Here is a 57,671-nt window from a genome sequence, read left to right as displayed (position 1 = left end):
CCGAACTGGTCCACGTGCCGGGCACCGTCGCGAAGTATCGAGCCACCTCGCGCGCCTTGCGGGCCGCCGGCGCGGCCTCGGTCTGCGGGTTGGCCGCCTCGGCGATCAGCGCATCGATCTCGGGCGTGTGATAGCGGCCGATCGGCACTCCGAAGCCGCGGGCGTCCCCCAGCCGGGCCTGGGCGGCTTCCTGACTGATGTGCCGGGCGAACGACAACTCGAGCTCCAGCTCGTGCCTGAGCCGTTCGGCGTCCGCCGCACGTGCCGCCTTGTACACGATCTGGGCCGTCTCGGCTGCCTTCAACGCGTCCTCCGCCGCGCGGTAGGCGTTGTCCGCGTGCTGCGTCGCCAGCTCGGCCGCGTTGACGGCGCTGCCCGCGTGCTTGGCCGCGCTCGCCGCGGCGCTCGCTGCCTGCTCCGCATAGGACACCGCACGCGTCGCGGCATCTCGCGCCTTGCCGGCTGCGTCCTTGGCGATGTCCGCGTGGCGCACCGTCTCCGCGGTGGCGCGCTTCGCCCGTTCCGCGCTTGCGCCCGCACGTGCCGCCGCCGCGAACGCGGCCCGGGCCTCGGCGCTGGCCTCCCCCGCGTAACGGCCGGCGGCCTCGGCCGCGCGTCCGGCCGCCTCGGTGTTCGCCCGCGCCGAATCGGCGGCGGCGACCGCGGCGTACGCCTGCTGGGTCACGGCGGTGATCTGATCGATGGGCGAGAGCCAGGCGGAGATCTGCGGGCCGATCTGCTGCATGACCCGGTTGTGGTTCTCCGCCGTGGCAGCGGCCTTCGCGTCCAGCTCCGCAGCCGCCGCTGCCGCCCACGCCTCGTCGGACTTCGTGTGCGCCCGCGCCGCCGCGGTCGCCGCACGTCCGGCGGCCCCGGCTGCCGCGCGCGCGGCCTCCGCGGCTGCCCGCGCGGCTTGTACGGCGACGCTGGAGGCAGCCGCGGCGCGGTCGGCGGCCTCGGCCGCACGCCGGGCCTGGCGCCTGGCCTCCGCCGACTCCTGCCCGGCCTGCGCGGCGAGGCGTTCGGCCTCCTGGGCGTCGTTCTTGGCCGCCGCGGCCTCGGCCTTCGCCCGCTCGGCCTGTGCGACTGCGGAGACCGTCTCGAACGCCGCGCGGCGGGTCGCCTCCGTGGCACTCGCCCGGAGATCGTTCAAGGTCTGGTTCTCGTTGTCCCGGGCCTGGGCCACGCCCCAGTCGATCTGGACGAATCGCTCCTGCATCTCCAGGCTGCCGTCCTGAAGCGCCCGGTTCGCCGCATCCTGCACCTGCGGGCCGCCTTCGGCCATCGCCCGGTTGACGACCGCGCGAAGGTCCAGCTTGTACGGCAGCCGCCAGCCCGACTCGATGAACTGCCCCAGAGCCGCACGCGACCCGTTGCGCAGCACCGCGTTCGCGGCAGCCTTGACCTCCGGCCCGCCGGCCGCCTTCATCTCGTTCACGCTGGCGCGCAGGTCGATCTCCCGCGCGGTCTCCCAGCCACCGTCGAGGAACTTCACCACGGCACCGGAGTCGTCCGAGACCAGGGCGGCGTTGGCAGCGGCAGCCACCTCGGGCCCTCCGTGGGCCTTGATGCGGCCGACCTGTTCACGATCGTCCTGCGCCACGAGCCGGGGCAGCTCGGCCAGCAGAGCGCAGATCGCCGCCTTGTCCCCGAGCAGAGCCTTCTCCGCGGCCGGGCGCACGTTCACGCCGCCCGTGACCCACGCTTCCAGAACCATCTGACGTTCGCACACCGGCGCGGCGGGCGGGTCCGCCACCGCGGCCTCGGTGATCGGGCTGCCCATGAGAAGCAACGCGAGCACGGTGCCGATGACCCCTGCCGTCCGCCAAGGGGTCCTGCCGCGTAACGCTCGAATCGTATTCACGTCCACCATTTCCGTCGATGCGGTCAAGGCATGGGCTGAACGGCCGGCCGGAGGTCCCGTGCCGGCCGGCCGTTCAGTTCTCAGCTGACGACCCGCAGTTCCAGGAGGGTCTCTTGGCAGTTGTCGGGATAGTCCTGGTGGCTCTCGTCACAGGTGGTATCCGTGCGTCCGAACTGTTCGCTCTCGTCCCGCTCGACGCGCTTGGTGCGCTCCGCTCCGGAAGACACGTTCACGACTGTCGCGTCCACGTCATGGCCGGCCCCCGGCGAGCGGCTGTCTCCCTGAACCTCGTAGACGTTCGGGATCCGCAGCTTCACCCATCCTTCGGAGCCGAGGACCTTGAAGCAGACCGCCGTCACGCCGAGATGCGGCTCGCCGATCTCGGTCTGGCCGTTCAGCAAGCCCGGGAACACCTTGATCACGCCGACCCCGTTCTCGGGGGACGCGGTGCACGAGACCCAGATGATCCCGCCGTTTCCGGAGATCAGCTCGAAGTTGCGCGCCTCGGCCTCGTCCGTACCCCAGTCGTCCTGGCCGGAGGTGCCCGCGAACGCGTGCGGGAAGTTCACGGGATAGGCGAACCTCTCCACGATGGAGTCCGGGCCGATGGCGGGCGACACGGTGACCGGCACCACCCGTACAGGCGGAAGCGCCCGTCCCGCGAAATAGGTGATCTGGTCGCCTGGCCGGTAGAGGAACAGGTGGCTCTGCCCGCCCGTGCTCCGGTAGTCGAAGGCGATCATGCGGTCCTTCGCCATCTCCAGGTCATAGCCGCCGATGCCGGTCGAGCTGTGGAACACCGCCGTGAACGAATTGCCCGCGCCGTGTTGCAGGATCCAGGCCGTCTGCCCGCCCGGACGGTAGAGCAGCAGATGATCCAGCTTCCCCGAATGCTCGTAGTCGAAGGCGATGATCTGGTCCTCGGCGCTCTTCAGGTCATAGCCGCCGATGCCGGCCGAGCTGTGGAACACGGCCTTGAACGTGTTGCCCGCGCCGTGCTCGAGAACCCAGGCGGTCTGCCCGCCCGGGCGGTAGAGCACCAGGTGATCCGGCTTGCCCGAACTCGTGTAGTCGAAGGCGATGACGCGGTCGCGGGCGTCCTTCAGGTTGTAGCCGCCGATCCCACCGTCGGCGGAGGCGTAGACCGGCGTGAACGTGGCGCCACCGCTGTGCTGGAGAATGTGGGCCATCCCGGTCCCCGGCCGGTACAGCAGCAGATGATCCAGCTTCCCCGAATGCTCGTAGTCGAAGGCGATGATCTGGTCCTCGGCGCTCTTCAGGTCATAGCCGCCGATGCCGGTCGAGCTGTGGAACACGGCCTTGAACGTGTTGCCCGCGCCGTGCTCGAGAATCCAGGCCGTGTGCCCGCCCGGACGGTAGAGCAGCAGATGATCGAGCTTCCCCGAACCCGTGTAGTCGAAGGCGATGATGCGGTCCCGGCCGTCCTTCAGGTCGTAGCCGCCGATACCCGTGGTCGAGGAGTAGACCGGAGCATGGGTACCGTCCGCGTTCCGCTTGACGATGAAGACGATCTGCGAGCCCGGACGGTAGAGCACCAGGTGATCCAGCTTTCCCGAATGCTCGTAGTCGAACGCCACCACCTGATCACGGTTGTCATCCAGGTCATAACCGCCGATCCCGTTCAGGCTGGATCCGTACCGGGTGAAGGACGTGGTGGGCTCGACCGCGACCGTACGGACCCAGCTCGCCAGGTCGTCCACCCGCACCGCGTCCCCGCCGCGCGTCCCGTCGCCGGCCGCGCCGAGGCAGCCGCCCTGCCCCGCGCCGGAGCTGAGCCCGACGAGCTCCGCGCGGCTCCCGTTCGTGCGGAGCACCGGCGCGCCCGCGTCACCCTGACAGGCGCTCACGTCGCTGCCGTCCGCCCCCGTCCAGTCGAACGAGCCGGCGGCCACGGCCCCGGCCACGACCGGCGCGGCATGCAGCCGGTAGGGCGCCCACTGCTCAGCGGTCCGGCCAAAGCCGGCGACCTGCAGCGCGTCTCCCGCGGCAGGAACGGTGGAGCCGAGCGCGACAGGCGTGATGCCGACGGCCCGCAAGGACAGCTTGACCAGCACGACATCCCGGTCGCGGTGCGGGTGGATCCACTCCACGGGCAGCACCCGCCCGCCCGACCCGGACAGGTCCGTCCTGCCGACCGTCACCGTCGTCGCGGTCTTCGGCGCCCCGCTCGTGACGGACTGCCCCTGAGAGGCGAAACAACTGGTGGCGGTGAGCACCCACTGCGGGCTGACCAGGGCTCCGGTGCAGCCGTGAGTCTCGCCCACGCTCACCTTCGCCACGAAGCCCCAGGTGCCGTCGGCCACCGGGCTTCCGCCCCTTACCGCCTGGGCCGGCGTCGCTCCTGCCCAGAGCACTGCTGAGGAGACGACCATCAATAACGAGAGAATGGTGAGGTGTAATGACCGGATGATTCGGTGGAGGTTCACGGCACGATTGTGAAGATCACGCCTTCTGCGAACCAGGGCGTCGCCCGGGCATGAGGCGGACATCTGCTCAGCGGACTTGCCTGCTCGGGCCTTCGCTTCCTTGAGAGCACCGGGGCCCAGGGCGCATGACGACCGTCGGCGCGCCGGAGGAGACGGGGTGGTCACGCCGATGCCGGGCGATGAATGGACGTTGCCGCCTTCTCCGCCCGGCTGGGATGACGGGCCCCGGGATCAGCGTTCGCTTCATCCGTGACCGCCGGCCGCATCACCAGCTGAACGCCCTCGCCACCTTCCAGGCCAACGGCTTCCGAGCCGCCGCGGTCACCGCCACTGGGGCGATCGCCGGCGCAGTGGCGCCGCCGCCTTCCTATCGCGCCAAGCACATCGACGTCGACTTCGTCCATCCCTTCGGGTTCCTCACCGTCGACCGCCGGAGCCGCCTGATCCTGACTGCCGGTTGGGTCGCCGAGCCCGAAACCTGGGATCCGGAAGCCGACGACAGCCCCTGGATCTGAACGAGAACACAGGGAACCCCCGCGCCCGCACTTGACCTCCACGGCGGATCGGAGGTCCGCGACCCGCCGCACGCTCCAACCCGAGCAGGCGACCGGCCGGAGCGGAGCGGAGGCGGCCTACCCGACCCGCGGCGGCCTCGATCAGCGTGCCGGGCGCGGGCGGCATCACCGCAGGCGAGGTGGCCGACCGCGCGGTATGTGACGACGACCCGTTCGATGACGGCGCACGGGTGGTGGAGACCTGGGTCGCCGGGAAAGCGTGCATCGAGTCCCCCGCCGATCCTGTTTGCGGGACGGCCCCAGTGAAGAGGATCATGGTGGCTCGCGCCCCGGAGTAGTGGCGAGGAGGCCGCACACCTCGCCCAGGTCCGGAGCCCGGAGTTCGCCCGTCGCCGGTCCAGGAGGTTTGCGCGTGTTCGTCGACGCTGCGCGCCGGGCCGTCCCTGCCCGCCTTCCGAGCCGTCTCGAGCCGATCGGCCGATGACGCGCCCCTCCTGCAAGCAAGATCACGGCAGGTTCCAAGTCAGCGGCAAGCCGCGTCGCCGATGCTGCTGTGCGGACGTCCATGGTCTTCGGCGAAGGGAGCAGGCGGCCAGGAGAAGACACGCGCCCCGCCGCACCCGCCGGCCACGCGACGGTGAACCGCCCGCACGACCTCGCGCGCCCGGCGAAGACCTCGCCCGGGCCCGCCTGCCGTCCCCGGGAGCGGGCCCCTTCGAGATCGCCCACCCGGGCACGTTCGACCTTTGCTGGAAAGAGGACACATGACTACAACTGTGACGGGCGCGAACCGCCCTCTCACGAACTCGCCCGGCCGCCTCCACGAGGCCCTGGAGGCGCAGTGCCGGCGGACGCCCGATCGTGTCGCCGTCGTCGCGGGCACGAGCAGGCTGACCTACGCCGAGCTCGACCGCAGGGCCAACGGGATCGCCGACGCCCTGGCCGCGCGGGGTGTCGGGCGCGGCGACCTGGCCGGGATCTGCATGGACCGCGACGAGTGGCTGGTGCCCGCGCTGATCGGGGTGCTGAAGGCGGGGGCGGCCTACGTGCCGCTGGACCCGGCCTACCCGGCGGAGCGCTTACGCTTCATGGCCGAGGACGCCGCCGTGAGCGCGGTGGTCACCTCGGCGGCGCGGCGCGATACCGCGTCGCTGACCGGCGCCGGCACCGTGCTCGTCGACGACGTGACGCCCGCCGCGCGCGGGCCCGAGGTGCCCGGCGAGCCGGGCGACGCCGCGTACGTCATCTACACCTCCGGCTCCACCGGCCGCCCCAAGGGCGTGGTCGTGGAGCACCGCAACGCCCTGAACCTGGTGCGCTGGGAGGCGTCCGCCTACACCGCCGAGGAGCTGAGCGGCATGCTGGCCGGCTCCTCCATCTGCTTCGACGCCTCGATCACGCAGATCTTCACGCCGCTGTCCGCCGGCGGAACCGTGATCATGGCGGACAACGTGCTGGCGCTGCCGACGCTGCCGGCCCGCGACGAGGTGCGCACGGTCTTCGGCGTCCCGTCCGCGCTGTCGGTGCTGCTGCGCGAGCCGCTGCCGGACGGCGTGCGCATGGTGCTGTCCGGCGGCGAGCGGCTGACCTCCGCCCTGGTCGCGCGCATGTACGCCAACCCGGGCGTGCGCCGCGTGCTCAACATGTACGGCCCCACCGAGTGCACCACCGGCTCCACCATGTTCGAGGTGAGCCGCGACTACCAGGGCGACCCGCCGCTGGGCGCGCCGATGGCGGGCGCGCTGCTCAGCGTGCGCGACGCCTCCGGCAGGCCGGTCGCGGACGGAGAGGTGGGCGAGTTGTGGATCGGCGGCCCCGGCGTGACGCGCGGGTACCTGGGCCACGAGTCGCAGGCGTTCCGCACCGAGCCGGACGGCACCCGCGTCTACCGCAGCGGCGACCTGGTCCGGTGGGTGGACGGCGAGCTGCGTTACGTGGGCCGCGCCGACGACCAGGTCAAGATCCGCGGCTACCGGGTGGAGCTGGGCGAGGTCGAGTCGGCGCTGGACCGCCATCCCGCGGTGCGCCGCGCCGTCGTGCTGGCGCACACCGACGACGACGGCATCGCCTACCTCGTCGCGCACGCGGCCGCCTCCGGCGTGACCGAGCCCGAGCTGCGCGACTGGCTGCGTGACCGCCTGCCCGACCACCTGGTCCCGGCCAGGATCGGCGTAACGGGTGACCTGCCGATCGGCCCCACCGGCAAGGTGGACCGCGCGGCCCTGCCCAAGCTGGGCGCCGCCCGGACGGGAAGCGCGGTGCCGGTCGCGCCGCGGACGGACGACGAGCGCCAGGTGGCCGAGGTGATCGCGGACGTGCTGGGCCTGCCGGAGGTGGGCGTGCACGACCGGTTCGCCGACCTGGGCGGGCACTCGCTGGCCGCCGCCCGGGTGGTGACCGAGCTGTCACGGCGGCTCGGGCACACCGTGCCCCTGGCGGCGTTCCTGACCGAGCCGACCGCAGCCGGGCTGGCGGCGCGCCTGCGTGAGCCGGGATCGGCGCCGGTGCGGCGGACCGGCCGGGCCCGGCACCCGCTCACCGCCACGCAACGCGAGTTCTGGACGTTGCGCCGGCTTCACCCGCACAGCCCGGTCACCACCGTGTCGGTCCGGCTACGCGTGCGCGGCCTGAGCGGGAGCGCGCCGCTGCGCCCGGCGCTGGACGCGGTCTTACGCCGGCACGAGGCCCTGCGCAGTACCGTCTCCGTCGGCGAGGACGGCGTCCCGTACGCCGTCGTGCACCCGCCCGTCGCCGTCCCCCTGGTGGAGCACCCGGCGGGCGCGGACCCGGTGAAGGTGGCCCAGGCCGCGGCGGAGTACGTGTTCGACGTGACGAACGAGGTGCCGCTGCTCCGCGCGAGCCTGTGCCCCGTCGGGGACGACGTGGCCGAGCTGGTGCTCGTGACGGACCACCTCGCCTTCGACGGCGGTTCGGTCGGCGTGCTGGTGGACGAGCTGGCCGCCGAGCTGGCGGGTGAGCCCGTTCCCGAGCCGGCGGTGCAGCTCGGCGACGTGGCGGTGCGAGAGCAGGAGGACCGGCCCGACCTCGCGCGGCTGCGGGAGTTCTGGCGCGGCGAGCTGGCGGGGGTGCCGGTGGCGGGGCCGCCGCCCGGCGACCTGACGACGTGCCGGGTGACCAGGCCGCTGCCCGAGGAGTTCACGGACGGCGTGGCCGCGCTGGCCCGCGCGTGCGGCGCGACCCCGTTCGCGGTGTACCTGGCCGCTCTCGCCCTGGCCTCCGGGGAGCCGGACACGCTGGTCGGCGTGGTCGCGGCGCGGCGCGCCAGGCCGGAGCTGGCCCGGGTCGTCGGGCCGCTGATCGACACGGTGCCGGTGCGGCTGCGGCCGGACGCCGCGCCGACCTTCCGCGACCTGGTCAAGCAGGCCGGGGAGGCCACCACGCGGGCACTGGTCCACCAGGAGGTCCCGCCCGCCGACCTGCCCCGCGCCCCGGTGCTGCTGGCGATGCAGCACGCCGAGGTGCCGGTGCGCGCCGGCTGCCTCGAACTGCTGACCGAGGTCGGCTCGGGCGCGGCGGTGCACGAGTTCAGCGTGCTCGTCAACCGCACGGCCGCCGGGGCCGAGCTGCACCTGGAGTACGCGGTCGCGCTGCTCGGCCGGGAGGCGGCGGGGGCGTACCTGGACCGGCTGCTGTGGCTGCTGCGGCGCGCGCTGGCCGAGCCGGACCTGGCGATCGCGGCGTTCGAGCCGGTCACCCCGGACGAACGCGCCGCGTTGCTGGCCCGCGCGGCCGGGCCGCGGCTGCCGGACGACCTGCCGCCTGTGCCGCTGGCGCTCGCGGCGCACAAGACAGGCACGACGGGGACGGCGAGCACGGCGGGCACGGCGGTGGTCGGCCCGGACGGCGCCGCGCTGAGCCACGCCGAGCTGAACGAGCGCGCCGACCGGATCGCGGCCGGGCTGCTGGAGCACGGGGTGTCGCGGGGCGACGTGGTCGGCGTCCGCGTGCCGCGGGACCGGATGTTGCCGGCGGTGCTGCTGGGTGTGTGGCGGGCGGGGGCGGCGTACCTGCCGCTGGACCCGGAACACCCGGCCGAGCGGCTGCGCCTGCTGGCCGGGGACGCGGGCGCCCGCGTGGTGCTCACACGCGGCGAAACGCCACTCCAAGCAGCGCCGGCCCCCGACGCGGACGAGCCGGTGACGCTCCACGCGGACGAGCCGGTGACGCTCGACGCGGATCGGCTCGCGGCAGGCCCGCGCGCGGACCTGCCGGAGGTACGCTCCGAGGACCTGGCGTACGTCACCTACACCTCCGGCTCCACCGGCGCCCCCAAGGGGGTCGAGGTCACCCACGGCGGCCTGGCCGCCCTCGTGGCCGGGATGATCTCGGCGCTCCGCCTCGGCCCGGCCGACGTGCAGCCCGCGGTCGCGCCGCTGAGCTTCGACGCCTCCGCCTCCGAGCTGTGGAGCGTCCTGGCCGCCGGCGGCACGTCGGTGGTGGTGGACCGTGCCACGGCCACCGACGGGCACGCGCTGGCGGAGCTGATCACCACGAGCGGGGCCACGGTGATCGACCTGGTGCCGACCGCGTACCGGATGCTGATCGCGGCCGGCTGGGCGGGCGGCCCGGCGCTGCGCGCCGTCGCCGGCGGGGAGGCGCTGGACCCGGCGCTGGCCGAGCAGATCCTGCTCCGCGTGGGCGAGTTGTGGAACGCCTACGGGCCCACCGAGACCACCGTCACCTCGACGCTGCACCGGGTGCGCGCGCACGAGGGCGACCGCGTGCCGATCGGGTGCCCGCTGCCGGGCGAGCGGGCGTACGTGGTCGACGCGCGGCTGCGGCTGCTGCCGCCGGGCGCGGTCGGCGAGCTGCTGCTGGGCGGCGCCGGGGTGGCCCGCGGCTACCGGGGCCGGCCGGACCTGACCGCGGCCGCCTTCGTGGCCGACCCCTTCACGCCGGGCGGCCGGTGCTACCGCACCGGTGACCTGGCGCGGTGGCGGCCGGACGGGACGCTGGAGTTCCACGGCCGCCGCGACCACCAGGTGAAGGTCCGCGGGTACCGGATCGAGCTGGGCGAGATCGAGGCCGTACTGCGCGAGATCGCCGAAGCCGCCGCGGTGACCGTGGCGGGGGCGGACGCGCACGCCCACCTGGTCGGCTACGTCGCGCCGGAGACGGCGGACCTGGCCGCGATCGAGCGGCACGCCCGGTCCCGGCTGCCCGGCCACCTGGTGCCGCGCCGCTGGGTCGCCCTACCGGCCCTGCCCACGCTGCCCAGCGGCAAGCTCGACCGTGACGCGCTGCCCGAGCCGGACACCGGACCGGACCTGGTGCGGGTCGCGCCGGCCACCGACGCCGAGCGCCTGGTGGCCGCCGTCTGGGCCGAGGTGCTCGAACGGCCCGAGGTCTGGGCCGGCGACGACTTCTTCGCCCTCGGGGGAGCCTCGTTCGCCGCGACCAGGGTGGCCGGCCGCCTCCGCGAGATGTTGCAGGTCGCCGTGCCCGTGCGGTTGCTGTTCGACCGCCCGGTGCTCGCCGACTTCGCCGCCGCGCTGGAGGAGCTGCTGGCCGCCGACCTGATGGAGGGGATCGAGGGATGACCGAGGTACGTGAGGACCGGATCGCCGAACTCGTCCGGTCCAGGCTCGCCGCCGCCCTGAAGCAGAACGACGAGGCCGCCGCCCCCGGCATCCCGGCGACGTCGGCCGCGGACATGCCGCTGTCGCCGGCGCAGGAGCGGCTGTGGTTCCTGGCCCAGCTCGAGCCGGACACGCCCGCCTACAACGTGCCGCTGACGCTGCGGCTGCGCGGCCCGGTGGACGTCGCCGCCCTCACCGGCGCGGTGGCGGACCTGGCGGAGCGGCACTGGATCCTGCGCGGCGTCATCGGGGAGGGACGCGTGCGGCCCGTCGCCGCCGTGCCGGTGCCCGTGGTGGACCTGGTGGAGGCAGACCCGGCGGAGCTGGAGCGGGAGCTGGCCGGGCACGCCTGGCGGCCGTTCCGGCTGGACGCCGAGCCGCCCCTGCGGGCCACGGTGTTCCGGCTCGGCGACGACGAGTGCGTGCTCGCGCTCACCCTGCACCACATCGCCACCGACGCCTGGTCCGAACGCGTGCTGCTGGACGATCTCGCCCGCCTGTACGCCGCCCGCCTCGGCCTGGAGCCGCCCCCCGCTCCCCCGGCCCTGCAGTACGCGGACGTGGCCGCGTGGGAGGCCGGGCGGCCGGACGCTGACCTCGACTGGTGGGCCGGGCACCTGGCGGGCCTGCCGCCGGTGCTCGACCTGCCGCTCGCCCGCCCGCGCCCGCCCGTGCCCACGTGGGAGGGGGCGGCGGTCGCGGTGGAGGTGCCCGAGCGGCTGTCGGCGAAGGTGCGCGCGGTGGCGGGGACGTCGCCGTTCATGGTGTTCCTGGCCGGGCTGCAGGCGTTGCTGAGCCGCCTGTCCGGCGTCGACGACATCGCCGTCGGAGTGCCGCACGCGGGCCGCCACCACCCCGACGCCGAGCGGGTCGTCGGCTGTTTCATCAACACCCTGGTGGTGCGCGGCGACACCTCGGGCGACCCGACCGGCGCGGAGCTGCTGGCGCGGACGCGCGCGGCGGCGCTGGACGCGTTCGCGCACGCCGGCACGCCGTTCGAGCGGGTGGTGGAGCGCCTGCAGCCGGAGCGGAACCTCGCGGTCACGCCGCTGTTCCAGGTGATGCTCAACGTCTACGACACCGGCGCGCCGGTGTCGCTGCCCGGGCTGGAGGTCGTGGCCGGGTCGCCGCCCGCGCCGACCGCCAAGTTCGACCTGAACCTGGAGCTCGGCGACGACGGCACCCGGTTCTCGGGCGAGCTGCGTTACCGCACGGACCTGTTCGACGAGGCCACCGTGCGGCGGCTCGCCGGCTGGTACCTGGAGCTGCTGGACGGCATGCTCACCGACCCGGACGCGCCGGTGCGGCTGCCGGCCGGCGACGACCTGCGCGGCCCGGGCGCGGACCTGCCCGTGGACGTGCCGCTGCACACGCTGGTCGAGCGGGTGACCGACGCCCGCCCGGACGCGGTCGCGGTCGGCTCGCTCAGCTACGCGGAGCTGGACCGCCGCGCCAACCAGGTGGCCCACTGGCTGCTGGCGAGCGGGGTGCGGCCGGAGGAGCCGGTCGGCGTGCTGCTGGAGCGGCGGCCCGAGCTGGTGGTCGCCATGCTCGGCGTGCTCAAGGCGGGCGCGGCCTACCTGCCGCTCGACCCGGTCTACCCGGAGCGGCGCAACCGGGCGGTGGTGGCCGACGCCGGAGCGCGGATCGTGCTCACGGACGCCGAGCTCGCCGCCGCGGCGGGGGCGTCCGGCGAACGCCCCGGCGTGGCCGTGCGGCCGGAGCACCTGGCGTACGTGATCTACACGTCGGGCTCGACCGGGCGGCCGAAGGGCGTCGCGGTCGAGCACCGGCACATCACGCACTACCTCGGCGCGGTGGCCGAGGTCATACCCGCGGGGATGACCTCGTTCGCGCTGGTCTCCACCGCCGCCGCCGACCTGGGCATGACGAACGTGTGGTGCGCGCTGGCCACCGGCGCCACCCTCCATCTGATCGATCACGAGACGGCCACCGACCCGGCCGCGTTCGCCGCCCATCTGGCGGCGCACCCGGTGGACGCGATCAAGATGGTGCCCAGCCAGCTCGAGCTCCTCGGCACGGCCGCGTTACCCGGGAAGCTGCTGATCCTGGCCGGTGAGGCGGTGCCGGCGGACCTGGTGGCGCGGGTCCGGCAGGCCCGGCCGGACCTGGAGGTGCAGATCCACTACGGCCCCACGGAGACCACGGTGTCGGTGCTGGCCTGCGACGCGGGCGATGCTCTGGCCGAACTGGGCCCGGGCCGGGCCCCGCTGGGCCGGCCGCTGGCCGACGTGGTGTGCCGGGTGGCCGACCCCTCCGGGCGGGCGCTGCCGCCCGGCGTGCCCGGGGAGCTGTGGATCGGCGGGCCCAGCGTGGCCCGCGGCTACCTGGGCCGCCCCGGCCTCACCGCGGAGCGCTTCACGGGCGGCTGGTACCGCACCGGCGACCGGGTCCGGGTGACCGGGGACGGGCTGATCGAGTTCCTGGGGCGGATCGACGACCAGGTGAAGGTGCGCGGCTTCCGCGTCGAGCCGGGCGAGGTGGCCGCGGCGTTACGGGCCCTGCCGCAGGTCGCGGAGGCGTACGTACAGCCGGTCGGCGCCGGTCTGGAGCGGCGTGTGGCCGCCTGGGTGACGCCGGCGGCCGGGGACGTGACGGTGGACGTGGCCCAGGTGCGGGCGGCGCTGCGCGAGCGGCTGCCCGACTACATGGTGCCGGCCGCGATCGGCGTGCTGGAGGCGTTGCCGCTCACGCCGAACGGCAAGGTGGACCGGGCGGCGCTGCCCGAGCCCGAGGCTGGACCCGCGGTGCGGGTGCCGCTGGGAACTCCCGGGGAGCGCCTGGTGGGCGAGGTCTGGGCCGACGTGCTCGGGCTCGCGGAGGTGTGGGCGGACGACGACTTCTTCGCCCTCGGCGGGCACTCGTTCGCGGCGACCAGGGTGGCCGGGCGGCTGCGGGAGCGGCTGGGCGCGGCGGTGCCGGTGCGGCTGCTGTTCGAGCACCCGGTGCTGGCCGACCTGGCCGCCGCGCTCCCCCGCCCGGCCGCCGCCGCGCGCGTGCGGCGCGCGCCGGCGGACGGGCCGGTGCCGCTGTCCGGGGTGCAGGCCAGGCTCTGGTTCCTGGCGCAGCTCGAACCGGGCAGCAGCGCCTACAACGTGCCGGTGGCGCTGCGGCTGCGCGGCCCGCTGCGGGCGGAGGCGCTGCTGGGCGCGGTGCGTGACCTGGCCGAGCGGCACCACGTGCTGCGCGGCGTGGTCGACGACTCCGGCCCCGAGCCGGTGATGGTGGTACGGGACGCCGGTGAGGTGCCCGTGTCCACCGCGCGCGTGGCCCGGCCGCAGGTCGAGGACGTGCTGGCCGCGCACCTGGCGACGCCGTTCGCGCTGGACCGCGAGCCGCCGATGCGGGCGGTGCTGCTCGCCGTGGACGACGGCGGCGTGGAAGGTGAGCGGGAGCACGTGCTCTCGCTCACCTTCCACCACATCGCCACCGACGCGTGGACGCGGGGGCTGCTGCTGTCGGAGCTGTCCGGCCTGTACGCCGCCCGCCTCGGCCTGCGCCCGCCGCTCGACCCGCCGCCGGCGCAGTACGCCGAGGTGTCGCCGGTCCCCGACCCCGCCGACCTGGACTGGTGGGCCGGGCACCTGGACGGCCTGCCGCCGGTGCTCGACCTGCCCACGGACCGGCCGCGCCCCGCGGTGCCCGACCCGGGCGGGGCCGCGCTCGACCTGGAGCTGCCGGCCGGGCTGAGCGAGCGGGTCAGGGAGGTGGCCGCCGCCTACCGGTCCACGCCGTTCATCGTGCTGCTGGCCGGGCTGCAGGCGCTGCTGGCCCGGCTGTCGGCGAGCGCGGACATCGCGGTCGGCGTGCCCGTCTCCGGCCGCGACCACCCGGACACCGAAGGCGTGGTGGGCTGCTTCCTCAACACCGTGGTCGTGCGGACCGACGTGGGCGGCGACCCGACCGGGCGCGACCTGCTGGCCCGCGCGCGGGAGTCCGCGCTGGGCGCGCTCGCGCACGCGGGCACGCCGTTCGACCGGGTGGTGGACCGGCTTCGGCCGGAGCGGAACCTGGCGGCCACACCGCTGTTCCAGGTGATGCTCAACTACATCCCCGGCGTGGCCGGGCCGGAGTTGCCCGGCCTGGAGGCGTCCGAGATCCACCTTCCGGAGCTGACCACCAAGTTCGACCTGAGCTGGCACGTCGTCGACGAGGGGCCGGGCGCGCCGCTGCGCGGCGGGCTCGCCTACCGGACCGACCTGTTCGAGCCGGGCACCGCGGCCAGGCTGACCCGCTGGTACGCGGCCCTGCTCGACGGGCTGCTCGCCGACCTGGACACGCCGGTGGGCGCGGTGCCGCTGGAGCCGGTGACCGGCCCGGCCGTGGCCGGCGGGCCGCCACCCGAGCCGCCCGCCGGGGCGGTGCACCACCTGATCGAGCGCTGGGTGGACGAGACTCCCGGCGCGCGGGCCGTGGTGGGCGCCGACCGCGCCCTGACCTACGCGGAGCTGGAGGCGGCCGCGAACCGGATCGCGCACTGGCTGCTGGAGGCCGGGGTGGGCGCCGACGAGCCGGTCGGCGTGCTGCTGGAGCCGGGCGCGGATCTGGCGTGCGCGTTGTTCGGCATCCAGAAGTCGGGCGGCGGCTACCTGCCGATGGACCCGGCGTACCCGGCGGCACGGATCGCCGCGATGCTGGATGCCGCCGGGGTGCGGGCCGTGGTGACGGTGAGCGAGTTCGCGTCCCTGATCGGGGACGGCAGGCGGGTGCTGGCGCTCGACCGGCCGCCGTCCCTGCCGGACACCCGCCCCGAGGTCGACGTGCGGCCCGGGCACCTGCACCACGTGATCTTCACGTCGGGGTCCACCGGCACGCCCAAGGCGGTGGCCGCCGAGCACGGCGGCGTCCTGAACTACCTGGGCGGCATGCTGCCGCGCATCGGCGTGCCCGGCGGGTCGTTCGCGGTGGTCTCCACGCCCGCCGCCGACTTCGGCCTGACCTGCGTGTTCGGCGCGCTGACCACGGGCGGGACGGTGCACCTGGTGCCGCGCGAGACCGCGATGGACCCGGCCGCGTTCGCCGGTTACCTGGCCGAGCACCGGGTGGACGTCGTCAAGTGCGTGCCGAGCCACCTGGAGCTGCTCGCCTCGGGCGGCGACCTGGCGGCCGTGCTGCCGCGCGAGCTGCTGATCCTGGCGGGCGAGGCGTGCCCGTGGGACCTGGTGGAGCGGGCCCGGGCCGCCCGGCCGGGGCTCAGGATCCAGAGCCACTACGGCCACACCGAGTCCACGATGATCTGCCTGGTGTGCGACACCGAGGAGATCCCCGCCGACCGGCGGACCGGCATCGTGCCGCTGGGCCGTCCGCTGCCCGGCGTGTACGGGCACCTGGTGGACGCCGCCCTGCGGCCGGTGCCGCCCGGCGTGCCCGGCGAGCTGGTGGTCGGCGGCCCCGGGGTCACCCGCGGCTACATCGGCCGGCCCGAGCTGACCGCCGAGCGGTTCGTCCCCGACCCGCTGACCGGGCAGGGACGCTGCTACCGCAGCGGCGACCTGCTGCGCGTCACCTCCGACGGGCGGATCGAGTTCCGCGGCCGGGTGGACGACCAGGTCAAGGTGCGCGGCTACCGCGTGGAGCTGGGCGAGGTCACGACCGCGCTGCGGGCGCTGCCCCAGGTCGCCGAGGCCGTGGTGCTGCCCGTCGGCGAGGGGAAGGCCAGGCAGCTCGCCGCGTGGGTGACGCCCGCGACCGTGGAGGCCGCGATCGTGCGCTCGGCGCTGCGTGAGCGGCTGCCCGACTACATGGTGCCGACGCATGTCGTGCCCCTCGACCGGCTCCCCCTCAACCCGAACGGGAAGATCGACCGCGCCGCCCTGCCCGAGCCGGTGGCGGAGCAGGCCGCGTACGCGCCGCCCGCGACGCCGAACGAGGAGCTGGTCGCCGGGGCCTTCGCCCGGGTGCTCGGCGTGGAGCGGGTGGGGGCGGGCGACGACTTCTTCGCCCTCGGCGGCGACTCGTTCGCCGCGGTGCGCGCGGTCAAGGAGATCGGCCGCGGGCTGCGGGTGATCGACCTGTTCACCCGGCCCGCCGTGGCCGAGCTGGCCGCGTTCCTGGGCCGCGAGGACGGCGGCGGGCTGCTGCACCGCCTGGGCGGCGGCCGGGCCAGCGAGTTCACGCTGGTGTGCGTGCCGTACGGCGGCGGGTCGGCGGCGGTGTACCAGCCGCTGGCCCGGGCGCTGGGCGACCGGGTGGAGGTGCTCTCGGCCGAGCTGCCCGGTCACGACCCCGCCCGCCCGGACGAGCCGCCGCTGCCGCTGGAGGAGCTGGTGGACGTGCTGGCCGCCGAGGTGGCCGCGACCGCGTCGGGCCCGGTCGCGATCTACGGCCACTGCGTGGGCTCCGCGCCCGCCGTCGCGCTGGCGCGCCGGCTGGAGGCGGACGGCGTGCCCGTGCTGGGCGTGATCGCCGCCGCGAGCTTCCCGGCGGCCCGGCTGCCCGGGCTGGTCAGGCGGCTGTTCGGCGGCGACCGCTGGGTGTCCGACCGGATGTTCCGCGACGCGTTGCGTGCCTCCGGCGGGCTGCTCGACGACATGGACGAGGCCGCCAAGCGCACCGCCGTGCGCGCCATGCGGCATGACGCCCACCAGGCGCAGGAGTGGTTCGGCCGCGAGCTGGCCGGCGAGGGGGCGCCGCTGCGCGCCCCGGTCCTGAGCCTGGTCGGGGAACGCGACCGCGCCACCGAGCTGCACGAGGAGCGCTACACCGAGTGGGCGGCGTTCGCCCAACGGGTGGAGCGGGCCGTGCTGCCCAGGGCCGGCCACTACTTCCTGCGCCACCAGGCGGAGCCGCTGGCCGCCCTGGTGCTGGAGCACCTGACCCGCTGGGCGGCCGGAACGCTGCCCGATCCGGTGCGCCCGCCCGAACGCGTCGGGTTGCGGCCCTTCTACACGGTGGCGGCCGGGCAGATCGTCTCGGCGCTGGGCACGGCGCTGAGCTCGTTCGCGCTCGGCGTGTGGGCCTACCAGCGCAGCGGCGAGATCCTGGATCTGGCGCTCGTCACGATGCTGGCGCAGATCCCGGCCGTGCTGCTCACCCCGCTGGGCGGCGCGCTGGCCGACCGGGTGGACCGGCGCAAGATCATGCTGGCCTGCGACGCGCTGTCCGGGCTGGCCATGGTGGCGCTGGTGCTGCTGCTGACCACCGGGCGGCTGGCGTTCTGGAACGTCTGCCTCATCGTGGGGGTGACCTCGGTCGTGTCGGCGTTCCAGCAGCCCGCGTGGCTGGCGGCGATCGCGCAGCTGGTGCCGAAACCGTACCTGCCGCAGGCCAACGCGCTGGCGAACGTGGGCTTCGGGGCGGGCAACGTGGTCGCGCCGCTCGCGGGCGGCGCGCTGATCGGCCTGTTCGGGTTGTCGGCGGTGGTGGCCGTGGACGTGGCCACGTTCGCGGTCGGCGTGCTGACGCTGCTGCTGGTGCGCTTCCCCGACCGGCTGTTCCACCGGCGCGAGGAGACGTTCACGGCGGCGCTCACCGGCGGGTGGCGGTTCCTGCGCAGGCGGCGGCCGCTGCTGGTGATGGCGCTCTACTTCGCGGTGGTGAACTTCTGCACCGCGCTGATGTGGGTGCTCGTCACCCCGGTCGTGCTGGCCATCGGCACCTCGGCGGACCTGGGCGCGGTGACCGCGATCGGCGGCGTCGGCGCGGCCGTGGGCACCGGCGTGGTGCTGGTGTGGGGCGGCACCCGGCGGCGGGCCACCGGGATGATCGGCTTCGTGGTCGGGTCCGGGCTCGGCGTGGTGCTGATGGGCGTGTGGCCGGTCGTGTGGCTGGTCGCGGCCGGGTTGTTCGTCCGGCTGGCGTGCATGAGCATCGGCAACGCGCACTGGCTGTCGATCATCCAGGTCAAGGTGGGGCCGGAGCTGCAGGGGCGGGTGCTGGCGGTGAACATCATGATCGCCACGGCCATGCAGCCGCTCGGCTTCCTCGCCGCCGGGCCGCTGGCGGAGTGGGCCGGACGGTTCGCCGGCGGGCCCGGCGGGGGCGCGGGGGCGGTGCTGCTCGCCAGCGGCGTGTTCCTGGTGGTGTGGGGGCTGCTGGGGCTGTGGCACCGGCCGCTGCATCACCTGGAGGACCTCGTTCCCGACGCCGCGCCGCCGTCGGAGGCCGCGGCCGACCTGGACGCCATCCAGGAGAGGGTGCTGAGCGCATGAACGCGGAAGGCGCGGCATCCACGAGCCCGGAAGACGCGGCACGCACGAACCCGGAAGACGCGGCACGCACGAGGCTCGTCACCGCGGCCGACATCCGGGCGGCCGGTGACCGCATCGCGCCGTACGTGCGGCGCACGCCGCTGCTGCGGCTGCCCGGCGAACGGGTCTGGGTCAAGCCGGAGAACCGGCAGCCCACCCGCTCGTTCAAGGTGCGCGGCGCGGTCAACGCCGTGGGCCGGCTGGCCGGGCGCGGCGTCCGGCACGTGATCGCGCAGTCGTCGGGCAACCACGCCCAGGCCATCGCCTACGCCGCCGCCGAACAGGGGGTGCGGGCGACCGTCGTCCTGCCGGACACGGCGCCGGAGCTGAAGGTGCGCGCCGCGCGCCGGCTCGGCGCCGAGGTGGTGATCGTGCCGCCCGCCCTGCGGGAGGAGGCATGCCTGGCGCTGGCCGACCGGTTCGGCGCGACGGTGGTCGGCTCCGACGCGTTCGACGTCATCGCCGGGCACGGCAGCGCCGGGACCGAGATCTGCCTGGACCTGCCGGACGCGGGGGCCGTCCTGGTGCCCGTCTGCAACGGCGGCCTGCTGGCCGGGATCGCGGTGGCGGTCAAGGCTGCCGACCCGGCGATCCGGGTGATCGGCGTCGAGCCCGAGCTGGCCGCCGACGGGGCGGCCAGCTTCCGGTCGGGCACGCGGACGGCGTGGCCGGTGGAGCTGACCTACCGCACGCGAGCCGACGGGCTGCGCGCGCCGGTGCTGGGCGCGCTGGCGTGGGAGCACATCCATCGGTACGTGGACGACATGGTGACCGTGACCGAGGACGCCATCGACGCCGCCGCCGGCCTGCTCTGGCGGGAGCTGGGGGAACGCGCCGAACCCAGCGGCGCGGTGGCCACGGCCGCCTACCTCACCCACCAGGCGCACCTGCCGCCGGGGCCCGTAGTCGCGCTCCTCTCCGGCGGCAACGTCGCGATCGGCACGGAGACCAGGGAGGAGCCGCTGGTGCGGAGCACGTGATCTCTTCACCGTAGCCCTGGGACCCCACAGGTCTGGTCCCAGGGCCGGTGCACGGCTCGATGGTCATTCGGGGAAGTGGGGGGTCGCCCGCCGACCGGCCGGAGCAGGCCGGCCAGCCCGGCCCGTACCGCGTCAGAAGCAGCCACGATGGCGCTGACGTGTGGCCTGACGGGGTCCGTGCCGATCTGCGTGAAGTGCGTCCAGCACCCGCACCGGCACGCCGGTCACTCCGCAGACTATGTCGCGAGGGAGTCGAGGCGCTTGCGTCCCTTGTCCGTCAGCGACGCCAGGTGTACTCCTACGCCGAAGCTGGTGAAGCCCAACCTGGCCGCTTTCGTGAACTCTTCGACCACCAAGTCTGACGGGAACTCCTTGACCAGGACGTCGTAGGCTGCGAACCCGTGGTCCCGGACGGCGGCGAGGATCATGTCCGTGTTCAGCTCGGGGTGTTCCACGATCTCCTCCAGCAGGTCGCCTTGCCCTACACGATCCCACCGTCTGCCGAGACCTGCCATCCTCAACGGCCTGCTCGGTATCCAGTTCGCCCGCCGCCGGCATCCGGCCGATCCTTGCCGTTCGGTCCTGGACCCTGACGACGCCGCCGGGTGCGTTCGGCGCGTGGGGGGCGGTGTCGTGGCCGAGCGTGGTGGCCCGGCCGGCGAGGAGGCGGAGTTCGTCTTCGGAATCAGTTGCAGGCGGGGCGTCATAGGTGACCAGGGTGCCGCCGCCGGCGGTCAGGAGCCGGGGCGGACGAGGTCGACGCGCAGGATCCGATCGTCGCCGGGGCGGGCGGCGGTGCCGCCCCACGTTGCTCCGTCGGTGTTGGAGGTCGTGATCCACAGGGAGCCGTCGGGTGCCGGCTCCACCGTGCGGATCCGTCCGTACCGCTGGACGAAGTAGGCGACGGGGTCGCCGTCCGCCCGGGGGCCGTTGACGGGCAGGCGCCAGAGCCGCTGTCCGCCGAGCGCGCCCATCCAGACGGCCCCGCCCGCGACGGCGATGCCGGACGGCGAGGCGTCGTCGGGATGGACGGTGAAGATCGGGCGTTCGCCGTGCGAGCCGTCGCGGCCTTCGGATTCGGGCCATCCGTAGTCGCGTCCCGGGCGCAGGACGTTCAGCTCGTCCCAGGTACGGTGGCCGAGTTCGGATGCGTAGGCGGTGCCGTCGGGCCCGAACGCGATGCCCTGCACGTTGCGGTGGCCGCTGGAGTAGACGGCGGTTCCCGAGGGGTTGTCCGGCGGTACGGATCCGTCGGGGCGGATACGCAGGATCTTGCCGTTCAGTGACGCGTCGTCGGCCGCGTTCCCGGGCGAGAAGGCGTCGCCGGTGCCTATCCAGAGGTTGCCGTCCGGCCCGAAGCGCAGACGCCCGCCGTGATGGCGGTCGGCGGTTTCGATGCCATCGAGCACCACCCGGTCCTGGCGCAGGGAACGCAGGCCGGGAGCCAGGCGCAGCGCCACGACGCGGTTGGTGGGCGAGGCCGACACGTACGCGTAGACGGTGTGGTCCCTGTCGAAAGTCGGTGAGACGGCAAGTCCGAGCAGGCCGCCTTCGGCGCTCACTTCGACTCCGGGCACCGTGCCGATCGGCTCGGGATCGCCGCCCTGCCGGATGCGCAGGATCCGTGCCGACGACCGCTCGGACACCAGGGCGGAGCCGTCAGGCAGGAACGTCAGGCCCCACGGCATGGCCAGGCCGCGAGCGATCTCGGTGACCTGTCCGGGGACCAGGCCACGCGTGAGGTCCTGCGTCGCGCGGGGCGCGGCTGTCGCGCGGGGCTCCGGTGCCGCGCATCCCGGTAGCGCGACCATGACGCAGAGGAGAGCGGCGACGGCGCTGAGGCGATGGCCGGTGCGGGAGATGAGAAGCATGGCTGATCCGTCCTTTGTGTCGTTCGGGCGCGCCGGGCGGGGAACGGCCTGGCGCCCCCGCTCGTGCTGCCACGTGGCGAACCGGTGCTGCAGCCGCTGGCAGGCGAAGGCGCCGAGGGCGCTGCCGGCGATCAGGGTGAGCAGCCCGGGAGCGCGTGCTCGGGTTCCGCGGCGGAGAAGGCGACCGGGCCCACGAACCGGGCGAGCATGTTGTCGAGTGCGGGGTCAGGCGGCTGCGCCGTTGGCGAAGACGGTCTGACCGTTGACCCAGCGGCCGGGGCCGGCCAGGAAGGCGACGACCTCCGCGATGTCCTGCGGGGTGCCGAGCCGGTTCATCGGGCTGAGGCCGGCGATCCGGTCGATGTCCTGCTGTGACTTGCCGTCGAAGAACAGCTCCGTGGCCGTCGGACCCGGCGCCACCGCGTTGACCGTGATGTCGCGCCCGCCCAGTTCCTTGGCGAGGATCGGGACGAGGGCCTCCACCGCCCCCTTGCTCGCGGCATACGCGCCGTAGGCCGGCAGGTGCAGGCGGGTGACGCTGGTGGAGAAGGCGACGATGGCGCCACCCGGCCGAATCCGGCGCGCGGCCTCCCTGGCCATGACGAACGTGCCCCGCACGTTGACGCGCAGCTGCCGGTCGAGCTCGGCCAGGTCCAGGTCGCGGACCGGCCGCAGCGCCATCACACCGGCCGCGTTGACCACGACGTCGACGGGGCCGAGGCGCTGCTCGACGGTGTCGAACGCGGCGGCGACCTCGACCTCGTCGGCCACGTCGGCCCGCAGCGCGATCCCGCGGGCGCCGGCCGCCTCGATCTCGCCGACGGCGACGTCCGCCTCCTTGGCGTCGGACGCGTACACGACGGCGACATCCTGGCCCGCGGCGGCCAGCCGGGAGGCGACGGCGCGGCCGATCCCCCGCGAGCCTCCGGTGACGATGGCGATGCGCGATGCGGTACCCATGAAGGCCTCCTCGTTCAACTGCTAACGCATAGAAGTTAACATCGATACCACACCGCTAACAAGAGAAAGCTAGCGATAATGTTAGCGATAAGAGCATCCCCCTGTTAGCATCGATACATGACCAGCGCGAACGACACGCGGGAAGCGATCCTCGGCGTCGCAGCGGACCTGCTGACACGTGAGGGAACGGACGCGGTCTCGACCAGGGCGGTCTGCCAGGCCGCCGGAGTCCAGGCACCGATCCTGTACCGGCTGTTCGGTGACAAGCAGGGTCTGCTGGACGCCGTAGCCGGCCGAGGGCTCATGTCCTACCTCGCCGAGAAGCGGGGCATGACGCCCAGCGGCGACCCCGTGGAGGACCTGCGGCGCGGCTGGGACCTGCACATCGGCTTCGGCCTCGCCGAGCCCGCTCTGTACGCACTGATCTACGGCAGCCCGCGGCCGGGCGCCGGAGCCGACGCGGCGAAGCAGGCCGCGGAGATCCTCGCCGGGCTGGTGCACCGTGTCGCCCTGGCCGGCCGGCTCCGCGTGCCGGAGGAGCGGGCGGCGCGCGCGATCCACGCGGCCGGCCGTGGCACCACGCTGGCGCTGATCGCCGCACCGGAGGCGGAACGCGACATGGACGCCGCCCGGATCGTCCGTGAGGCGGTCATCGCCGCGATCACCGATCCCGCCCCGAACGGCTCCAGGCGTGCCGGGGACGACGTCGTGGCCGGCGCCATCACCCTGAAGGCCGCCCTCGCGGACCTGACGGTCCTCAGCGCTGCCGAAGGACGGCTACTGGGTGACTGGCTCGACCGGATCATCGACGGATGACGCGCCGCACACCCGGCTCCGCCCCCTCGAACCCGCCCCGCGCGGTCAGGCGCGCGAGCTTCCCGTCGTCAGCGAAGGCAGAGGGGGTTGACGACGACACTGGCGCCCCATGTACCAGGGGAGGCTTCGACGGGATGCGGGACGCGGCCGATCTGCATCGCCTGCGGCGCACCTCCGTCACCCACCTCGTTGAGGGCGGTTCCGATCTGTTATTCGTCCGGCACCAGGTCGGGCACTCAACTGCGTCGACAACCGCACCACCGGCCGCGCCCCGAACCGTCCGGGGCAGGGAGGCACACCGTGACCAGACGCCTGAACTTCCACTGGCGCCTTCGACAGATCATGGCCGCCCACGAGATATGGAAGACGACCGACCTGATCCCGCTGCTGCGCGAGCGCGGTGTGAGTCTGTCTCCGGCCCAGGTCTACCGGCTGGTCGCCAACAAACCCGAACGCCTGTCGTTGCGCACGCTCATCGCACTCTGCGACATCTTCGACTGCACCCCGGCCAACCTGATCGAGCCGTACGCCGAAACGACCGCCCACAAGATGACCGGAGATCAGTCCGCGGTGACCCTCACTCACGGCATCCGCCCGGAACGAGCCCGCGTCTTGGACGACGAACCGTGAGCCGCCCGCGGTCACCGTGACCACGCCCGGCACCGCCGTCAAGGCATGAGACCCCGGCTCAACGCCGACTTGCCTGATCGGCCGCCCCCTGCGCGCCCCGGCCGGGGCACGGACGGTGCAGCGGGCTCGCAACCTGGTGATGGATCCGGGCGACCGCCTCGCCGGGCAGCGATTCGTGCTCCACGCTCGGGCCCCGCAACTCAGCCCGCCCAGCGCGTGACCGACCTCAACGACCTACGATCCGTCCGGGCCGTACCCGCTCGCGGCAGCGCCGGACGTGCGGGCCTTGGCGTACTCGGCCGCTCCGCCGGCGAAGTCGTAGAGGACCACCTGCTCGTCGCCCTCCACCCAGGCGTCGTGTCCTGGCGGGCAGACGAAGATCTCTCCCGGGCCGATCTCGGCCTCGGTGCCGTCGTTCATCCGGATGCGCAGCCGGCCCTGGACCACGAACCCGTTGTGGTGGACCTCGCACGAGTCCGTGCCGGCGATGGGCTTGACCGACTCCGACCAGCGCCAGCCGGGCTCGAACGTGGCCACGCCGAAACTCAGCCCGGACAGGTTGCACACCTCCAGGTGCCCCCTGGGAAAGTCGCGGCGCTCGTCGGGCTTGTCGATGCTCTTGACCTCGATCATGACGTCCCCCTCCGTCAGATCCAGTCTTCCACCGGGTATACCTCCTTGCAAGGCGTCTACCTGCGCAAATACCCCCAACGCCGGGCTGCCTTCGTGTATCGGGCAGGTGTCAGGAGATGTGGAAGAACAACAAACCGGGGCAACGGTGACGTGGGCGGGGCGCTGGTGATCCACCCTCCGGCTACTCTGATCCCCGATGCATCACAAACAACACGGCAGGCGCGCGCTCTCCCTGGTGCTGGCTGTGGTGGCGCTGGTAGCGGGCTGCTCCTCCTCCCAGCAGCCCTCGTCCTCCCAGCAGCCCTCCTCTTCCCCGGCCGGTCAGCCGGCGCCGAAGGCGAGCGACCTGGCGGGCCCGGTACGGACCACGCCGCTGCTGCACTGGACGGGCTCCTGGAAGGCTCCGTTCAAAGGCCCGGCGGCCGACGAGCCGTTCCCGCCGGACACCCAGATCACCGCCGACCTGCGCGCTCTGGGCAACGGCGACGTCTTCGGCACCATCACGATCGACGGCGCCACCGCAGACGTCCTGGTCCTGGATGACAAGACCCAGTTCGTCAGGGCGGACGCCGACTATTGGCGCGCGGTGCCGCACATCCCGGTGCCCGAACGCGACCTGGCCGGCACGTGGGTGGCCGAGCAGGACCACCTGCTGTACGGACTCGACCTGCCCCGGCTGGCCCCCCAGCGGGTGGCCGAGGACCTGGCCGGGATCGCGACGCCGGCCACCACCGGCACCGCCGCTCCCCCGATGCCGGTGGTGCCGGCCGATCAGGACCAGCCGAGCAACCCGCCGATCGCCTACCCGCCGCCCGACGGCGTGCCCGCCGGCGCGCCGCATCTGGACCTCGTCCGGATGCACCCGTCCGCGGCGGGCGCGGTCCGCAACGGCGCGTACTGGTTCTCCCCTGACGCCCCGCACCGGCTGGTCGGCTACTCCGGCGTCGATCTGCTGACCGCCTACGAGCCGTCCGAGGGGGCGGCGGCCCGGCTGACCGTGCGCGCCGGCACCGCCGAGGAGGCGAAGGACGCCTACGCGGACCTGGCCGCACACCTTCGCGGCATCCCGCGCACGGTCACTGTCAACGCCCTCGTCCACCTCGACGAGGAGCTGTCGAAGGTGACCCCGTGCGCCCCGGGCGTGTGCGGCCCCGTCGCCGTGGGCGTGCGCCTGCGCAACAACTTCGACGACCTCACCATCAGCGAGAAGATCACCATCACCCTGTACGGCTCGGGGTCGTTCGTGCCGGAGCGGATCAAGGACAAGGTCGGCACGTGCCGGATCTCCGTGGAGCGCGTCGCCCCCGGCAAGTCGGTACGCGAGCGGTGCACCGTCAACGACCCGCGCATCCTGCGTATGCAGGCCAAGGAGAAGTACGTCTGGTTCCGCGCCGAGGCCGACGCAGCCGTCACCGCGGTCACCCGGCCGAGCGGGGCGGAGAAGCTGGCGCGCGAGCTGCCGTAGACGAGGAATCGGCGGGTGCCGACAAGAGGGAAGCGGCGCGCCGGGATCATCAACGGCCGGCCGGTGTCCATGTCTCCGGGCACGGCGCGGATCCCTGAGTCGTGGGCCAAGCGGCCGACCGTCTCACGACGGTTGCACGTTTCGGACCCTGGAGAAGCGAGCCGGTCTCCGGCTGGGATACGTCACGTGTACCGAAGATGTTCTGTGCCTATACCGCCCTACGGCACCGTGGCAGCCGGTCACTCAGTTGACCGTGCCGGGCTCCACAGGATGCGACGACACCGGAGATGGGAAGGTTCATGCGCAAAGGACAACGGCTCGGGTGGCTCATGGCGTCGGCGATACTCGCTTCGGGGATGGTGGTCGGAGGCGGCGGGATGCCGACCGCCAGCGCCGACACGGTCAAGCCCTACCTCTACTGGTCGGAGGACAGGGGTCACTGTGGTGGCGTGTGGACGAACTACCTCGGGACGCGGACCTACAACCCGAACACGCACAGCGTCAAGCGGCTGAAGAGGACTGAGTCGAACTCGAGCAGCATGACGAAGATCTACAACCAGAACGGTGTAAGTAAGGCCAAGGTGTACGACGTTTGCACGAACGGACGCATCGTCCGCAAGTTCAATCCGACGGTTTACAAGCACCGGAGCATCAAGGTGAGCTACGTCTGTTACGCCGGTCGCTGCCGGGTCACCAGCACCCTCTACGGTAGCTGGCTGAGCGGGACCGGCCGCCCGATGTAGCGACTCATCCGCCCTCTCGCCGCCGCGGATCAGCGGACGATGCGGGGGCGGATGGCGTTGGCGCGGTCCACCAGGTCGGTGCGCTGTTCCCGGTGGCGGCGAGCCGGGCCAGGGTGAGGAGGGGAAGCCCACCCGGGACATCGCGCAGGACCTACGGGCGAGTGAGCGGTCGGCCGGTCGCCGGCGCGCGGCAGGGCGGCAGGGCGGCATCGAGTCACGGCGCTCGAAGGGACGAACCTGGGCACCCCGTCCGGGGTGAACGCGCCGGTTGGCGCTGGAAGTCGTACGAGAGTTACGAGCCGACCTACCTTGGTCAAGGTGAGGCCAAAGAGCCCAAAAATTAGTTCGTTCCACGAATTTTGTTGCTGCGGCCCAGCGAATAGGCGCGTTGACGGCCGGCTCGGGCCAGCGGCGGCACTGGCGCGCTGCACGTTCCCGGTGAATGCGGTGTATGCAGATTCCGCTCGCGAGTACGGCATGAACGAGCTGGGCACGGCACCCGACCTGGCCAAGTCGAGCCTGACCCGCCTGGTGGATCGCAGCGAGCGCCACGACCTGGTGCAACGCGAACCCGCCCCCCAGGACTCCGGTGCGGCGCGGGTGGCGTTCACCGGGCGGGGCGGCGAGCTGACCGGCGACTTCCACGCCGGAGACCTGCCGCACCATCGAGGAACTGGCCTCGGCGGAGCGCGGCACGCTCGCCGCCCTGCTCGGCCGCGTCGCGGCGGACAACGAGGTTCCCGCCGCCTCATGGAACCGCGGCCCACGCACTGAACCTGAGAAGGAGTTGCAGTTCGTCCCACGAACTAATATGGTTCGTGACACGAACTCAACCCCTTTTTGTGTTGGAGTGAATGATGAGTCGTACAGTTGTGGTCATCGGCGGCGGTTACGGTGGTTCTGCAGTCGCCAAGGCCCTGGACGCAGAGGCCGAGGTCGTCCTCATCGACCCCCGGGACGCGTTCATCAACTCTGCCGGCTCGCTGCGGGCGCTGACCCAGCCCGACTGGGCGAGCAACATGTTCTTCCCCTACGACCAATGGCTCACCCGCGGCACTGTGGTGCGCGACCGCGCGGCCTCGGTGGATCCCGGTGGCGTCACCCTGGCCTCAGGCCGGCGGGTCGAGGCCGACTACCTGGTCCTGGCCACCGGCTCCAGCTACGCCTACCCCGCCAAGCCCACCTCGGACTCCATGGCGGAGGTCCTGGAGGACCTGCGCCGGACCCACAAGGAACTGGCGGGCTCCGATCGGGTGCTGATTCTCGGCGCCGGGCCGGTCGGGTTGGAGCTGGCTGGGGAGATCAAGGAGACCTGGCCGCACAAGCGTGTGACCATCGTCGACCCGGCCGAGGAGCTGCTGCCGGCCTTCCCTGCGGAGATGCGCGAGGAGCTGCGCCGTCAGCTCGGCGAACTCGACATCGACTTGCGGCTGAGCACCGGCCTGAGCACGCCCCCTGCCACCGAGCCCGGCCAGGCCGGCACGTTCACCGTCACCGCGACCGGCGGCGACGAGATCACCGCCGACATCTGGTTCCGCGCGCATGGTGTACGGACCAACAGCGACTATCTCGCGGGCGGCGAGCTGACCACGCGCACGCCCCAGGGGCAGGTGCCCGTCACCGACACCCTCAACGTGCGCGGCCACGAGCACGTCTACGCCATCGGCGACATCACCGACGTCGCCGAGGCCAAGATGGCCGGGTACGCGATGCAGCACGCGGAGGTGGTGGCCCAGAACATTCTCGCCCAGCTGCGCGGCGAGCAGCCGACGGCCACCTACCGGCCGCTGCCGCATCCCATGATCCTGCTGCCCCTCGGCCCGCACGGCGGCGTCGGCCAGCTGCCCACCCCCGACGGCCCCGCCGTCGTCTCCGCTGAGACGGTCTCGGCCTACAAGGGGGCCGACCTGTTCACCGGCCGCTTCACCGAGCAGTTCGGAGCGGCCTGACATGGACTACGTCCGATTGGGCCGCAGCGGGCTCTCGGTGTCCCGGCTCGTCCTGGGCACGATGAACTTCGGAACGGAGACGTCCGAAGCCGACAGCCACGCGATCATGGACCGGGCGCACGAGCACGGCATCAACTTCTTCGACACCGCCGACGTGTACGGAGAAGGCCGCACCGAGCAGATCATCGGACGGTGGTTCGCCGCAGGAGGCAACAGGCGCGACAAGACCGTCCTGGCCACCAAGCTCTACCTCCCGACGGGCGAGTGGCCCAACGACAGCCGCCTGTCCGCGCTGCACATCAGGCGCGCGTGCGACGCCTCGCTCCAGCGGCTGGGCACCGACCACATCGACGTGTACCAGATGCACCACATAGACCGGAACACGCCGTGGGAGGAGATCTGGGAGGCCTTCAGCGTCCTGCGCCGGCAGGGCAAGGTGCTCTACTTCGGCTCGTCCAACTTCGCCGGCTGGCACCTGGCGCAGGTGCAGGAGGCAGCACGCGGGCGGCACATGCTCGGCCTGGTCGCCGAGCAGTCCATCTACAACCTGATGAACCGCTGGGCCGAGCTGGAGGTGCTGCCCGCGGCGCGGCACTACGGGCTGGGCATGATCCCGTGGTCGCCCCTGCACGGCGGAGTACTCGGCGGCGTCCTGCGCAAACAGAGGGAGGGTGGCGCCTCCCGCGGCGACTCCGGGCGATCAGCCCACACCCTGGCCAAGCACCGGGAAACGATCGAGGCCTACGAGAAGATGTGTGCCGGCATCGGCGAGGACCCCGCCGACGTCGGGCTGGCCTGGCTGCTCGCGCAGGACGGCGTGACCGGGCCGATCATCGGGCCGCGCACGGTCGGCCAGCTCGACGGCTCGCTCCGCGCGCTGGCGATCACCTTGGACGAGGGGACGCTGGCCAGGCTGGACGAGCTGTTCCCGCCGCCCGGCCCGAACGGCTCCAAGCCCGCGCCGGAAGCCTACGCCTGGTGAGAACTTCCCTTCGCCTCGCAAGGCAGAACGTTGTCCGCCCATGGCGTCACCTTCGGTTCCGGCATCGACGACATGATCGAGCTGCGGATCGTGGCCGGCATGGGCGCGGGCGGGCTGTGGGATCGCATCGCCACCACGGGAGTGCCGGGCTGACGCCCGGCGAGGCCGTGAACGCCTCAGCCGAGGCGGTGGGCCCGGTCGAGCAGATATCGCTGCTCGATCTGGTTGCCGGTCAGGGAGGCCGCCTCACGGTACAGTCGCGCCGCGCCGGCCGCGTCGCCGGTCAGCTGCAGCAGGTGCGCACGCACCGCGCGTTCGCGTTGCCGGATCAGCGGGTCCTGGTCGAGGTGGAAGCGGCGGTTGAGGTCGTCGAGCAGGGCCAGCCCTCGGGCGGGCCCGTAGGCCTTGGCCACCGCCACCACCCGGCTCAGCCGTACCGGCGGGGTGGGGGTGAGCCGTTCGAGCCACAGGTAGAGCGCCGCGATCTGCGGCCAGTCGGTCTGCTCCGGTGACGTGGCAGCGGCATGCACGGCTGCGATCGCGGCCTGCAACTGGTAGGGGCCTACCTCGCGGCGGCTCCAGACGCTGTCGATCAGCTCGGTGCCCTCGCGAATGAGGTCGGCGTTCCAGCGCGCCCGGTCCTGTTCGTCCAGGGGCACCAGCTCGTCGTGGCCGCCGGTGCGGGCGGGGCGGCGTGCCTCGGTGAGCAGCATCAGCGCGAGCAGGCCGGTGACCTCGGGGTCGGCGGGCGAGGCGTGGTGCAGCATGCGGGTCAGCCGGATGGCCTCGCCGGTCAGGTCGACGCGGGCGAGCTGGGCGCCGGTGGAGGCCGTGTAACCCTCGTTGAAGATCAGATAGAGCACCTGGGTCACGGCGGCCATCCGGCTGTCCCGGTCGGTGTCGGTCGGCGGGGTGAAGCGGGCGCCGGCGCGGGCCAGCTGCTGCTTGGCGCGGCTGATCCGGGTGCCCATGGTGTTCTCGGTGGTGCCGTAGGCGTGCGCGATCTCGGCGGTGCTCAGGCCGCCGACCGCGCGCAGCGTGAGCGCCACCTGGGAGGTGGCGCTCAACGCGGGGTGGCAGCAGAGCAGCAGCAGGGCGAGGCTGTCGTCGGTCTCCTGCGCGGGGCCCGTGCGCCGGGCCGGTTCCTGCATGGCCAGTTCGGCGGCGCCGGCCTCCTGCTCGCGCCGGCGCCTGGCCTGGTCGGCGCGGAGCAGGTCGACCATCCGCCGATAGCCGATGCGGATCAGCCAGCTACGCGGGTTCTCCGGCACGCCGTCGGCCGGCCAGACCCGGCTCGCGGCGAGCAGCGCCTCCTGCACCGCGTCCTCGGCGACGTCGAAACGGCCGAAGCGGCGTACCAGCGCGCCGAGCACCTGTGGCGCTTCGGTGCGCAGCAGGTGCTCGATGTCGGCGTTCATGCTGCGTGTGCCTTTCCCACTGTCATGCCGGTCCCACTGTCATGCCGGTCCCACTGTCATGCCGGTCCCACTGTCATGCCGGTCCCACTGTCATGCCGGCCATCCGCTCGCGCCGGACGTCGTCTGGCGTGGTCGTCACGCCGTGAAGTCCTCGCCCATGATCGGCCGGATCTCGATCGGCTCACCCAGCACCTCGACGATCCGCGAGACGATCTCCACGGCTCGCTCCTGGCTCGCCACGTCGATCACGGCGAAGCTGGCCAGGACCTCCTTCAGTTCGGCGAACGGCCCGTCGGTCGCCACCACGCCCTCTCCGGACCTGCGCACTGTGGTGCTGACCGCCGGATGGCCGAGGCCCTCGCTGGTGACGAACTCGCCGGTGGAGATCAATTCCTGCTCGAACTTCTGGTACACGGCGAAGGCTGCCAGAGCCTCCTCGGATGCGGTGTCAGCGGTCGCGGCGTCCCAGGCGGCGGCCGGGGTGTAGCTGAGCAGCAGGTACTTCATGGGTGATCCTTCTGTCGAACGTGCGGGCAAGCGTACGCGAGGTCAAGCGGAGCGGCGCAGGGACAGGGCCAGGATGGTCGTCCAGGTGAAGGCGACCAGGCCGTTGACGGCGATCTGGATGCTCATGTGCTCCGGCGACATGGGGAGCAGCTGGCCATGACTTCCTCCTTGATGGGGTCCTGCCGCTACCTCGTGACCGGCCCGCTCCTCTCGACATGACTGCGATGTGACCTGAATCACACTTCTGGGATGTCGAGGCTCGCAGGTGGCCTCCGAGGTACCGGCGAGCACTCACCACACCCGCAAGGAGAACGAAATGACCGAGATGCCGGAGATCAACGAGCCGACCGCCGCCCTGAAGGCCCTGGACCGCCTGGTCGGCACCTGGGCGGTCACCGGCGGCGCCGAAGGGACCGTACGGTATGAGTGGATGCCCGGCGGCTTCTTCCTGCTCCAGCACGTCGAACTCACCCAGTTCGGCCAGCCCGTCACCGGCCTGGAAGTGATCGGCAACCTGCGCCCGTTCGGCGAGCCGACCGGCACGGACGTGGTGTCACGCTTCTACGACTCGACCGGCAACACCCTCGACTACGTGTACGAGCTGACCGGCGACAAGCTGACCATCTGGGGCGGCGCGAAGGGGAGCCCCGCCTACTACGAAGGCACGTTCAGCGCTGACGGCACCACCGTCACCGGCGCCTGGGTCTACCCGGGCGGAGGGGGATACGAATCCAGCATGACTCGAATCTGACGTTGGCTCACATCGTCGGCCCGACAGGTCAGTGCGTGCCGGTCGGGAGGCGATCACACAGCGCGGGACATGGGGCGTGCGAGAGCACGAATGTCCCGGACGCGGGCGTGCCGGGCAGCGGGGATCGTGTCCCGGCCGCCCGGCACCTCACCTCGCGCCCATCAGGCGAAGGCGCGTACCTCCAGCAACCCGACCGATGCCTGGCCGCTTTGCAGCACGAACCGCAGACGCGTGGTGTTCACGGCGGTGAACGTGACCGTGTTGTAGGCCCCGGCCGCCGTCGCATAGTGGCTCGCGCCCGCCACGTCGGCGTAGGCGCTGCCGTTCCAGTACTGGATCCGCCACGACGCCGGCACGCGCACGCCGCCCCCGTCGTCGAAGAAGTACGCCTCCGCCGACTTGATCGTCTGCGGCGACGCCCAGGTCAGCTCGGCCCACTGGGTCCCGGTCTCTGGCCAGGTGCCCCAGCGCGGGCTGGGCACGGCGCCGTCGTTGATGGCCGCCACGCTCTCCCAGGGCGAGGTGTACGAGGCCGACGGCGTGGCGCTCGACGCCAGGTTCACCGGCCCAGGATCGCCGCCACCGCCGAAGGCGAGGTCCTCGTCGCTGAAGATCGGGTGCGGCGGGTTGACGTCCGCCTCACCGCCGCCACCGTCGCAGCGCCGGTCGGGGTTGAACATCAGGTACGTCCCCGACGAGCAAGCCGTCGCCGGCTCGGCGTCCCCGCCGATCACGACGCTCCCGCTGAGGTTGGCCCCGCCCTGCACCAGGGCGTTGTTCTTGACCACGGCGTTCCCGGTCACGGTGGCGCCGCTGTTGACCCAGGCGAGGTCCTCGATGCGGGCGTTGCCGCTGACGGTGCTGTTGCCGTACACGGCGGCGCGGGGGCCGACGTAGGCCGTGGCGGCGACGTTGGCACGGCTGTCCACCCAGCCGCCGCCGTTGGAGTGCCACCGCCCGCCGCCCGGCGCGGGTGGCTTGACGTGGCCCGGCTCGTGGCCCCAGGGCGTGGCGCCCTGGAGGCGGAACTGGTACGGGTAGCGGTGGTTGCGCGGGTATCCGTCGAGGAAGGCGTACTTGTGCACGGTCCCCGGCGCGCCCACGACCACGAGGTAGACGTCCCTCTCGCCGGGCTGGGTCTGGAAGGTCACCTCGCCGTTGGCGGAGTTGTGCAGGGGGCCGTACCGGGGGACGCCGTTCCTGACGGCGACGAACCCGTACGACCAGCCCGACTGCGCCGCCGCGTTGACGTGGCCCCTGAACCGCATCCGGATGAGGGCGCCGTCGCTGCTCGGCACGAGACGGATCTTGTTGTACCCGTAGTCGGACGGCGCCAGCGCGTCGGAGATGCGGAAGTGTCCCGCCGCGGCGTTGACCGGCTCCACCGCCACTCCGTTGTAGGCGGTGATGAAGGGGTACAGGCGGTTGATGAACGGCATGAAGTCGTTCCGGTTGGCGTAGTCCCAGGTGACGTTGCGCTGGGCGTACTCGCCCATGCGGCGGTTGAGCTCTGCCTGGTCGATGCCGGCGATGCGGCGGTAGACCTCGAGCGGGTGCTCGGTGTTCCTGGCCTCGTTCCAGATGCGGTTGAACATGGCCAGGCCGTCGCGTTCCTTGATGTACTGCAGCAGCATCCAGGCCCCGTAGTGGTGCCGGCTGCTGCTGTAGGCCAGGTTCTCGGTGCGGATGAACCTGGTCAGGTCGCCGGCTGCCGTCGTCGGGTAGACCTGCATGGCCATGAACTCGGCGCTGGCCTCCCAGAACGTGCCGGCGCTGGGGTGGGTGAAGCCGTACCCGGAGCGGCCGAGGAAGGTGTAGTTCTGGAAGACGTGGGCCAGCTCGTGCGCCAGCCCCCACGACCCGGGCAGCGCCGCCGCCGGGGCGATGTTGATCACGCCGACCCTGCCGTCGGTGGACCCGCCGGTGGCCCACGCGTCGAGCGGGGCGTTCGACCAGGTCCTGGTGACGATGACGATGATCTTGTGCTGGGCCAGCAGCCCCGTCTCCGGCGTGAACTTCATGGTGTTCACGTAGAAGGAGTAGAGGTTCTCGAGCTGGCTGAGCATGTTGTCGGGATCGAACCGGTACGGTTCCGGCGCGCTCGTCGGGTTCGTCCCCGACCGGTCGCCCCAGAGCAGGATGAAGTTGGCCGACTCCTTGGTGCGCGAGCTGACCCACGGCACCTCGCCCGTGCTCTGCCAGCGCGCGGGGATGTAGATCGTCTTGGCCGCCGCCGACGCCTGCGCGGGCGCCGTGAGCAGGGCCAGGACCAGGCAGAGGAGCGCCGCGACTCTAGACGCCATACCGGCTCCTCAGATGGCGCCACCAGTCACGGAACATCCACGCGTCGAACTCCGTGATCTGGGACGCGCTGCCGGCCTTCATGAGGAAGCCGCCCACGCCGGTGGGGGTCCAGTCGTAGAAGTCGTCCAGGCCGAAGGAGTGGCCGATCTCGTGCAGCAGGATGTGCACGTTGTCGGTGTTGAGGTTCGACATGAAATACTCGCTGCCGATCCGCTGGCCCCAGTCGCCGCCGGCGCCGCCGCCGAATCCGCTGGTCAGCCAGAGCGACATGTCGTAGTGGTGCGACGCGCCGCCCGGGCAGTTGGGGTAGTTGCCGCTCTGGTTGAAGAAGCGGCCGCAGGGTTCGGCGCACTGGGGCGCGTTCTCGCGGATGTCGTTGACGTAGATGTCGACGGAGTTGTCGCTCCACTGGAGCTGGGCGCGGTCGCGTACGGCCCAGCCGACGACCTTGAGCGGCACGGTGCTGTACGGCCAGCCGTTGTGGCCGGCCATGACGTCCATCCACTTCTTGAACTGGCGGGTGAGCTGGGCGTGGATCTGGTCACGCTGGGCTGCGGTCACGGTCGCGCTGGTGTCCCAGCGGACGCAGTAGTTGATCGAGCCGCGGTTGGCCATGATCTGGTCCCAGCCGTAATTGCGGAACCCGTACAGGTTGGGGTAGGTGCTCTCGACGTGCTGCCACACCTCGTTGAGCGGGGTGACGAGGTTCGCGGGCGGGTTCCAACCGGTCTGCGGGGCGCCCTCGCCGATGGCCCTGACCTCGAGCAGGCCCACCGAGCCCTGGCCACTCTGCATCAGCACGCGCAGCCGGGTGGTGGAGACGGCGGCGAAGGTGACGGTGTTGTAGGTGTTGGTCGCGGTCGCGTACGTGCCGGGGATGTCGGCGTACGCGCTGCCGGTCCAGCGCTGCAGCCGCCACGAGGCCGGTACGCGCACACCGCCGTTGTCGTCGAAGAAGTAGACCTGTGCCGAGGTGAGCGTCTGCGCCTGCGACCAGGTCAGCAGCGCCCACTGCTCACCGGTGTTGGGCCAGGTGCCCCAGCGGCGGTTGACGGTGTCGTTCGAGCTCGGCGGGTCGATGCCGTCGTTGATGGCGGCCACGTTCTCCCACGGCGAGGTGTAGGACGCGGACGGGCTCGCCGAGGGGGCCAGGTTGACCGGGGCGGCCGACGCGGGCGCGGCGGGGATGAGGAACGTGCCCGCTGCCACGAGCCCGGCCAGAATCACGGACCTTAATCGTCTCACTGCGGTGTCTCCTTGTTAGCGTTAACACCTCGAACCCTCTAAGTGCTATGTCACACACTTGTGGTGGGGAGAGTGTTGGGGCGGCGACAGGCTTTGTCAAGGCCCGTACCGCCACCGTCAGAAGATCTTGTCAGTGAGCTGTGCGCCGCCGCCCGCGTTCGGTGAAAGTTACACGCGATCAGTCTGCTCGGGCTGACGCCCTGGACCGGAGGGACGACGCCGCTGCCAGACCAGAAGCGGATCGTGCGCGCCTGCAGCCCCGTACGCCGCGACGGGGCGCGGACCAATTCACCGAGTTGCCAGTGCCCGGGCCGGGTCGCGGGCAGATGCGGATGAGGCCGTAAGTGTCAGGGGTTCGGCAGGATCTCCACATACCCCTCGCTGCCGTTCACCCGGATGCGTTGCCCGTCCTCGATGCGCTCGGTGGCGCTCTCCACTCCGACGACGGCGGGCAGGCCGTACTCGCGGGCCACCACGGCGCCGTGCGTCATCACGCCGCCCACCTCCATCACGATCCCCTTGACGGAGACGAACAGCGGGGACCAGCTCGGGTCGGTGAAGACCGTCACGAGGATGTCCCCCTCTTCCACGTCGGCCTCGGCCATGCTGCGGATGACCCGGGCGCGGCCCTCCACGATGCCCGCCGACACGGCGATGCCGGCCATCGCCCCCTCCGGGAGAGTACCGGCGTCGTACTCGCCGGGAATGACCTCACCCTCGGAGGTGATCACGCGTGGCGGGGTGAGTCTCCGGTACGCCTCGTGCGCCTCTCTTCGCTGGATGATGACCGAGTAGTCGAGCTCGCCGGTGTTGACCGCCTGCCTGAACTCCTCGATGGACAGGAAGTACACGTCCTCGGCGTCCTTGATGACGCCCCGGCCGACGAGCTTGGCGGCCTCTGCCATGAGCGCCCGCTTGTAGAGCTCGTAGCGCAGGAGCAGGGAGTGCTTGGAATATTCGCGGTAGCCGATGAAGTGGCGGATCAGGCTCATCTTCCTGGCCGCCTTCCTGGCCTTGCCGGCGCCGCCGGGGAGTTCCCTGAGGCGGGCGAGGAGGTCGTTCATGCTGCGTTCGGCCTCGGCTCGCCCCTGCTCCGCCTTGCGGCGGCGCTCGCCGGGCGGGAAGTTCCTGATGTTGCCGAGGAGGAGCGGGACGAGCAGGGCCGGGTCCTCGCTCCACCTGGTCCGGGTGATGTCGATGTCGCCGGCGCAGTGCATGCCGTACTTGCGCAGGTAGTCCTGGATGGCGTCCCGTACGGCCTCGCCGCCGTCGAACGCGGCGAGACCGGTGAAGAAGGTGTCGCCCTCGGCGGTCTCCAGGTAGCGCATGACCGCTGGGTGCTCGCGGATGACGTCGGCGACGTCCAGCAGGTCGAGCCCCATGGCGGCCACCACGTTGTGGTCGGCGGACTGGGCGATGGCGTCGGCGGCGTTCTTGACGCCCAGCCAGGCCTCCATGTGCTTGTTGACCCAGTTGACCGCCTGGATGCCGACGAACGCCGCCGCCACGCTGCGCGGATCGAAGGTGAGCTCGGCCAGCACGGCGTGGTCGTCGATGATGTACTGGAACAGTTCGTCGCCCGACTTGCCCGCGAGGCCCCGCCTGCACCGCTCCACCGTCTTCTCGGTGTAGGCGATCAGGTCGGGCACGACGCCGGGGTCGTTCTCGCGGGAGAGCTTGAGGTACTGGCGGGCGATCGGCAGCGGGCCGCCCTCACCGAAGTCCAGCATCGAGGTCTTGCCGTGCGCCAGCGAGGCCACGAAGTCCTTGCGCTTCAGCACGGTCCGCAGGGCGTTGGCCATCAGCACGTCCACCTGGCCGAGGCTCTTGAGCGTGGCGGGCCTGGCCCAGAACGAGGTCAGCTCGGACGAGACGTCCTTGTAGAAGCGGTTGCCCGCCACGACGCCGGCCGTGCGCCCCAGCTTGTCGTGCAGCAGGGCGAAGAACGACAGGCCGAGAGGGGCGAAGGCGTCGGTCATCATCTGCCGGTGCCCGTAGGAGACGTACACGTGGTTCTTGCCGTCGTTCGACGGCGGCACGGGATAGAGGGTGGTGATGGGACGGCTCTGCAGCACGTAGAAGGTGCCGTCGCACAGGGCCCACTCGATGTCCTGCGGCTTGCCGAAATGCGCCTCGATTCGCCGTCCCAGCTTGTCGAGCCGCAGGATCTGGCTGTCGGTGAGTGTCTGGGCGTGCTGCCGGGCGGCCTCGATCGGCTGCTCCATGGTGCCGCCGGACGGGGAGGCCCGCAGTTCCTTCGTCTGCGTGGCGATCTTCTTCTCGATGATCTGCCCGGCCCTGACCCGGTAGTTGTCGGCGTTGACGAGCCCGGAGACGAACGCCTCTCCCAGGCCGTACCCGGCGTCGATCGAGACCACCGTGCGGTTGGCGGAGACCGGGTCGGCGGTGAACATGATGCCGGCCGCTTCCGGGAAGACCATCTGCTGGACGACGACCGACAGCCGGACGGCTCGGTGATCGAAGCCGTTCTGGATGCGGTAGGCCACCGCGCGGTCGGTGAACAGTGACGCCCAGCATCGCCGCACGCTGTCGATCAGCGCCGTGGTGCCCTTGACGTTGAGGTAGGTGTCCTGCTGGCCGGCGAAGGAACTGGACGGCAGGTCCTCGGCGGTGGCGCTGGAGCGTACCGCGCAGGGCACGCCCTCATCGCCCGTCTCCTGCAGGTGCCGGATGATGTCGCGCCGGAGCTCCTCGGGCACGGCCAGGTCCTCGATGGTGGCCCGCAGGCGCGCGCAGGCGGCGGCGATCCCCGGCCGGTCATCGGCCCGCAGCCCGGCCAGCCCGTCGACCAGCGCGCCGACCGCCGCATCCCGTTCCACGACCTCCCGGTAGGCGTCGGTGGTGACACAGAACCCGTACGGCACGCGGACCCCGCTGATCGCGGACAGCTCGCCGAGGTTGGCGCCCTTGCCTCCGACCAGGGCAAGCTGCGCCCTGTCGATGTCATGGAACCCGAGTACGAAGGCACTCATGGCTGATTCCCGTCTCTCATGGGGTGGATGACCTGCCTGGAACTCGGCAGCGGCGACTTCACCGCACCCGTCGTGCGAGCCCACTGCGCGCGGAGACCGTTCACGGAACGTCGCCTCCTCGGCGGATTACAATACAGTACAGGTCTGCATCGAAATCTTCACCCTGGAGGGCGTCATGCGTGCGGTGGAGTTCCGCGCCGGTCAGTGGCGTGATGGCTTGATGTACAGCAGGCTGCGGGACGATCCCCCTCCGAAACAGCCTTGCCCGCCGGATGGTGCGGCGCCGTCATGACCGCGCGGCGATGGTCGCCGATCCGGCGGTCCTCGGGGTGAGCCGGCTGCTCAACATGCTCGAACCGGACGAGACCGCCGGCGCTGCAAGACCGGTTCGTCGCAGAGGCCGACCGCCTCACTCCGGACAATCCGACCGACGTCCGAAGCGTCGCGGCACCTCATGTCGGCCCGTTCGACCGGCCTGAACTGGTGGAGATCTTCGCCGAACTCGCCGGCCGCTGACCCGGCACGGCCTGGCCCGGGCAGGTCGCGTTCCAGTGGTGGAGGATCAAGGGCGAGGGCATCATCGCGGTCGAGAGCACCGCCCCCCGTCTGCGTTCACGGTCGGCCGTCCTGGGGCAGCGTGCGCCTGCACGTGAGGGCGACGGCGAGGCCCGCCGCCAGGGCGGCGGTTACCAGGAGGAAGGCCGGGCCGCCGCCGTACCGGTCGCCGAGCGGGCCGGCGAGCGCGGCTCCGACGGCGCTGCCGATCTGCCCGAGGGTGGTCAGCCAGCCGTACAGCTCGCTGCTGCGCGGCCCGGCGATCACGGCGGCGAGCTGGTCGCTGGTGGCCAGCCAGGGCGCGAGCGCGATGCCGAACAGGGTGATCGCTACGGCCATCGTCGCGACCGTGGCCGGCAGGGCCAGCGGCAGCGAGGTCGCGGCGAGCGTGCCGAGGAGCCAGAGGTAGCGATCACGGTAGGCGCCGCGTGGTCCGCGTACCGCCAGGGCCAGGCCGCCGGCGAGGCTGCCGGCCGACCAGAGCGCCACCAGCAGCCCGGCCTGGTGGGAGGCGCCGGCGTGGGCGGCGAAGGCGGGCAGGAGCACCCACATCGCCCCCATGCAGACCCAGTAGGCGAGGTAGGCGCCGCCGAGGGTGCGCACGGCGGGCAGGGCCGCGAGGGGCGGCCCTGCCCGGCGGGACGGGCGCGGAAGAGGCGGTGTGAACGCGATGCCGGCGCCGAGGGTGGCGGCGCCTGCCAGTGCGCTGGCGACGAGCGCGGCGGCCGGACCGGCGAGCGTGGCCCAGCCGGTCACCCATAAGGGCGAGGCGATGTAGACCGTCTCGTTGGCGACGGCGTTGACGGCGTAGGCCCTGCCGGGATCGCCGTTGGCGACGAGGTGCGGGAGCATCGAGCGCAGGCTGCTGGAGATCGGCGGCGTGCACAGCCCGCACAGCGCCGCCGCGCCCATGACCGGCAGCAGGCCATGACTGGCCGCGAGCGCGAGCTCGGTGACGAGGAAGAGCGCGCCGGAGGCTGTCAGAACGCGCCGGTCGCCGTACCGCGCCAGCGCGCGGGACCACCACGGCGCCGACAGCGCCATGCCCGTCGCCGCCGCCCCACCGGCGAGGCCGGCGCCGGTGAAGCCACCCGCCTGCTGGGCGGCCACCAAGGCGATGAGCAGGGGCCGCATCGCCACGGGCAGCTGTGCGGCGTTGTAGCAGACAATCAACCCTGAGAGGCGTACATTCATCAGTAATGAATGTACGAGAAGAGCATGCCGCAAACCTGCTCGGCGCATCCGCCCTGTTCGTGACGGGAATCATCCGCGAAGCGGTGACCGGAGCGGTCGGCTCGGGTGGCGCGCTGGGAGAGGCACTGATCGCCATCAAGGACCAGCCGGGCCGCACGGCGGACTGGCTGGGCGGCGTGTTGGGGATCTCCCAGCCGGGCACCGCCCATCTGGTCCGCCGGTTGACCGAGCAGGGCTGGGTCGAGCGCAGCAGCCGGGGCCGCGCGCGCCCGCTGCGGCTCACGCCCGAGGGAGAGCGCGTGGCGGCAGCGGCGCTGGCGGCCCGGCAGAGCGCCCTGCAGCGGCTGATCGAGCGGCTTACCGACGAGCAGCGTGAGCACCTGGTGCCGATCGCGGCGGCGCTGCTCGGGCCGGAGGCACGCAGCGAGCGGCTGGTGGCCACGCTGTGCCGGCTGTGCGACCGGGCCAGCTGCCCGCAGTGCCCCGTCTACGAGGAGTGGCGGCAACGCGCTACGTAACCGCCGGCCGCCTCCTTCCGGCGTGCACGCCATCCACTCCCCCGGCTCCCCGAGCCGACGGCAGACCGCCGACCCGGGATGGTCATGCCGTGCATGCGATGCTTGCCGGAGAAGGACGGCCGGTCGGCGGCGGGCGGCTCAGTTCCGATGCGTGGGCGGTTCTGGGCGTTCGTTGGTCCAGCCGATCGCCTGGTACGAGGTGGAGAGACGCAGCTCCGCCTGCCGCCCGTTCGCGAGCTTGGTGGTGTTCGTCCTCACCTCGGCAAGAAGCAGGCCGGTGCCGGGATCGACCACGAGCTGAACCTTGGAGAACACGCCCGGCTCTATCTCCTCCTGATAGCTGAGCACCTGCCCGGGCCGGCCCAGCGGATCTGTCATCTCCTCCTCGGCCCGGATGCCGGGCAGAGACGCAAGGACCCGGTACGCGGATGCACGAGTCTCGGGCGAGGCGGGCAGGGTGCTGATGATGTCCACACAGTTCCGGATCAAGATGTACGCCCTCGCCTCCTCCACGTCCATCCCGGATCCGGCCAGCTCCAGCCGGCCGATGCGCTCTTCCAGGTAGCTCCGGAGCGTCTCGGGCTCGCCCGGGATCGCGGGCATCTCCTTCCAGGTCAACGACTTGCCTGCCAGGTCACCGACCGTCTTCCAGTGAAGCCGTTCGCCGGTTCGCTCACCTGCCGCCGCCTCCAGCGGCCTGGACGGGACGGAGAACAGGTTCTCCGTCTTCATGTCCTTGGGGTACCGCCAGGTGGTAGGCGCCCCCGCGGCCCGCCAGGCCGCCTCGTCCCGCGGTGTCGCGGGCTTGACGCCGAGATCCTGCCGCATGCGCCAGCTCGGCAGATCCGGCCGCTTCGCCAGCCAGACCTCTGCAGAGCGTCTTCCCTCGAGCACATAGCTGCGCGTGGGGTCGGTCAACATCCACTGGTTGATGGTCGCGGTGCGCCAGTAGTCTCCGCTCGCAGGGGCCTTCTCCACGGCGACGGCAGCAGCGAGCAGGATCTGCTGGGCAGTCGGTTCGGCTGTCACGGACACCGACGTACTGGGCTGAGGCGCGATGGAGATCGTGCTGTCAGACAGCATCGCGGGGGCGATGACCGCTACCGCGGCGGCGGCCGCGGCCACGCCGAGCAGAGCGCGGCCGGGAGAGAGCAGGAGCCGTCGCCGGGCCGGAACGCGCTCCAGCGAGACGACCTGCATCAGCAGCGCGTCCGCCCCCGCGGTGGACGCCCGGCCGGCCAGGTCCTCATCCAGCACTCGCGCCCGGTCCTTGAAGAGCTGGTCGCTGTTCACCTTGACTCCTTCTCGACGAGCGGCCGTGACGCGAGACCAGCGGCCGACGGGCGGGTCTTCTCCAGGGCCTTGGCGAAGCGCTTGCGGGCCCGGTGCAGGCGGATCCGGGCGGCATTGCGGGAGCAGTTCAGCACTGTGGCGATCTCGCCGGGATCGAGCCCCTCCCAGAGGGTCAGGGCCAGCAGTTCACGATCGCTGTCGGCGAGCATGTCCATGGCTTCCTCCACGCCGTCCCGATCATGGTGTGGGGAGGGGGCGGTGTAAAGGTGTTCGATCTCGGCTGTGAGTTCGGTGTGCCGGGTGAGCCTGCGCCGCTCGCTGCGGCGGTGGTTGGCCAGCACTCGCCGGGCCACGCCGTACAGCCAGAGCTTGCCGGCCTCACCCTCAGGGAGCTCGCTCATCCGCCGCCAGGCGATCATATAGGTCTCGGCCACGACGTCGGCGGCGTCCTCGGGTGAGGAGCACCGCCGCACGGCGTAGCCGAGGATCTGTTCATAGGTGCGCCGGTACACCACCTCGAACCGGGACCGGTCGTCTTGTTCACTCACGCGTCATCCTCGTCAGGCCTTCCGAACGCTGCGGGCTTTCACTTCCTACGTGTCCGCGGCCGACGGCAGAATTTCAGGCCAGGCAGGAACGACTGAACCGATCGGAGCGGCCCCGCGAACCGGCCGCGTGCGAAAACGCGGACCTGCGGATCAGGCCCGCCGCCACAGGAGCTCTGGAGGTGTCGCCGAACGAGGGACAGCTGCTCCTCGCATGCCGGCGCGAAGGTCGTGGGCCGCGGCCCCTTCCTTCTCACCCATGATGGAGGCCGGTTGGGGTCGCATCGTCACGATGTCGAGTGTCTCCGCCGTGGGGGACGCCGCCCGGGGTGGACCACGCCAGCACCGCACGGGGCGACATCCGGATCGCCGAGGCCAAGGGCGGCACGAGTCGTGCTCTCCCCCACCGGCTTCGGCGACATCACCGCCCGCAGCCTCCGATGAGGCAGGCCGGCCAAGGGGATACCTGCTCGGCCATGGGGTGCGTGGTCGTTGATCAGGTCTGGTAGCGGCTCCAGCGCATCCTCGAACGCGGAGATCAAGGGGTGGACGCGAGTACGGCGTGCCGGGCCGGAACCCGGCACACCACTGGTCGCGCCCGTCCCTTCTACTGCTTGCGGGTGCTGTAGGAGCGCGCGCCGGTCCCGGCCAGCGCGCCGCCCTCGACGATGAGGTACTCCTCGCGGATCGGCGTGCCGTCCAGCCACGCCTCCAGGATCTCGCGGGTGCCGGCGGCGTAGCGGGCCTGGGCGGACAGCGAGGAGCCGGAGATGTGCGGGGTCATGCCGTGGTGCGGCATGGTGCGCCAGGGGTGGTCGGCCGACGCGGGCTGGGGGTACCAGACGTCGCCGGCGTATCCGGCGAGCTGCCCGCTCTCCAGCGCTCGGACGATCGCGTCGCGGTCGGCGATCTTGGCGCGGGCGGTGTTGATCAGGTACGCGCCTCGCTTCATCGTGGCGATCAGCTCGTCACCGAACAGGCCCTCGGTCTGCGGGTGCAGCGGGGCGTTGATGGTCACCACGTCGCAGAACGGGACCATGGCGGCGGCGTCGGGGTGGAAGGTGAGCCCGAGCTCCTCCTCGACCTCGTGCGGCAGGCGGTGCCGGTCGGTGTAGTGCAGGTGCACGTCGAACGGCTTGAGGCGGCGCAGCACGGCCGTGCCGATCCGGCCGGCGGCCACGGTGCCGACGTGCATGCCCTCCAGGTCGTAAGAGCGGGCGACGCAGTCGGCGATGTTCCAGCCGCCCTCCAGCACCGTCCGGTGGGCGGGCAGGTAGTCGCGTACGAGAGAAAGGATCATCATCACCACGTGCTCGGCGACGCTGATGCTGTTGCAGTAGGTGACCTCGGCGACGGTGACGCCGCGGGCGATGGCGGCGTCGAGGTCGACGTGGTCGGAGCCGATGCCGGCGGTGACGGCCAGCTTCAGCTTGGGGGCGCGGGCGATGCGCTCGGCGGTCAGGTACGCGGGCCAGAACGGCTGCGAGATGACCACGTCCGCGTCGGCCAGCTCGCGGTCGAACTCCGAGCCGTCGCCGTCCTTGTCGGAGGTGACCACCAGCGTGTGACCGCGCTCCTCCAGGAAACGGCGCAGCCCCAGCTCGCCGGAGACGCTGCCGAGCAGGTGACCCGGGGTGAAGTCGACGGCCTTCGGGCTGGGCAGCGTCTGGCCGCCCGGGTAGCCGGCCAGCTCAGGCAGGCCGTCGCGGGCGTAGCCGGCCGGATGGCCGTCGATCGGGTCGTCGTAGAGAACGCACAACACTTTGGCCATGGTTTCTGCTCCTTGCCTGTCGGGGTGATCTCACTGTCCGACGAGGTGTCTTCGCAGGTCAAAGCGTTTGTGTCTATCGGGTGATAGGCGCCGTCTATGCCAGGTGGTCGTGGGCGAGCCGGTCGAACACCTCGCGCAGATCGAGGTCCCGGGCGATGTCCAGCACCGCCCTGGCCATCACCGACTCGGGGCCCGTACCGGACACCACCAGGCCGACGCGGGGTTCGCGCGCGGGCCGCTCCAGCCGGACGACGCGCATGCCTTCCGGCACACCGAACATGTGCAGCCAGGCGTGCGCGATCACGCTGGACCAGCGGTGCGTGGCCACGTGCGCGAACAGGGCGGAGACGGTGTCGGTCTCGATCGCCGGGACGGCCACCGCGCCGGCCTGGCGGAAGTTGGCGTCCAGGATGCGGCGGTTGCGCATCTCGGGGGCGAGCAGGCACAGCGGCAGCGCGGCGACCTCGGCCCAGCGCGCGACCCGCCGGTCGGCCAGCTCGCCGTCGGACGGGGTGAGCAGCAGGTAGCGCTCCTCGTACAGCGGGCTGGTGCGCACCTCGCCGAAATCCTCCTCCTCGTCGTCGAGGTACGTCATCGCCATGTCGATCTCGAAGTCCGCCAGTCGCCGCGCGATCTCCCGGGACGACAGCGAGGTGAGCAGCACCCGTACGTGCGGATAGCGCTCGCAGAACGGCGTGGTCAGCAACGAGGCGGCGGTCAGCGCGGTCGGGATCGCCCCCATGCGCAGGGTCCCTGACAGCCCTTCTCGCATCCGGGACAGGTCCTGGCGCAGCCCGTCGGCGTCGGCGAGGATGCGGTGCGCCCACAGCACCACCCGCTCGCCCTCGGGCGTCAGCCCGGCGAAACGTTGCCCGCGCCGCACCAGCGGCACGTCGAGCTCGCGTTCCAGCTTGCGGATGGCCGCGGACAGCGACGGCTGGGAGACGTGGCAGGCCGCGGCGGCGCGGGCGAAATGCCGCTCCCTGGCCAGAGCGACGAGGTACTCCAACTGGCGCAACAGCACGTCACAGGATGTCGCGTATGCACCTCTTCCGTCCACCCTCCGAGAGCCCGGCGAGCGGCTCCGCTTCCCTGCCCTGGTCGCGCAGGAGCACCGCGCCGACATGCGCGATGCTCCCCTGGGCGTCGTTCCGCTGAGGTCGACAGGCCGGGAGGCCGGCGCCGGCTGTATGCGCGGGCCCCGCTCGCGTGCACCGCTTGCGGGAGCAGCGCGAAGGCGGCCGTCCTACCCGCACCGCGAATCACCGTGGTCGCCCCTTACCTCCGGGGGTCGATGTGGATCTTCGGCCCCGGCCCGGCATGGGCCGGGCGCTGCCCTGCCAGGATGCCTGCGGTCTCAGCGAGGCCGACGGTGGCCGCGACCAGCGGGCGGGCGTCGACCGAGCCGTCGGCGTAGGCGGCGATGGCTCCGGCCAGGCCCGCGGAGCCACCGAGGATGCCGATCGCGGCGACGTCCTTGAGCACCAGGTCGCGGGTGTCGAGCGTGGAGGGGGTGCCGGCCAGGCCGATGTACACCACGCGTCCGGCGGGTTCGACGAGGTCGAGCGCGAGGGCGGGCAGCTCGGGAGCGTTGGAGGCGTCGACGACGGCGTGCCACGGCAGGCGCGGCAGGGTGGCCCAGGTCCAGGCGTGGCCGAAGCCGAGGCGCCTGGCCAGGCCCAACCTGGGCTCGTCCTGGCCCATCAGATGGACCTCGGCTCCGGCGGCCCTCGCGAAGAGCGCTGTCAGCAGGCCGATCGTGCCCGTGCCCAGCACCAGCAGGCGCCCGCCCGAGGCGAGCCCGGTGCCACGGGCCGCCCGCAGGGCGTTGCCGCCGGGCTCGACCAGCGCGCCCAGCGTGGAGTCCACCGTGTGCGGCAGAGCATGCAGTGCCGTCACCTGGACGGCGAGTTGCTCGGCGAGCGCTCCCGGGCGGCCGCGGCTGATGCCGATCTCGACCATGTCGCCGCAGACGTGGTGACGGCCCGAGCGGCAGCGGTCGCAGTTCCGGCAGCTGAGCATGGTGTCGCCAGTGACGCGGCGGCCCAGCCATTCCTCCGGGACACCGTCGCCGAGTGCGGTGACGCGGCCGCACCACTCGTGGCCGGGCCGCAGCGGATACCACGAACGGCCCGTGCGCAGGTAGCTCATCTCGCCGGTGAACAGCTCCACGTCGGTGCCGCACACGCCGACGCGCTCGACGTCCACCACGACCTCGCCGGGCGCGGCGGTCGGCGGTTCGACCTCCTGAACCTCGGCCTTGCCGGGGCCGGTCAGGACCAGTGCGCGCATCTACCGGGCCCCGGTGACGTGCTGGCGCTGGGCGCCGCGGCCGTCGATGCCGAGCTCCATCACGTCGCCGGGCTGGAGCCAGGCGCCGCGCGGGATGCGCACGTCGTCGTACGGGCCGACGAGCGTGTTCGGCGACTTGGTGAACAGGATCGGCTCGTCCGGCACCGCCGGCACGCGATCGGACCCGCCGAGCCTGGACTCGTCGATCAGTTCGGCCATGTTCCGAAGGTTAGACCACCATTCCAGAAAACGGAAGTTGCCCTCATGAGGAGTTCCGCCGCGGCCGCCCATGGTCTAATCTTCCCCCAAGGTTTCAGTAGTCGAATTAAAGTTCCATTTATTGGAAGATTGGTGGGCTCATGGCGCGGAGCCGGAGCGCTCAGTGGTACGCGGGCAGCGACCGCAACGCCTACATCCATCGCGCGTGGATGCGGCGCGGGCTGCCGTCCGGCGCCTTCGACGGCCGGCCGCACATCGCGATCGCGAACACCGCCTCCGACCTCACTCCCTGCAACATGCATCTCGACGAGGTAGCCGAGCACGTCAAGCGCGGTGTGTGGGAGGCGGGCGGCGTCCCGCTGAACCTGCCGGTGGTCTCTCTCGGCGAGACGAACGTCCGCCCCACCGCGATGCTCTGGCGCAACCTGGCCGCGATGGCCATCGAGGAGATGCTGCGGGCCAATCCGATCGACGGCGTGGTCCTGCTCGGCGGCTGCGACAAGACCGTTCCCGCGCTGCTCATGGCCGCCGCCTCGGTCGATCTGCCCGCGGTCGTCGTTCCGGGTGGGCCGATGATCACCGGAACCTTCCGCGGCGCCGCGCTCGGCTGCGGGACCGACGTGTGGAAACTGAGCGAGGAAGTGCGCGCCGGGACGCTGAGCGCGGCCGAGTTCCTGCGCTCGGAGTCGTCGATGATCCGCAGCAAGGGCCACTGCAACACGATGGGCACCGCCTCCACCATGGGCCTGCTCGCCGAAGTGCTCGGCATGACCCTGCCCGGCCTGGCCGGCACCCCCGCCCCCGACAGCCGCCTGCTCGAAGGCGCCCACGAGACCGGCCGCCTGATCATCGAGATGATCTCCAGCGAGCGTCGCCCCTCGACCGTCATGACGCGCGGCTCGTTCCTCAACGCCATCATCGCCCTGGCCGCGCTCGGCGGCTCCACCAACGCCGTCCTGCACCTGCTGGCCATCGCCGGGCGGCTCGGCGTCGAGCTTACCCAGGACGACTTCGACCGCACCGGCTCCGGCGTCCCCTTGCTGGTGGACCTGCAGCCCGCCGGCCGCCACCTGATGGACGACCTCTACCGGGCCGGCGGCCTGCACGCCGTCCTCAACGAGATCGGCGACCTGCTCGACCCCACCGCAATCACCGTCACCGGCCGCCCCTTGGCCGATCACCTCGCCGACGCGAAAATCCACGATCGTGAGGTCATCCGGCCCCGGGACGAGCCTCTCCAGGACGACGCCGGGATCGCGATCCTGTACGGCAACCTCGCCCCCGACGGTGCCGTGATCAAACCCGCTGCCGCCTCGCCCCACCTGCTCCGGCATCGCGGGCCCGCCGTCGTGTTCGACTCCGTCGAGGACCTGCACGCTCGCCTCGACGACCCAGACCTGGAGGTCACCGCCGACTCGGTGCTGATCCTGCGTGGCTGCGGCCCCAAGGGCTACCCCGGCATGCCTGAGGTGTCCAACCTGCCGCTGCCGCCCAAGCTGCTCGCCCAGGGCGTGCGCGACATGGTGCGCATCTGCGACGGGCGGATGAGCGGCACCGCCTACGGCACCGTCGTCCTGCACGTCGCCCCCGAAGCCGCAGCGGGCGGACCCCTCGGGCTGGTGCGCACCGGCGACCTGGTGATCCTGGACGTCGAGAACCGCCGCCTCGACGTCGACCTCCCTGCCGAAGAACTTGCCGCCCGCCGGCCGTCCCCGGAGATGACCGAAGCGTTCGCCCGTCCCTCCCGCGGCTGGCAGCGCCTCTACGTCGAGACCGTGCAGCAGGCCGACACCGGCGCCGACCTCGACTTCCTCATCGGCTCCAGCGGCGACCACGTGCCGCGCGAATCCCACTGAAAGGACCCCTCATGCGCACCGCGCTCATCACCGGCGGCGTCAGCGGCCTGGGCAAGGCCGCCGCCATCCGCCTCGAAGCAGACGGCGTCAGGGTGATCACTCTGGACGTGGCCGACGGCGCCGACGTGGTCGTGGACGTCACCGACGCCGCCGCCGTCCAGGCCGCCGCCGAACAGGTGGGTCCGGTGGACATCCTGGTCAACTCCGCCGGGATCGTCGGCCCGAACGCCCCGCTGTGGGAGATCCCGCTGGATGGCTGGCGGCGCACCTTCGACGTCAACGTGGACGGCACCTTCCACACCTGCCGCGCGTTCGTGCCCGGCATGCGCGAACGCGGCTGGGGCCGCATCGTCAACCTCGCCAGCATGGCCGGAAAGGACGGCAACCCGAACATGGCGCCGTACTCCGCCTCCAAGGCCGCCGTCATCGCGCTCACCAAATCTCTCGGCAAGGAGCTGGCGACCAGCGGCGTGCTGGTCAACGCCATCACCCCCGCCGTGATCGAGACCCCGATGAACGCCGAGACCGGGCCCGAAGCCCTCGCCCACATCACCAGCCTCATCCCCATGCGCCGCGTCGGGAAGGCGGAAGAAGTGGCCGAGCTCATTGCTTGGCTGGCCTCCGACAAGGTCAGCTTCTCCACCGGCGCCGTCTACGACATCAGCGGCGGACGCGCCACCTACTGACGGCCGCGCCGCGGACCTCGACGCGTGTTTCGCAGCGAATCGATGCCGCCTCCGCGCAAGTTCCAGCGTGCCGGTCGGGTGGCCGGCCAGGACCACCTGGGCGGGTCTCGGCGGCCGAGGCCAGTGCGGAGGCCATGTCGTCGATCGCCTGCTGCCGCCGCGCCGTCGCGAGGCCGGTGACCAGGTCGGCCCGGTGAGCGGACTCCTGCGGCGAAGACCTCACCGCCGTCGCCGGAGACGGCCGGCCCCTCGCTGCCGGGCACCTCCACCATGGCCGTCATCGTGCCGGTGCGCAGGTCCACCACCGACACGTACGGCGCCTCCTTGTTGCTGGCGTAGCCGACGTTGCCGTCCGGGCTGATGACGAACCAGTGCGGCCCCTTGGCCCCGGTGCCGATACGGCCGATGGGCTCCAAAGATGACGACTATCCGGCAACACGTGATTCGCATTTCAGGGTTCTGCTGGTGGTCGAGCCCCCGAGCACCCATTTGCGGCCGCTGCGGCCGGCATACCGGCGTTACATTCTCGGAACACGACCCGGATATCCCGGCCGTGTACCGCCGGATGCTTGGCTTTCCGCAAAAACCCCGATCCAAGGGAGTCACATGATGATGGTCATCCGTCGGCCAGGTCTGCGCCGCACCGGAGTGGTCGGCCTCGCGGTCGCGACGGCGGCGATCGGTGCGGTCACCCTGGCCGGACCGGCGCACGCGGACTATTTCGTCGGGATGTTCCCGACGAAGGCCGCCTGCGAGCGGGAGCGGCCCAAGTACAAGTCGTCGTGGACCACGCCGAGGCCGTGCTACTTCTACACGGCCAACCCTCCGGCTCGCGGTTCTTGGGGGTTCTCCGTGGATGAGCGGTACTGAGCCACGCTCCCGGCTCATTGCGTCCCTTCGCGGTCGCGAAGGGACGCTGCGGGTCACAGCCGGATCAGGTCGGCGACCTGCTCGGGCAGGCCGGGTGACGTCATGACATGGCCCATCCCGGGCACGACGTGCAGTACCGCGCCCGGAATCGCGGCAGCCAGGGCCTCGCCGTGACCGAGCGGATAGATGGGATCCTGGTCGCCGTGCACGATCGAGGTCGGCGCGGTGATCGACGACAGCGGGGCGAGCAGGTCAGGGGCGTCCATCCACGCGGCCCGATGATGGTTGGCCGCGGCCGCCGGGTCGGTGGCCCGCGACAGCGCCAGCTCCAGCATCGCCCGGGCAGCCGGCTCGTCGAACGGCCGAACCGGCCCGTTGAAGACCCGGAACAAGGCCACGTCGGACTCCACACCCGGCGGCAGCCCGGCGGCCAGATGCTCGAGAAACGCCGGCGAAGGCGGCGGCAGATCATCCGGGTCGGCCGGCTCCCCGGCCCGCGCCCGTGCCCACGCCGGGCTCGGATCATGACCCATCGGCGAGCTGGACATCACCGTCAACGACCGGACCCGGTCCGGCGCGTGCACCCCCAGCCACTGCGCGATCATGCCGCCCAGGGAGGTCCCAGCCACATGAGCGGAGCCCAGCTCATAACCGTCCAGCACGGCCAGGCAGTCACGAGCCATGTCCCCGATCGTGTACGGATGAGCCTCGAAGTCGACAACGCTGGACCGGCCGGTATCCCGATGATCGAACCGGATCACCTGAACCCCACGCCCGACAAGCCGGCCGACCAGCGCATCAGGGCAGCTGACACCCTGAGCAGCCGACCCCATGACCATCAGAACGGCGGGAAGCCCAGGATCCCCGATCCGCTCCGTCCAAATCCGCAGCGGCCCGGAGGGCACGAATCGCTCGTGCGCATTCAACATGGAGGCACGGTAGCGGCTACCTGCTGCCGAACGCCGACATTTACCCATGGCCCGGCCGAGAACCGCGCGCCGCAACCGACAGAACTGCTACTGCGCTACATCGCCGTAATGACCCGCACGTGCCGGCGGACGGTGGCGCCGAGCCGGGCGCCGGCACATGCTTACCTGACTACGAACAGCCCAGCGGCCAAGGGGTTCCGTGAAAAGGATCCAGGAACCCTGGGCAGGTGCCGGCGACGGTGTTGCGGCCCGCGTTCCCGCTTGCCGGCCAGCGTGCGCGGTAGGTGGAGATGTCCGACGGCGCCGTCCCGGACAGTGCCGCCTGTCGGGCCTGCAGCCGCTCGGCCTCCAGCATGCCGCCTGCCGGCCGAAGAATCGGTACGACCGGGACAACGTCTTCACCTTCAATCACAACATCCCGCCTGCAGATGATTCGACACAGAAAAGGGGGAACTTCTGCAGGTGTTTTGTGCCCGGCATAATTACCCTGACGCACTCGTAGATCGACGTCGCGTCGACCGGCCATGCGAAAGAATCTTCTTGTCGGTATGTGAATGATGTTGTACTCTCCATTAAAGATCAAATCGAATCGATCGATTGTGATGGAGTGGCCGTGGCAGTTCATGAGCCCCCGCAGCGCAAACGCCGGTTATCTCGACGCTTCTTCACCCGGGCCGTGGGCGCCAGCGCCCTGGCCGCCGCCACGTCCGTCGCCACTCAGGCACGACCCGCCTCGGCGCAGGCCATCTGCGAATACCTTTGCTGCCAATTGCTCTACTGCCCGACATTCCCTTACAGCACCTGCTCGAACAACGCGACCTACATCTGGGGCTGCTACTCGGGAGCGTCCTTCTGCCGATGCTGCGAGGCCCCCGGCAGGGCCTCCATCAGCTGCTATCCCTGAGCAACGGACGGACGACCCGGAGGCCCGAAATGTCGATCACCCCGACAAACCACGGCTACGCGTACATCTTCGAGAACGAGGGCGCGGTGAACGTGGCGGTCTGTTCCCGCATCGAGAACGAGAAGCCCGTCGGCGTCATCGCCATTCATTTCCGCACCAAACAGATCAAGGTCGATTCGACCATTCAACTGATCGGGGACAAGGGCGGCCGCTACTCGACCGCGCCCGTCGCCGTCTACGGGGAGGACCAGGTGATCCACCTCCGCATGGTGACCGCGGCCGAGGGGCTGACCGCGGCCGGGCTCCCGTCGTAGCCGGCCATGGGCGTACTGCCCGTCATCCTCAGCGCACTGCTCGCAGCGACCCTGCTCACCTCGGGGGCCGGCAAGATGGTCAGCCCGCGCGGCCTGGCCGCTGCCCTCGGTGAGCTGACCGGCTCGCGGCAGCCGCCCGTCGTCCTGATCAGAGCGGTCGCCGCCATGGAGATCGCTCTGGCGGCGCTGGCGGTATTCGCCCAGGAGCACCCGCTGACCTTGCTGGCCGCTGCCCTGCTGGGAGCCGGGTTCGCGCTGGTGGGGGTCGTGGGGCGGCTGCGGGCGAGTTCGCTGCCCTGCGGCTGCTTCGGCCGGAGCGGCTCCCGGTCGTTCGGCGGCTGGAACGTGCTGGCCGGCGCCGCGGTCCTGGCCTGGGCACTGGTGCCGGCGCTGCGCGAGACCGAGCACGACCAGGCCGTCCAGCTGCTCGCCCTGAACGTGGCGGTGGCCGTCCCCGTCTGGGCGAACCGGCGATACCTGACCGTCTTCGTCAGAGGAACCATCGCGCGCGAACGGACCGAAACATGATCACAGCACTGATTGTCACCCTGCTCGCGCTGCTCACCCTGGCGGTCGTGATCCTGTTCGCGATGTTGGGTGAGCTCAACGCGCGGGTCGCCCAGGCGCCTGTGGGCCAGGCGGGCCGCCCCGAGTCCGTCCAGCCGTTGCCGGAGGCAAAGCTCGGCGCGACGGTCATCGATTTCCCGGACGGGCTCGCCCGGCCGCCTGGTGTGCTCCTGGTGTTCAGCACGACCTGCGGGGCGTGCCAGGAGCTGGCTCCGAAGGCGCGGGGCTTCTTCGCCTCGGCGGGAGTGGACCTGGTCGGCATCGTGGTGTCGTGCGCGTCGGCCGAGTCGGGCCGGGAGTTCGTGGCGCGCTACGGGCTGGCCGACCTGCCCGGCTACGTGGACGTCTCGGGCCGGTTCAGCATGGCGGCGCTCGGCGTCGGCATGAGCCCGGCGGCGGTGGCGCTCTCGCCCGAGGGGGTCGTGCGGTCCGCTGTGGTGTTCAGCTCCTTCAACGCCCTGTCGAGCTGGATCGGCTCCCTCGGCGACACTTTCGACGCCGCGGACGGCGTGAGCGTCCTGCCGGGCAAGGATCTCGTCTGATGAACGTTCCCGTGATCGTGGCCCTGGCTTCGGCCGGCTTCGTCCTGCAGTACTGGAGCCCTTGAGGCCGTTCGATGGTCGGCGTCGCCGGTCCATTGTCCAGGCGGTCGCCTGGCGCAGCACGCCGCTTCATCGCGGGCTACTCCCTGGGGCTCGTGGCGGGCGGAGCGGTCATCGCCCTGCTGGCGGCCGTCGTCGCCGAAGCTCTGGGGAGCGCGCTCCCGCTCCGGTGGCGCGAGGTGGCGGCAGGCGCTCTGCTGCTCGGCGTGGGGGTTGCCGACGTCCTGAACCGCACCCCGCACGTGATGCGGCAGGTGCCCCAGGACTACGCGCGGGCGCTCGAACCCGGCTGGCGCGGCCTGCTCTGGGGGGTCGACCTCGGCCTGCTGTTCACCACGCAGAAGACCACGTCGCTCATCTGGGGCGCCCTGGTCGCCACCGTGCTGCTCAACCCCGCGGCGGCGCCGGTCTTCCTGGTCGGGATGGTGGTCGCGTCGGTGGTGGGGACGGCGATCGGGACGGCGCTCAACCACGTTCCCGGCCGGGCGTTCATGGGTGGCGAGCGCGTGTTCATCCGTACTGTTCGGGTTCTGAGTGGAGTAGTGCTGATATGCCTGGGTTTGCTCCAGATCGTGTAGTGGCCGGAGCCGCCTCGCGGTGCACCCCGGATCCGGACGGCGGCGTCGTCGTGGTGACCAGGTTCGACTGCGGCGGGCTGTGGCGGCTGCTCGCGTTCCGCATCGCGCACGCCTGGATCTCGGCGCGCATCACGCCGCGGCTCGAAGGGCTCGTCCTCATCGCCACCCGTACGGACGTCGCTGCACGGCGGGTGCTGAGCGTCAGCCTCTTCCACAACCTCGACCAGGTCTACCAGATGGGCACCATCCCGGCGCACATCAAGGCCGCCCGCGTCACCCGCCGGTTCGGCGTGCGGACCCGCGGCGCCATCTTCGCCAACGTCGGGGACTGGCGGACGGTGCTGTTCGACGCGATGGCAGGGGAGCCGGTCATCGACTGACGTACTCCAGGTCGATGGAGTCCGTATGGGAGCTCCACGCCAGGTCCAGGCGCCAGCAGCCGGGGCTGGGCAGGTCGACGGACGAGGGCCCGGGGCCGCCCTGGACGGTGATCCGCGTCGGCGTGCCGGTGCCGTTCAGCCGGGCCTCGATCCGCAACGGGTCGGAAGGAACCAGCGGCGCTTTCGAACGCCACAGGATTTTGTTGCCCCGGTCCGGTTTCGGCGGGCTGTAGAGCGGATAACCGAAGAGGACGGCGACCATGTCGCCGCGCCTGCTGGCGGCGTAGTGTATTTCCGCGCCGGGCGTGAAACCGGTTCGTGCCCAAGAAGGTGGCTCGTCCTTGACGACCTGGAACTTGCACGGCCTCGTCGTGGCGGGATTTCCGGACGCCTGATGTGGCCGGCCCTGGGCGGGAGTGGCCTCATTCGTGCAGGCGGCTGACACCAGCAGAATTGCAGCCACCATGACGTGGCGCGACCATATCAAGCCGGCCTCCAAAAGCGAGACGGAAAACGAAGTCACACCTAACGTACTCGTGCCGGGCAGGCCGGGGAATCGGCTCCACCAGAACCTGGGCACCCTCGGCACCTAGGTTCAGCCCGGCACCGAAGCCGTCGCCGCCACGCTCTCCGAGCCCGGCCCCGGCCACCGAGACCACTGCCCCGGCCCGGGTGCTCTGCCGGCGCGCCAGTAGCTTCACCGTCTTTCCGCGAGGAAAGGCCCACGGCAACCCCCTCATGACTTCTCCACCCCATGAACGGGACGACTGGCCACGCCTCCTAAGTATGACGAGATTCGCACTGCGAAAGGCACTGAACGCCCTTCAGCAGGCCCTACAGGCGCAGCGACAAGCCCACCTATTGCGAGCATCAGCACCTGTGCTAGATCGCCTCAAGGTTCCCTTTAGCTTGCGCCGGAAGGCTGCAACTTGGCCGACGCAGGAGGGGCCAGTTCGGTCGGAGCCGTCTGCTCGGCGGCTTACACCGGGCTACGGGGATGAAGGAGTAGGCGGTTGCGGAGGCTATTGCTCATCGACAAGGACGTCCGGCTCGCCGTGGCGCTGAGCAGTGCGCTGCGGCGGGTCGGGTACCAGGTGCGGCACGTCCAGACCGCGGCCGCCGCTTCCATGGATTCCGGGTGGGATCTGGTCGTCATGGACCCGCACGCGGATGGTGACGGTTTTGGCGTGTGCCGAGAGCTGCGCAGATCGAGCACGGTCGGAATCGTGATGCTGTCGGCCCACTGCACCGAGGAGGACCGGGTCAGGGCCTTGCGCAGTGGTGCCGACGACTACGTCACCAAGCCGTTCAGCTTCGCCGAGCTTCATGCCCGCCTGGAGGCCGTGCTGCGCCGGATCCGCCAGGCCACGCCGGAGATTCTTGACGTGGGACCGTTACGAGTCGACATCGGCCGGCACCAGGCGTCCGTGGGCGCCGCCCCGGTGGAACTGACCCGCAAGGAATTCGAGGTGCTGGCCATCCTGGCACGCAGGCCCGGAACGGTGGTCAAGCGGGAGGAGTTCGTCTCAGAGGTCTGGCCGACGCTGAATGGCAACGGCTCACGCACGTTGGACGTTCACATCGCCACGCTTCGCGCGAAGATCAAGGATGCCGTGCGGGTGGAGGTGGTCAGGGGTGTCGGCTATCGGATGGTTGCCCCGAATCAGGACGAGACGGAACCGGAGTCCTGCTGGCGTTTGGTGGTGATCTCTCCACGGTTCGCGGACGCGGTGCTTGGAGCGGCAGGCCTGATCCACCGGTACGCCGGCACGGTCGCTGTTGTCACGGTGTGCGGAGGGATGCCCGAAGAGCAGATGCCGCCGACGGACCGGGACCGGCTGTGCGGGTTCACCAGCGCTGCGGAGGCGGCTCGGGTACGAGCCGGTGAGGATGTCGCGGCATGCGCCATCCTGAATGCCGACACGATCCACCTGCCTCACCTGGAGGATCCTCGCGCAGGTGATGAGCTTGACACTCTGCGTGAGTTCCTCGCCGGCTTACCTCCCGCAACGGCGGTGATCGCACCGGCCGGCATGACAGATGATCCCGGCTGCCACCGGGTGCGTGACGCTACGTGGCAGATCCTGCGCTCAGCCCGGGAGCGCAAGATCGGTTTCTATGCGGACGCGCCGGCCTCTACCGGCCGGTCCAGGCCGGTTCCGTTACGGCAGGCGTTGCCGGCCCATGCGGCGGCGGCAGGAGCTGAGCAGCGACTCCGGCTGGACGGGAGCGAGTGGCGCACCAAACGACGCGCCGTGTGCTCCTATGCGTCCCAGCTCGGGTTGCTCGCCGGCCGGATGCCTCGCATGCTGGCACACCCCGGTCCGCTGCAGCGTGAATCGATCTGGTGGATCGGAGGCCCTCATGAACTGGCCTAGTACGCAGCCTGCGGTGACCTCGATCAGGTACGCCGGCGGACGCAGAATCCGGCTGCCCTGGCCCTCCCTCCCGAAGGGTCCGTCCGATGAGAGGGGAATCGCCACGCTCGGCCGGAACCTGCTTGGCTGCGCGCCGAATAGAACCCATTTCCGGCTGCTCACCGGCTTTGGTGACACCACGCAACGGAGGGGCACGACACATCTGGTCCGGGCGGTTCCGTCCGGCGGCGCCTATTATCCCAGCGAGCTGTACGTGAGCTGGCCTGGCTCGGCGGACTTGCCGGCCGGGCTGTATCACTACGATGCCGTCCACCACGAGCTGGTGGAAGTGGCCGGC

45 protein-coding genes (2 of these 45 cut by a window edge) are annotated in these 57,671 nt (G+C 71.6%); 24 read left to right on the top strand and 21 right to left on the bottom strand.

Annotated features, from left to right (window positions below; genetic code table 11):
• Positions 1-1,864 carry the 5' portion of a DddA-like double-stranded DNA deaminase toxin gene (locus AB0I79_RS46025; protein ID WP_357887513.1) on the bottom strand. The gene continues 2,213 nt to the left of window position 1, outside the view, so only the first 1,864 of its 4,077 coding nucleotides appear in the window; its start codon is at positions 1,862-1,864; the stop codon falls past the left edge of the window.
• 80 nt (positions 1,865-1,944) lie between these two features.
• Positions 1,945-4,257 (bottom strand): S1 family peptidase, encoded by a 2,313-nt coding sequence (locus AB0I79_RS46020; protein ID WP_357887540.1) that lies wholly within the window; start codon positions 4,255-4,257, stop codon positions 1,945-1,947.
• Positions 4,258-4,526: 269 nt separating this feature from the next.
• Here AB0I79_RS46020 and AB0I79_RS46015 point away from each other — a divergent pair, with 269 nt between their 5' ends.
• The 4 genes from AB0I79_RS46015 to AB0I79_RS46000 all read left to right on the top strand — a co-directional run bounded on the left by AB0I79_RS46015 (position 4,527) and on the right by AB0I79_RS46000 (position 19,616).
• Positions 4,527-4,826, top strand: coding sequence for a hypothetical protein (locus tag AB0I79_RS46015; protein ID WP_357887510.1), 300 nt, complete (start codon positions 4,527-4,529; stop codon positions 4,824-4,826).
• Between the two features lie 764 nt (positions 4,827-5,590).
• Positions 5,591-10,387 carry an amino acid adenylation domain-containing protein gene (locus AB0I79_RS46010; RefSeq protein ID WP_357887507.1) on the top strand — a complete coding sequence of 1,599 codons (4,797 nt, stop codon included), beginning with the start codon at positions 5,591-5,593 and terminating at the stop codon, positions 10,385-10,387.
• Positions 10,384-18,597, top strand: coding sequence for an amino acid adenylation domain-containing protein (locus AB0I79_RS46005; protein ID WP_357887504.1), 8,214 nt, complete (start codon positions 10,384-10,386; stop codon positions 18,595-18,597). The genes AB0I79_RS46010 and AB0I79_RS46005 overlap by 4 nt, the downstream gene beginning before the upstream one ends.
• Positions 18,594-19,616, top strand: a complete 1,023-nt coding sequence (locus AB0I79_RS46000; RefSeq protein ID WP_357887501.1) for a pyridoxal-phosphate dependent enzyme — start codon at positions 18,594-18,596, stop codon at positions 19,614-19,616. The genes AB0I79_RS46005 and AB0I79_RS46000 overlap by 4 nt, the downstream gene beginning before the upstream one ends.
• A 236-nt stretch (positions 19,617-19,852) precedes the next feature.
• On the opposite strand, the gene AB0I79_RS45995 is transcribed toward AB0I79_RS46000, so the two are convergent.
• The 3 genes from AB0I79_RS45995 to AB0I79_RS45985 all read right to left on the bottom strand — a co-directional run bounded on the left by AB0I79_RS45995 (position 19,853) and on the right by AB0I79_RS45985 (position 22,447).
• On the bottom strand, positions 19,853-20,071 hold the full coding sequence (locus tag AB0I79_RS45995; protein ID WP_357887499.1) for a hypothetical protein: 219 nt from the start codon (positions 20,069-20,071) through the stop codon (positions 19,853-19,855).
• 279 nt (positions 20,072-20,350) lie between these two features.
• On the bottom strand, positions 20,351-21,487 hold the full coding sequence (locus AB0I79_RS45990) for a PQQ-dependent sugar dehydrogenase (RefSeq protein WP_357887496.1): 1,137 nt from the start codon (positions 21,485-21,487) through the stop codon (positions 20,351-20,353).
• A gap of 225 nt (positions 21,488-21,712) precedes the next feature.
• Complete coding sequence (locus tag AB0I79_RS45985; RefSeq protein ID WP_357887493.1) at positions 21,713-22,447, bottom strand: SDR family oxidoreductase; 735 nt, start codon at positions 22,445-22,447, stop codon at positions 21,713-21,715.
• Between the two features lie 117 nt (positions 22,448-22,564).
• Here AB0I79_RS45985 and AB0I79_RS45980 point away from each other — a divergent pair, with 117 nt between their 5' ends.
• Both AB0I79_RS45980 and AB0I79_RS45975 read left to right on the top strand, forming a co-directional pair.
• Positions 22,565-23,263, top strand: a complete 699-nt coding sequence (locus tag AB0I79_RS45980; RefSeq protein WP_357887490.1) for a TetR/AcrR family transcriptional regulator — start codon at positions 22,565-22,567, stop codon at positions 23,261-23,263.
• Positions 23,264-23,563: 300 nt separating this feature from the next.
• Positions 23,564-23,893: a helix-turn-helix transcriptional regulator gene (locus AB0I79_RS45975; protein ID WP_357887487.1), complete on the top strand. Its 330-nt coding sequence runs from the start codon at positions 23,564-23,566 to the stop codon at positions 23,891-23,893.
• A gap of 234 nt (positions 23,894-24,127) precedes the next feature.
• Here the strand turns inward: AB0I79_RS45975 and AB0I79_RS45970 are convergent, their stop codons facing one another.
• Complete coding sequence (locus AB0I79_RS45970) at positions 24,128-24,526, bottom strand: cupin domain-containing protein (RefSeq protein WP_357887484.1); 399 nt, start codon at positions 24,524-24,526, stop codon at positions 24,128-24,130.
• 196 nt (positions 24,527-24,722) lie between these two features.
• Here AB0I79_RS45970 and AB0I79_RS45965 point away from each other — a divergent pair, with 196 nt between their 5' ends.
• The 6 genes from AB0I79_RS45965 (at position 24,723) to AB0I79_RS45940 (ending at position 29,818) form a co-directional block, all read left to right on the top strand.
• On the top strand, positions 24,723-25,991 hold the full coding sequence (locus AB0I79_RS45965) for a hypothetical protein (protein WP_357887481.1): 1,269 nt from the start codon (positions 24,723-24,725) through the stop codon (positions 25,989-25,991).
• Positions 25,992-26,278: 287 nt separating this feature from the next.
• Complete coding sequence (locus AB0I79_RS45960; protein ID WP_357887478.1) at positions 26,279-26,734, top strand: hypothetical protein; 456 nt, start codon at positions 26,279-26,281, stop codon at positions 26,732-26,734.
• 447 nt (positions 26,735-27,181) lie between these two features.
• The gene (locus AB0I79_RS45955) at positions 27,182-27,508 is read left to right on the top strand and encodes a hypothetical protein (protein ID WP_357887475.1); all 327 of its coding nucleotides are present in this window, start codon (positions 27,182-27,184) and stop codon (positions 27,506-27,508) included.
• Between the two features lie 83 nt (positions 27,509-27,591).
• Positions 27,592-28,683, top strand: coding sequence for an FAD-dependent oxidoreductase (locus tag AB0I79_RS45950; protein WP_357887472.1), 1,092 nt, complete (start codon positions 27,592-27,594; stop codon positions 28,681-28,683).
• A gap of 1 nt (position 28,684) precedes the next feature.
• Entirely contained in the window at positions 28,685-29,665 is a 981-nt protein-coding gene (locus AB0I79_RS45945; RefSeq protein WP_357887469.1) for an aldo/keto reductase, read from the top strand.
• A gap of 30 nt (positions 29,666-29,695) precedes the next feature.
• Positions 29,696-29,818: a hypothetical protein gene (locus AB0I79_RS45940; RefSeq protein ID WP_357887466.1), complete on the top strand. Its 123-nt coding sequence runs from the start codon at positions 29,696-29,698 to the stop codon at positions 29,816-29,818.
• A 23-nt stretch (positions 29,819-29,841) separates the two neighbouring features.
• Here AB0I79_RS45940 and AB0I79_RS45935 read toward each other — a convergent pair whose 3' ends face one another.
• A complete protein-coding gene (locus AB0I79_RS45935; protein ID WP_357887463.1) occupies positions 29,842-31,083 on the bottom strand; it encodes a sigma-70 family RNA polymerase sigma factor in 1,242 nt (413 codons plus the stop codon).
• A 135-nt stretch (positions 31,084-31,218) separates the two neighbouring features.
• Positions 31,219-31,590, bottom strand: a complete 372-nt coding sequence (locus tag AB0I79_RS45930) for a YciI family protein (protein WP_357887460.1) — start codon at positions 31,588-31,590, stop codon at positions 31,219-31,221.
• A 316-nt stretch (positions 31,591-31,906) separates the two neighbouring features.
• Here AB0I79_RS45930 and AB0I79_RS45925 point away from each other — a divergent pair, with 316 nt between their 5' ends.
• Positions 31,907-32,341: a hypothetical protein gene (locus AB0I79_RS45925; RefSeq protein WP_357887457.1), complete on the top strand. Its 435-nt coding sequence runs from the start codon at positions 31,907-31,909 to the stop codon at positions 32,339-32,341.
• A 161-nt stretch (positions 32,342-32,502) separates the two neighbouring features.
• Here the strand turns inward: AB0I79_RS45925 and AB0I79_RS45920 are convergent, their stop codons facing one another.
• From AB0I79_RS45920 to AB0I79_RS45905, 4 genes are all read right to left on the bottom strand, one after another.
• Positions 32,503-34,644 (bottom strand): DUF6055 domain-containing protein, encoded by a 2,142-nt coding sequence (locus tag AB0I79_RS45920; protein WP_357887454.1) that lies wholly within the window; start codon positions 34,642-34,644, stop codon positions 32,503-32,505.
• Positions 34,634-35,890, bottom strand: coding sequence for a hypothetical protein (locus AB0I79_RS45915; RefSeq protein WP_357887451.1), 1,257 nt, complete (start codon positions 35,888-35,890; stop codon positions 34,634-34,636). The genes AB0I79_RS45920 and AB0I79_RS45915 overlap by 11 nt, the downstream gene beginning before the upstream one ends.
• Before the next feature lie 347 nt (positions 35,891-36,237).
• Positions 36,238-38,883, bottom strand: coding sequence for a rifamycin-inactivating phosphotransferase (gene rph, locus AB0I79_RS45910; protein WP_357887448.1), 2,646 nt, complete (start codon positions 38,881-38,883; stop codon positions 36,238-36,240).
• A gap of 612 nt (positions 38,884-39,495) precedes the next feature.
• Complete coding sequence (locus tag AB0I79_RS45905) at positions 39,496-40,632, bottom strand: MFS transporter (protein ID WP_357887445.1); 1,137 nt, start codon at positions 40,630-40,632, stop codon at positions 39,496-39,498.
• A 5-nt stretch (positions 40,633-40,637) separates the two neighbouring features.
• Here AB0I79_RS45905 and AB0I79_RS45900 point away from each other — a divergent pair, with 5 nt between their 5' ends.
• On the top strand, positions 40,638-41,150 hold the full coding sequence (locus AB0I79_RS45900) for a MarR family winged helix-turn-helix transcriptional regulator (protein WP_357887442.1): 513 nt from the start codon (positions 40,638-40,640) through the stop codon (positions 41,148-41,150).
• 138 nt (positions 41,151-41,288) lie between these two features.
• Here the strand turns inward: AB0I79_RS45900 and AB0I79_RS45895 are convergent, their stop codons facing one another.
• From AB0I79_RS45895 to AB0I79_RS45870, 6 genes are all read right to left on the bottom strand, one after another.
• Positions 41,289-42,443, bottom strand: coding sequence for a CU044_5270 family protein (locus AB0I79_RS45895; protein WP_357887439.1), 1,155 nt, complete (start codon positions 42,441-42,443; stop codon positions 41,289-41,291).
• Entirely contained in the window at positions 42,440-42,991 is a 552-nt protein-coding gene (locus AB0I79_RS45890; RefSeq protein ID WP_357887436.1) for a sigma-70 family RNA polymerase sigma factor, read from the bottom strand. Before AB0I79_RS45890 ends, AB0I79_RS45895 begins: the two co-directional genes overlap by 4 nt.
• Positions 42,992-43,595: 604 nt before the next feature.
• Positions 43,596-44,759 carry an NAD-dependent formate dehydrogenase gene (locus tag AB0I79_RS45885; protein WP_357887433.1) on the bottom strand — a complete coding sequence of 388 codons (1,164 nt, stop codon included), beginning with the start codon at positions 44,757-44,759 and terminating at the stop codon, positions 43,596-43,598.
• A 94-nt stretch (positions 44,760-44,853) separates the two neighbouring features.
• Entirely contained in the window at positions 44,854-45,783 is a 930-nt protein-coding gene (locus AB0I79_RS45880) for a LysR family transcriptional regulator (RefSeq protein WP_357887430.1), read from the bottom strand.
• Positions 45,784-46,037: 254 nt separating this feature from the next.
• Entirely contained in the window at positions 46,038-47,051 is a 1,014-nt protein-coding gene (locus tag AB0I79_RS45875) for an alcohol dehydrogenase catalytic domain-containing protein (protein WP_357887427.1), read from the bottom strand.
• Complete coding sequence (locus tag AB0I79_RS45870; RefSeq protein ID WP_357887424.1) at positions 47,052-47,342, bottom strand: fumarylacetoacetate hydrolase family protein; 291 nt, start codon at positions 47,340-47,342, stop codon at positions 47,052-47,054.
• 68 nt (positions 47,343-47,410) lie between these two features.
• On the opposite strand from AB0I79_RS45870, the gene AB0I79_RS45865 reads away from it, so the two are divergent.
• Both AB0I79_RS45865 and AB0I79_RS45860 read left to right on the top strand, forming a co-directional pair.
• Positions 47,411-49,126, top strand: coding sequence for an IlvD/Edd family dehydratase (locus AB0I79_RS45865; RefSeq protein WP_357887421.1), 1,716 nt, complete (start codon positions 47,411-47,413; stop codon positions 49,124-49,126).
• Positions 49,127-49,137: 11 nt separating this feature from the next.
• Entirely contained in the window at positions 49,138-49,812 is a 675-nt protein-coding gene (locus AB0I79_RS45860) for an SDR family NAD(P)-dependent oxidoreductase (protein WP_357887418.1), read from the top strand.
• Here the strand turns inward: AB0I79_RS45860 and AB0I79_RS45855 are convergent.
• Complete coding sequence (locus tag AB0I79_RS45855) at positions 49,806-50,228, bottom strand: hypothetical protein (RefSeq protein ID WP_357887415.1); 423 nt, start codon at positions 50,226-50,228, stop codon at positions 49,806-49,808. The genes AB0I79_RS45860 and AB0I79_RS45855 overlap by 7 nt on opposite strands.
• A 190-nt stretch (positions 50,229-50,418) precedes the next feature.
• Between AB0I79_RS45855 and AB0I79_RS45850 the strand changes: the two genes are divergently transcribed.
• Complete coding sequence (locus tag AB0I79_RS45850) at positions 50,419-50,682, top strand: hypothetical protein (protein ID WP_357887412.1); 264 nt, start codon at positions 50,419-50,421, stop codon at positions 50,680-50,682.
• 53 nt (positions 50,683-50,735) lie between these two features.
• On the opposite strand, the gene AB0I79_RS45845 is transcribed toward AB0I79_RS45850, so the two are convergent.
• Complete coding sequence (locus AB0I79_RS45845) at positions 50,736-51,611, bottom strand: alpha/beta fold hydrolase (RefSeq protein WP_357887409.1); 876 nt, start codon at positions 51,609-51,611, stop codon at positions 50,736-50,738.
• 933 nt (positions 51,612-52,544) lie between these two features.
• On the opposite strand from AB0I79_RS45845, the gene AB0I79_RS45840 reads away from it, so the two are divergent.
• The 5 genes from AB0I79_RS45840 to AB0I79_RS45820 all read left to right on the top strand — a co-directional run bounded on the left by AB0I79_RS45840 (position 52,545) and on the right by AB0I79_RS45820 (position 54,956).
• Positions 52,545-52,829, top strand: a complete 285-nt coding sequence (locus AB0I79_RS45840; RefSeq protein WP_357887407.1) for a hypothetical protein — start codon at positions 52,545-52,547, stop codon at positions 52,827-52,829.
• Between the two features lie 6 nt (positions 52,830-52,835).
• A complete protein-coding gene (locus AB0I79_RS45835) occupies positions 52,836-53,357 on the top strand; it encodes a MauE/DoxX family redox-associated membrane protein (protein ID WP_357887404.1) in 522 nt (173 codons plus the stop codon).
• Positions 53,354-53,938 (top strand): hypothetical protein, encoded by a 585-nt coding sequence (locus AB0I79_RS45830; RefSeq protein WP_357887401.1) that lies wholly within the window; start codon positions 53,354-53,356, stop codon positions 53,936-53,938. Before AB0I79_RS45835 ends, AB0I79_RS45830 begins: the two co-directional genes overlap by 4 nt.
• A 155-nt stretch (positions 53,939-54,093) precedes the next feature.
• Positions 54,094-54,576 carry a hypothetical protein gene (locus AB0I79_RS45825; RefSeq protein ID WP_357887399.1) on the top strand — a complete coding sequence of 161 codons (483 nt, stop codon included), beginning with the start codon at positions 54,094-54,096 and terminating at the stop codon, positions 54,574-54,576.
• Positions 54,576-54,956 carry a hypothetical protein gene (locus tag AB0I79_RS45820; protein WP_357887396.1) on the top strand — a complete coding sequence of 127 codons (381 nt, stop codon included), beginning with the start codon at positions 54,576-54,578 and terminating at the stop codon, positions 54,954-54,956. Before AB0I79_RS45825 ends, AB0I79_RS45820 begins: the two co-directional genes overlap by 1 nt.
• On the opposite strand, the gene AB0I79_RS45815 is transcribed toward AB0I79_RS45820, so the two are convergent.
• Positions 54,946-55,218, bottom strand: a complete 273-nt coding sequence (locus AB0I79_RS45815) for a hypothetical protein (protein ID WP_357887393.1) — start codon at positions 55,216-55,218, stop codon at positions 54,946-54,948. The two genes, AB0I79_RS45820 and AB0I79_RS45815, sit on opposite strands and share 11 nt — an antisense overlap.
• A gap of 763 nt (positions 55,219-55,981) precedes the next feature.
• Here AB0I79_RS45815 and AB0I79_RS45810 point away from each other — a divergent pair.
• Positions 55,982-57,334 (top strand): winged helix-turn-helix domain-containing protein, encoded by a 1,353-nt coding sequence (locus AB0I79_RS45810; protein ID WP_357887391.1) that lies wholly within the window; start codon positions 55,982-55,984, stop codon positions 57,332-57,334.
• A 13-nt stretch (positions 57,335-57,347) separates the two neighbouring features.
• Positions 57,348-57,671 carry the beginning of a nitroreductase family protein gene (locus AB0I79_RS45805; RefSeq protein WP_357887388.1) on the top strand. The gene runs 1,053 nt beyond the window's last position, so only the first 324 of its 1,377 coding nucleotides appear in the window; it begins with the start codon at positions 57,348-57,350; the stop codon falls past the right edge of the window.

Origin of the sequence: Nonomuraea sp. NPDC050202 (genome assembly GCF_040656115.1) — a bacterium.
GTDB lineage: Bacteria > Actinomycetota > Actinomycetes > Streptosporangiales > Streptosporangiaceae > Nonomuraea.
This window is presented reverse-complemented; position numbering and strand designations above follow the sequence as displayed.

Bases quoted from the DNA above. Each gene is read 5' to 3' on its own strand.
- AB0I79_RS45965 (WP_357887481.1), top strand. From the start codon at position 24,723: ATGCATCACAAACAACACGGCAGGCGCGCGCTCTCCCTGGTGCTGGCT.
- AB0I79_RS45950 (WP_357887472.1), top strand. From the start codon at position 27,592: ATGAGTCGTACAGTTGTGGTCATCGGCGGCGGTTACGGTGGTTCTGCA.
- AB0I79_RS46010 (WP_357887507.1), top strand. From the start codon at position 5,591: ATGACTACAACTGTGACGGGCGCGAACCGCCCTCTCACGAACTCGCCC.
- AB0I79_RS45980 (WP_357887490.1), top strand. From the start codon at position 22,565: ATGACCAGCGCGAACGACACGCGGGAAGCGATCCTCGGCGTCGCAGCG.
- AB0I79_RS46015 (WP_357887510.1), top strand. From the start codon at position 4,527: ATGACGGGCCCCGGGATCAGCGTTCGCTTCATCCGTGACCGCCGGCCG.
- AB0I79_RS45945 (WP_357887469.1), top strand. From the start codon at position 28,685: ATGGACTACGTCCGATTGGGCCGCAGCGGGCTCTCGGTGTCCCGGCTC.
- AB0I79_RS45830 (WP_357887401.1), top strand. From the start codon at position 53,354: ATGATCACAGCACTGATTGTCACCCTGCTCGCGCTGCTCACCCTGGCG.
- AB0I79_RS45870 (WP_357887424.1), bottom strand. From the start codon at position 47,342: ATGGGCGGCCGCGGCGGAACTCCTCATGAGGGCAACTTCCGTTTTCTG.
- AB0I79_RS46005 (WP_357887504.1), top strand. From the start codon at position 10,384: ATGACCGAGGTACGTGAGGACCGGATCGCCGAACTCGTCCGGTCCAGG.
- AB0I79_RS45860 (WP_357887418.1), top strand. From the start codon at position 49,138: ATGCGCACCGCGCTCATCACCGGCGGCGTCAGCGGCCTGGGCAAGGCC.
- AB0I79_RS45930 (WP_357887460.1), bottom strand. From the start codon at position 31,590: ATGAAGTACCTGCTGCTCAGCTACACCCCGGCCGCCGCCTGGGACGCC.
- AB0I79_RS45815 (WP_357887393.1), bottom strand. From the start codon at position 55,218: ATGGTCGCCGTCCTCTTCGGTTATCCGCTCTACAGCCCGCCGAAACCG.
- AB0I79_RS45985 (WP_357887493.1), bottom strand. From the start codon at position 22,447: ATGGGTACCGCATCGCGCATCGCCATCGTCACCGGAGGCTCGCGGGGG.
- AB0I79_RS45970 (WP_357887484.1), bottom strand. From the start codon at position 24,526: ATGATCGAGGTCAAGAGCATCGACAAGCCCGACGAGCGCCGCGACTTT.
- AB0I79_RS45865 (WP_357887421.1), top strand. From the start codon at position 47,411: ATGGCGCGGAGCCGGAGCGCTCAGTGGTACGCGGGCAGCGACCGCAAC.
- AB0I79_RS46020 (WP_357887540.1), bottom strand. From the start codon at position 4,257: ATGGTCGTCTCCTCAGCAGTGCTCTGGGCAGGAGCGACGCCGGCCCAG.
- AB0I79_RS45845 (WP_357887409.1), bottom strand. From the start codon at position 51,611: ATGTTGAATGCGCACGAGCGATTCGTGCCCTCCGGGCCGCTGCGGATT.
- AB0I79_RS45900 (WP_357887442.1), top strand. From the start codon at position 40,638: ATGAATGTACGAGAAGAGCATGCCGCAAACCTGCTCGGCGCATCCGCC.
- AB0I79_RS45920 (WP_357887454.1), bottom strand. From the start codon at position 34,644: ATGGCGTCTAGAGTCGCGGCGCTCCTCTGCCTGGTCCTGGCCCTGCTC.
- AB0I79_RS45835 (WP_357887404.1), top strand. From the start codon at position 52,836: ATGGGCGTACTGCCCGTCATCCTCAGCGCACTGCTCGCAGCGACCCTG.
- AB0I79_RS45885 (WP_357887433.1), bottom strand. From the start codon at position 44,759: ATGGCCAAAGTGTTGTGCGTTCTCTACGACGACCCGATCGACGGCCAT.
- AB0I79_RS45960 (WP_357887478.1), top strand. From the start codon at position 26,279: ATGGGAAGGTTCATGCGCAAAGGACAACGGCTCGGGTGGCTCATGGCG.
- AB0I79_RS45925 (WP_357887457.1), top strand. From the start codon at position 31,907: ATGACCGAGATGCCGGAGATCAACGAGCCGACCGCCGCCCTGAAGGCC.
- AB0I79_RS45990 (WP_357887496.1), bottom strand. From the start codon at position 21,487: ATGCTTCTCATCTCCCGCACCGGCCATCGCCTCAGCGCCGTCGCCGCT.
- AB0I79_RS45935 (WP_357887463.1), bottom strand. From the start codon at position 31,083: ATGAACGCCGACATCGAGCACCTGCTGCGCACCGAAGCGCCACAGGTG.
- AB0I79_RS45850 (WP_357887412.1), top strand. From the start codon at position 50,419: ATGATGATGGTCATCCGTCGGCCAGGTCTGCGCCGCACCGGAGTGGTC.
- AB0I79_RS46000 (WP_357887501.1), top strand. From the start codon at position 18,594: ATGAACGCGGAAGGCGCGGCATCCACGAGCCCGGAAGACGCGGCACGC.
- AB0I79_RS45905 (WP_357887445.1), bottom strand. From the start codon at position 40,632: ATGAATGTACGCCTCTCAGGGTTGATTGTCTGCTACAACGCCGCACAG.
- rph (WP_357887448.1), bottom strand. From the start codon at position 38,883: ATGAGTGCCTTCGTACTCGGGTTCCATGACATCGACAGGGCGCAGCTT.
- AB0I79_RS45875 (WP_357887427.1), bottom strand. From the start codon at position 47,051: ATGCGCGCACTGGTCCTGACCGGCCCCGGCAAGGCCGAGGTTCAGGAG.
- AB0I79_RS45840 (WP_357887407.1), top strand. From the start codon at position 52,545: ATGTCGATCACCCCGACAAACCACGGCTACGCGTACATCTTCGAGAAC.